The 57671-nt window shown below is 38.6% G+C and carries 57 protein-coding genes, 1 other RNA gene and 2 other annotated features (2 of these 60 cut by a window edge); of the genes, 51 read left to right on the top strand and 7 right to left on the bottom strand.

Annotated elements, in window-relative coordinates:
* The 21 genes from pilM to pheA all read left to right on the top strand — a co-directional run.
* A protein-coding gene (pilM, locus tag ACI6MV_RS07305; RefSeq protein ID WP_407269607.1) for a type IV pilus biogenesis protein PilM crosses the window boundary here: on the top strand, positions 1 to 699 show its 3' portion. It extends 261 nt beyond the left edge of the window; the window shows 699 of its 960 coding nt (coding positions 262-960); its start codon lies off the left edge, out of view; its stop codon occupies positions 697 to 699.
* A gap of 16 nt (positions 700 to 715) precedes the next feature.
* Entirely contained in the window at positions 716 to 1267 is a 552-nt protein-coding gene (locus ACI6MV_RS07300; RefSeq protein WP_407269606.1) for a PilN domain-containing protein, read from the top strand.
* Complete coding sequence (locus ACI6MV_RS07295; protein WP_407269605.1) at positions 1264 to 1884, top strand: hypothetical protein; 621 nt, start codon at positions 1264 to 1266, stop codon at positions 1882 to 1884. Before ACI6MV_RS07300 ends, ACI6MV_RS07295 begins: the two co-directional genes overlap by 4 nt.
* 117 nt (positions 1885 to 2001) lie before the next feature.
* Positions 2002 to 2988 (top strand): SPOR domain-containing protein, encoded by a 987-nt coding sequence (locus ACI6MV_RS07290; RefSeq protein ID WP_407269604.1) that lies wholly within the window; start codon positions 2002 to 2004, stop codon positions 2986 to 2988.
* Positions 2989 to 3168: 180 nt separating this feature from the next.
* Positions 3169 to 3744: a Maf family protein gene (locus ACI6MV_RS07285; RefSeq protein WP_407269603.1), complete on the top strand. Its 576-nt coding sequence runs from the start codon at positions 3169 to 3171 to the stop codon at positions 3742 to 3744.
* Between the two features lie 28 nt (positions 3745 to 3772).
* On the top strand, positions 3773 to 4462 hold the full coding sequence (gene radC, locus ACI6MV_RS07280; protein WP_407269602.1) for a RadC family protein: 690 nt from the start codon (positions 3773 to 3775) through the stop codon (positions 4460 to 4462).
* 378 nt (positions 4463 to 4840) lie between these two features.
* A complete protein-coding gene (locus ACI6MV_RS07275; RefSeq protein WP_407269613.1) occupies positions 4841 to 5881 on the top strand; it encodes a rod shape-determining protein in 1041 nt (346 codons plus the stop codon).
* A 12-nt stretch (positions 5882 to 5893) separates the two neighbouring features.
* A complete protein-coding gene (mreC, locus tag ACI6MV_RS07270) occupies positions 5894 to 6775 on the top strand; it encodes a rod shape-determining protein MreC (protein ID WP_407269601.1) in 882 nt (293 codons plus the stop codon).
* Complete coding sequence (mreD, locus tag ACI6MV_RS07265; RefSeq protein ID WP_407269600.1) at positions 6772 to 7311, top strand: rod shape-determining protein MreD; 540 nt, start codon at positions 6772 to 6774, stop codon at positions 7309 to 7311. Before mreC ends, mreD begins: the two co-directional genes overlap by 4 nt.
* Positions 7312 to 7395: 84 nt before the next feature.
* Entirely contained in the window at positions 7396 to 8082 is a 687-nt protein-coding gene (gene minC, locus ACI6MV_RS07260; RefSeq protein WP_407269599.1) for a septum site-determining protein MinC, read from the top strand.
* On the top strand, positions 8075 to 8872 hold the full coding sequence (minD, locus tag ACI6MV_RS07255; RefSeq protein WP_407269598.1) for a septum site-determining protein MinD: 798 nt from the start codon (positions 8075 to 8077) through the stop codon (positions 8870 to 8872). The genes minC and minD overlap by 8 nt, the downstream gene beginning before the upstream one ends.
* Before the next feature lie 906 nt (positions 8873 to 9778).
* The gene (locus ACI6MV_RS07250; RefSeq protein ID WP_407269597.1) at positions 9779 to 10552 is read left to right on the top strand and encodes a peptidoglycan DD-metalloendopeptidase family protein; all 774 of its coding nucleotides are present in this window, start codon (positions 9779 to 9781) and stop codon (positions 10550 to 10552) included.
* Positions 10536 to 11402, top strand: coding sequence for a M50 family metallopeptidase (locus ACI6MV_RS07245; RefSeq protein ID WP_407269596.1), 867 nt, complete (start codon positions 10536 to 10538; stop codon positions 11400 to 11402). The genes ACI6MV_RS07250 and ACI6MV_RS07245 overlap by 17 nt, the downstream gene beginning before the upstream one ends.
* 28 nt (positions 11403 to 11430) lie before the next feature.
* Positions 11431 to 12891 (top strand): Rne/Rng family ribonuclease, encoded by a 1461-nt coding sequence (locus tag ACI6MV_RS07240; RefSeq protein ID WP_407269595.1) that lies wholly within the window; start codon positions 11431 to 11433, stop codon positions 12889 to 12891.
* 37 nt (positions 12892 to 12928) lie between these two features.
* Positions 12929 to 12999, top strand: a sequence feature (ribosomal protein L21 leader region).
* A gap of 13 nt (positions 13000 to 13012) precedes the next feature.
* Positions 13013 to 13321, top strand: a complete 309-nt coding sequence (gene rplU / locus ACI6MV_RS07235) for a 50S ribosomal protein L21 (protein ID WP_407269594.1) — start codon at positions 13013 to 13015, stop codon at positions 13319 to 13321.
* A 13-nt stretch (positions 13322 to 13334) separates the two neighbouring features.
* A complete protein-coding gene (locus tag ACI6MV_RS07230) occupies positions 13335 to 13667 on the top strand; it encodes a ribosomal-processing cysteine protease Prp (protein WP_407269593.1) in 333 nt (110 codons plus the stop codon).
* Positions 13668 to 13681: 14 nt separating this feature from the next.
* Positions 13682 to 13972, top strand: a complete 291-nt coding sequence (rpmA, locus tag ACI6MV_RS07225; protein WP_407269592.1) for a 50S ribosomal protein L27 — start codon at positions 13682 to 13684, stop codon at positions 13970 to 13972.
* A gap of 193 nt (positions 13973 to 14165) precedes the next feature.
* Complete coding sequence (locus ACI6MV_RS07220) at positions 14166 to 14708, top strand: Spo0B domain-containing protein (protein ID WP_407269591.1); 543 nt, start codon at positions 14166 to 14168, stop codon at positions 14706 to 14708.
* A gap of 2 nt (positions 14709 to 14710) precedes the next feature.
* Entirely contained in the window at positions 14711 to 15991 is a 1281-nt protein-coding gene (gene obgE / locus ACI6MV_RS07215; protein ID WP_407269590.1) for a GTPase ObgE, read from the top strand.
* A gap of 42 nt (positions 15992 to 16033) precedes the next feature.
* Entirely contained in the window at positions 16034 to 16483 is a 450-nt protein-coding gene (locus ACI6MV_RS07210) for an ACT domain-containing protein (protein WP_407269589.1), read from the top strand.
* A gap of 17 nt (positions 16484 to 16500) precedes the next feature.
* Positions 16501 to 17367: a prephenate dehydratase gene (gene pheA / locus ACI6MV_RS07205; RefSeq protein ID WP_407269588.1), complete on the top strand. Its 867-nt coding sequence runs from the start codon at positions 16501 to 16503 to the stop codon at positions 17365 to 17367.
* Between the two features lie 44 nt (positions 17368 to 17411).
* Here the strand turns inward: pheA and ACI6MV_RS07200 are convergent, their stop codons facing one another.
* Positions 17412 to 17954, bottom strand: coding sequence for a transcription repressor NadR (locus ACI6MV_RS07200; protein ID WP_407269587.1), 543 nt, complete (start codon positions 17952 to 17954; stop codon positions 17412 to 17414).
* Positions 17947 to 19098: an IscS subfamily cysteine desulfurase gene (locus tag ACI6MV_RS07195; protein WP_407269586.1), complete on the bottom strand. Its 1152-nt coding sequence runs from the start codon at positions 19096 to 19098 to the stop codon at positions 17947 to 17949. Before ACI6MV_RS07195 ends, ACI6MV_RS07200 begins: the two co-directional genes overlap by 8 nt.
* A gap of 133 nt (positions 19099 to 19231) precedes the next feature.
* On the opposite strand from ACI6MV_RS07195, the gene nadB reads away from it, so the two are divergent.
* The 16 genes from nadB (at position 19232) to yajC (ending at position 35510) form a co-directional block, all read left to right on the top strand.
* On the top strand, positions 19232 to 20815 hold the full coding sequence (nadB, locus tag ACI6MV_RS07190; RefSeq protein WP_407269585.1) for an L-aspartate oxidase: 1584 nt from the start codon (positions 19232 to 19234) through the stop codon (positions 20813 to 20815).
* On the top strand, positions 20812 to 21684 hold the full coding sequence (gene nadC / locus ACI6MV_RS07185) for a carboxylating nicotinate-nucleotide diphosphorylase (protein ID WP_407269584.1): 873 nt from the start codon (positions 20812 to 20814) through the stop codon (positions 21682 to 21684). The genes nadB and nadC overlap by 4 nt, the downstream gene beginning before the upstream one ends.
* Positions 21662 to 22768, top strand: a complete 1107-nt coding sequence (gene nadA, locus ACI6MV_RS07180) for a quinolinate synthase NadA (RefSeq protein ID WP_407269583.1) — start codon at positions 21662 to 21664, stop codon at positions 22766 to 22768. Before nadC ends, nadA begins: the two co-directional genes overlap by 23 nt.
* 347 nt (positions 22769 to 23115) lie before the next feature.
* Positions 23116 to 25047 carry a fructose-1,6-bisphosphatase gene (locus tag ACI6MV_RS07175; protein WP_407269582.1) on the top strand — a complete coding sequence of 644 codons (1932 nt, stop codon included), beginning with the start codon at positions 23116 to 23118 and terminating at the stop codon, positions 25045 to 25047.
* 243 nt (positions 25048 to 25290) lie between these two features.
* The gene (safA, locus tag ACI6MV_RS07170) at positions 25291 to 26445 is read left to right on the top strand and encodes a SafA/ExsA family spore coat assembly protein (protein WP_407269581.1); all 1155 of its coding nucleotides are present in this window, start codon (positions 25291 to 25293) and stop codon (positions 26443 to 26445) included.
* Positions 26438 to 27400 (top strand): phosphotransferase, encoded by a 963-nt coding sequence (locus ACI6MV_RS07165; protein WP_407269580.1) that lies wholly within the window; start codon positions 26438 to 26440, stop codon positions 27398 to 27400. The genes safA and ACI6MV_RS07165 overlap by 8 nt, the downstream gene beginning before the upstream one ends.
* Before the next feature lie 35 nt (positions 27401 to 27435).
* The gene (gene nadE / locus ACI6MV_RS07160) at positions 27436 to 28176 is read left to right on the top strand and encodes an NAD(+) synthase (RefSeq protein ID WP_407269579.1); all 741 of its coding nucleotides are present in this window, start codon (positions 27436 to 27438) and stop codon (positions 28174 to 28176) included.
* Positions 28177 to 28246: 70 nt separating this feature from the next.
* Entirely contained in the window at positions 28247 to 28768 is a 522-nt protein-coding gene (locus ACI6MV_RS07155) for a YhcN/YlaJ family sporulation lipoprotein (protein ID WP_407269578.1), read from the top strand.
* A gap of 258 nt (positions 28769 to 29026) precedes the next feature.
* On the top strand, positions 29027 to 29605 hold the full coding sequence (locus tag ACI6MV_RS07150) for a BofC C-terminal domain-containing protein (RefSeq protein ID WP_407269577.1): 579 nt from the start codon (positions 29027 to 29029) through the stop codon (positions 29603 to 29605).
* A gap of 198 nt (positions 29606 to 29803) precedes the next feature.
* Positions 29804 to 31114 carry an O-antigen ligase family protein gene (locus ACI6MV_RS07145; protein WP_407269576.1) on the top strand — a complete coding sequence of 437 codons (1311 nt, stop codon included), beginning with the start codon at positions 29804 to 29806 and terminating at the stop codon, positions 31112 to 31114.
* A gap of 66 nt (positions 31115 to 31180) precedes the next feature.
* A complete protein-coding gene (gene ruvA, locus ACI6MV_RS07140) occupies positions 31181 to 31789 on the top strand; it encodes a Holliday junction branch migration protein RuvA (protein ID WP_407269575.1) in 609 nt (202 codons plus the stop codon).
* Between the two features lie 15 nt (positions 31790 to 31804).
* A complete protein-coding gene (ruvB, locus tag ACI6MV_RS07135) occupies positions 31805 to 32806 on the top strand; it encodes a Holliday junction branch migration DNA helicase RuvB (protein WP_407269574.1) in 1002 nt (333 codons plus the stop codon).
* Entirely contained in the window at positions 32803 to 33003 is a 201-nt protein-coding gene (locus ACI6MV_RS07130; protein WP_407269573.1) for a DUF2905 domain-containing protein, read from the top strand. Before ruvB ends, ACI6MV_RS07130 begins: the two co-directional genes overlap by 4 nt.
* 20 nt (positions 33004 to 33023) lie before the next feature.
* Positions 33024 to 34052, top strand: a complete 1029-nt coding sequence (queA, locus tag ACI6MV_RS07125) for a tRNA preQ1(34) S-adenosylmethionine ribosyltransferase-isomerase QueA (RefSeq protein ID WP_407269572.1) — start codon at positions 33024 to 33026, stop codon at positions 34050 to 34052.
* A gap of 37 nt (positions 34053 to 34089) precedes the next feature.
* Positions 34090 to 35229, top strand: coding sequence for a tRNA guanosine(34) transglycosylase Tgt (tgt, locus tag ACI6MV_RS07120; protein ID WP_407269571.1), 1140 nt, complete (start codon positions 34090 to 34092; stop codon positions 35227 to 35229).
* Positions 35230 to 35246: 17 nt separating this feature from the next.
* Positions 35247 to 35510, top strand: a complete 264-nt coding sequence (gene yajC / locus ACI6MV_RS07115) for a preprotein translocase subunit YajC (protein ID WP_407269570.1) — start codon at positions 35247 to 35249, stop codon at positions 35508 to 35510.
* Between the two features lie 221 nt (positions 35511 to 35731).
* Here the strand turns inward: yajC and ACI6MV_RS07110 are convergent, their stop codons facing one another.
* Positions 35732 to 36118, bottom strand: coding sequence for a TIGR04086 family membrane protein (locus ACI6MV_RS07110; RefSeq protein WP_407269569.1), 387 nt, complete (start codon positions 36116 to 36118; stop codon positions 35732 to 35734).
* A 170-nt stretch (positions 36119 to 36288) separates the two neighbouring features.
* Between ACI6MV_RS07110 and ACI6MV_RS07105 the strand changes: the two genes are divergently transcribed.
* Together ACI6MV_RS07105 and ACI6MV_RS07100 are read left to right on the top strand one after the other, a co-directional pair.
* The gene (locus ACI6MV_RS07105) at positions 36289 to 37593 is read left to right on the top strand and encodes an ArsB/NhaD family transporter (RefSeq protein WP_407269568.1); all 1305 of its coding nucleotides are present in this window, start codon (positions 36289 to 36291) and stop codon (positions 37591 to 37593) included.
* A 61-nt stretch (positions 37594 to 37654) separates the two neighbouring features.
* Positions 37655 to 38323 (top strand): DUF421 domain-containing protein, encoded by a 669-nt coding sequence (locus ACI6MV_RS07100; protein ID WP_407269567.1) that lies wholly within the window; start codon positions 37655 to 37657, stop codon positions 38321 to 38323.
* A gap of 44 nt (positions 38324 to 38367) precedes the next feature.
* On the opposite strand, the gene spoVB is transcribed toward ACI6MV_RS07100, so the two are convergent.
* Complete coding sequence (gene spoVB / locus ACI6MV_RS07095; RefSeq protein WP_407269566.1) at positions 38368 to 39918, bottom strand: stage V sporulation protein B; 1551 nt, start codon at positions 39916 to 39918, stop codon at positions 38368 to 38370.
* A gap of 130 nt (positions 39919 to 40048) precedes the next feature.
* Between spoVB and ACI6MV_RS07090 the strand changes: the two genes are divergently transcribed.
* The 7 genes from ACI6MV_RS07090 to dtd all read left to right on the top strand — a co-directional run bounded on the left by ACI6MV_RS07090 (position 40049) and on the right by dtd (position 49276).
* Complete coding sequence (locus tag ACI6MV_RS07090) at positions 40049 to 40360, top strand: post-transcriptional regulator (protein WP_407269565.1); 312 nt, start codon at positions 40049 to 40051, stop codon at positions 40358 to 40360.
* 237 nt (positions 40361 to 40597) lie between these two features.
* Complete coding sequence (gene secDF, locus ACI6MV_RS07085) at positions 40598 to 42850, top strand: protein translocase subunit SecDF (protein WP_407269564.1); 2253 nt, start codon at positions 40598 to 40600, stop codon at positions 42848 to 42850.
* A gap of 126 nt (positions 42851 to 42976) precedes the next feature.
* Complete coding sequence (locus ACI6MV_RS07080) at positions 42977 to 43315, top strand: LapA family protein (RefSeq protein ID WP_407269562.1); 339 nt, start codon at positions 42977 to 42979, stop codon at positions 43313 to 43315.
* 62 nt (positions 43316 to 43377) lie between these two features.
* A complete protein-coding gene (gene recJ, locus ACI6MV_RS07075; protein WP_407269561.1) occupies positions 43378 to 45732 on the top strand; it encodes a single-stranded-DNA-specific exonuclease RecJ in 2355 nt (784 codons plus the stop codon).
* A complete protein-coding gene (locus ACI6MV_RS07070; RefSeq protein ID WP_407269560.1) occupies positions 45722 to 46234 on the top strand; it encodes an adenine phosphoribosyltransferase in 513 nt (170 codons plus the stop codon). Before recJ ends, ACI6MV_RS07070 begins: the two co-directional genes overlap by 11 nt.
* Positions 46235 to 46606: 372 nt before the next feature.
* Positions 46607 to 48808: a RelA/SpoT family protein gene (locus ACI6MV_RS07065; RefSeq protein WP_407269559.1), complete on the top strand. Its 2202-nt coding sequence runs from the start codon at positions 46607 to 46609 to the stop codon at positions 48806 to 48808.
* An 18-nt stretch (positions 48809 to 48826) separates the two neighbouring features.
* A complete protein-coding gene (gene dtd, locus ACI6MV_RS07060) occupies positions 48827 to 49276 on the top strand; it encodes a D-aminoacyl-tRNA deacylase (RefSeq protein ID WP_407269557.1) in 450 nt (149 codons plus the stop codon).
* Between the two features lie 546 nt (positions 49277 to 49822).
* Here the strand turns inward: dtd and ACI6MV_RS07055 are convergent.
* The gene (locus ACI6MV_RS07055; protein WP_407269555.1) at positions 49823 to 50869 is read right to left on the bottom strand and encodes an N-acetylmuramoyl-L-alanine amidase family protein; all 1047 of its coding nucleotides are present in this window, start codon (positions 50867 to 50869) and stop codon (positions 49823 to 49825) included.
* A 107-nt stretch (positions 50870 to 50976) separates the two neighbouring features.
* On the opposite strand from ACI6MV_RS07055, the gene ACI6MV_RS07050 reads away from it, so the two are divergent.
* The 4 genes from ACI6MV_RS07050 (at position 50977) to ssrS (ending at position 54908) form a co-directional block, all read left to right on the top strand.
* Complete coding sequence (locus tag ACI6MV_RS07050) at positions 50977 to 51159, top strand: hypothetical protein (protein ID WP_407269553.1); 183 nt, start codon at positions 50977 to 50979, stop codon at positions 51157 to 51159.
* 46 nt (positions 51160 to 51205) lie between these two features.
* Positions 51206 to 51429: a binding site (T-box leader), on the top strand.
* Between the two features lie 151 nt (positions 51430 to 51580).
* Entirely contained in the window at positions 51581 to 52861 is a 1281-nt protein-coding gene (gene hisS / locus ACI6MV_RS07045; protein WP_407269552.1) for a histidine--tRNA ligase, read from the top strand.
* Position 52862: 1 nt separating this feature from the next.
* Positions 52863 to 54641: an aspartate--tRNA ligase gene (aspS, locus tag ACI6MV_RS07040; protein WP_407269551.1), complete on the top strand. Its 1779-nt coding sequence runs from the start codon at positions 52863 to 52865 to the stop codon at positions 54639 to 54641.
* Positions 54642 to 54723: 82 nt separating this feature from the next.
* Positions 54724 to 54908, top strand: a non-coding RNA gene (ssrS, locus tag ACI6MV_RS07035) — 6S RNA.
* A 364-nt stretch (positions 54909 to 55272) separates the two neighbouring features.
* Here ssrS and ACI6MV_RS07030 read toward each other — a convergent pair.
* Together ACI6MV_RS07030 and ACI6MV_RS07025 are read right to left on the bottom strand one after the other, a co-directional pair.
* Entirely contained in the window at positions 55273 to 55971 is a 699-nt protein-coding gene (locus tag ACI6MV_RS07030) for an RsfA family transcriptional regulator (RefSeq protein WP_407269549.1), read from the bottom strand.
* A gap of 117 nt (positions 55972 to 56088) precedes the next feature.
* Complete coding sequence (locus ACI6MV_RS07025) at positions 56089 to 57366, bottom strand: replication-associated recombination protein A (RefSeq protein ID WP_407269548.1); 1278 nt, start codon at positions 57364 to 57366, stop codon at positions 56089 to 56091.
* 304 nt (positions 57367 to 57670) lie between these two features.
* Here ACI6MV_RS07025 and cymR point away from each other — a divergent pair, with 304 nt between their 5' ends.
* A protein-coding gene (gene cymR / locus ACI6MV_RS07020; protein ID WP_407269547.1) for a cysteine metabolism transcriptional regulator CymR crosses the window boundary here: on the top strand, position 57671 shows a 1-nt sliver of it. The gene runs 419 nt beyond the window's last position; only 1 of the gene's 420 nt is visible here; only part of the start codon is in view: it crosses the right edge, with 1 base visible at position 57671; its stop codon lies beyond the right edge, outside the window.

Raw genomic sequence — 57671 nt, 5'->3', positions numbered from 1 at the left:
GTTGTGCCAAAAGGATTAACAAAACAGGAAATAAAAAGCTATGTTTATATGGAGCTTGAGGAAAATTTGAGCTTTCCATTTAAAGATCCGATCTTTGATTTTGAAGTTATTGGAGAGGCAGAGGACAAAACGAAAATTTTACTGTTCGCTTATCCACGTGAGCGGGTAAATCAATTTGTGCAAACATTTCAAAATGCAGGGTTGAAACCGGTAGTAGCGGATTTATCTTCTTTATCTTTATATCGATTGTATTATTCATTAAATAAAGCGAGCCAGGATGAAAATCTGTTGGCGGTTCAATGGGGCAAGGATGCAATTGTTCTTACTGCGTTTAAGCAGTTAAAACCAGTATTTACACGTTACATTAAAACATCGAGTGATCCGCTTCGATATGACATTTTAACGAAGGAATACGTATTAACTGAAAATGATGCACTTGTGGAGCAATACATTGAATCTCAATTAGTTACAATTCAGCGTTTTATGGATTTCTTCCAGTTTTCCGTTTCTGATTCATCAGAACCTATTACAAAGCTTCTTCTTGCTGGTGATTTCCCTGATATGGAAAAGATTGAGATGTTTGTAAAAGAACGCTTTTCTATTTCAGTGGAATCGATGCACAATAATTATGAAGCACTACAGATCCCTGCTAAGTTTTCTGATGTATTAGGCTTAGCATTAAAAGATAACAAGGAATAGAGAGTTGGACTTGGCTATGATCGTCGAAATTAACCTTATCGAGCCGAAAAAAAGAAGAAATCGTGCTCCTTACTTTATATCATTCATATCTATCTTACTAATAGCGGGTATTCTATTTTTGTTGTACTGGGGAAATAATTACTTTAACCAACAAATAGACAATATTCAACAACAACTAGCAACCAATCAAGAAACGGTGCAAGAAGTTAGAGCAGAAGCAGCTCTACAAGACAATAGAGCTTTATTGCAAACGCAAATTGTGCAAATTGAACAGTCGATTTTTCCAACTGTTGCTTTGATGGACTATATGATTCAATTGTTACCTGATGGCGGGGTTTTTCAGAGTTATAGTCATGGAGATGCAGCGATTACGATTGCAACACAGATGGATACTTTTTCTGACACTGCTGCCTTTACCAATACGCTTCAACAGCAATCGTTTATAACCTCTGTGGAAGCAAATGCGGTGCAAGCAACGGGTGTGGCAGAGAATCAATATGATTATCTAGCAACTTATGTAATAACGATCGATGAACAAGCTTGGATGAAAGAGGCGAATCCAGAATGAAGATAGAGTGGAATCGTACATCATTAATAGTATCCATATTAAGTGCCATTATAGTGATCGGTGTTTGTTTCGCTGGCTATAGCTACTACATACAACCAACGTTAGAGCAAAAGCAACTCTTGGCTGATCAATTAGCAATACAAGAAGAAGTTATTGCTAATCAACAGAATGGTGCGTTAGAAAGCTCGACTGAATTACAAAGAATCGTGCCGGTTGAAAATAATTTTCCTGCGCTTCTATTACAAATGGAAGAAGTAGAAGCAGCAACAGGTAGTCAAATTATGAATATTAATGTCACATCAGAGAACGCGCAAGCAATCAACAATACAAATGAAACAAACCAAGAAGCGGCAACAACTACTAATACAGAGCGTGTTTCCTACCAGTTAAACGTTGTTACGACTAATTTTAATACAATGCACCGATTTATTGATCAGCTATCAGAATTGGAACGTCTAGTCGAGATTGATAGTATCCAATTTAGTCAACAGCCAGAAAATAATTTTAACTTTACTGTTTCAATTTCGACGTTTTATTCGCCAGAGTTGTCAAACTTGGAAGTTGAAGCACCTGATTATAACTTCGAACAACCGGCAAACAAGCGTAATCCGTTCTAAGCGAAACGTGAGAGAATTGTAGAAAAATTGTACACTTCATCTGACAAAAGTCGCCTTACTTTTCATCTTGTCTGTGATAGAGTGAAACAAACTCTAGTGCAGAAGCGAGGGAAAAAAGTGGACAAGCAAAAAACGATTTCAATACGGATGAACGGAAAAGAAACGATTATACCAAGTGAAAACAAAGCACGAGAGACTTTCGAAGATTCTTATAAAGAACAAGCAGCTACGCTGGATAGCAATTATGATCCAGATGATCTTATTGAATATGAAAAAAGAGACACATCTGATACCACTAATTGGTATGATAGCAGCGTCAAAAAACAACGAAATAGAAAGCTTAACCCATCAGCAATTAAAACTTTTGCAGTTGCTGGGGTCTCGGCAACGCTAATTGGATTAACGCTAGGCTTTATTTTATTACGACTATTTGTAGGTATTGGAGAAGATGGAGATCAGACGGCAACTTCTGATAATGCAAACACCGATACGCCTACAACAACGACAGATGATGCCGGATCTGAAACTGGAACAGACACAAGCAGTGAAGTGGGGACAGATGGGTCGTTAGTTGCCTATACTATTGATCCGATGCAAGCTTTCGTTATCCAAGCAGGTGTCTTTTCTACTGTAGAAAAAGCAGAAACTTGGCAAACACAATTTACCGAAGCAGCGTTTCCATCGATGGTTTGGGAACATGAGGGACAGTTTCGCTTATTTGCAGGTTTATTTGCTACTGAGCAATCAGCAGACATTTTTGCAGAACAAATGACTGCGTCTGGATTAGAACCTTATGTAAGACCTTGGCAGACGGAAGCTACAGCAATAGAGCTTAGTTCAGAGGTGGAAGCATGGATTAGTGCTTTTCCCGCTTTATGGCAGGAATCCTTGAAAGAGATTGGCAATGCTAGTGCTTTAGCAACGGATTGGCAGACGTGGGTAGATAAATATCCAGCGCAAAATGCTGAACAACTGCAAGGAGTGCAACAAGCTTCCCAACAATTGATTGCATCACTATCAAGTGGAGCGGAAACAAAACAGCTTCAAATAGAATTATTGCAATTATGGGAACAATATAGTGGATTAGTAAAGCAGGATAGCTAAATATCTTGCTTTTTCTTTTTTACCTTCCAATCTACATCTAAATTGCAATAATTACCTATCGATCATGAAAAAACCTAGGCTGGTAGATCGTTTATTTTTTATTTTTGCGTATTTGTGATGAGAAACTCTTATCGGTAAAATTAATCAAACCATTACTTAGAAAAGGAAGGAAGACTAGAATTGAATCAGCTTATTTTAGCATCAAGCTCACCAAGAAGAAAACAACTTCTGCAACAGATTGGCATCCCGTTTAAGCTAAGAATTCCAGATGTAGATGAGTCCACTGTGAAGGGAAATAGTCCAAAAGATCTTGTTGAAGTGTTAGCGCAAGTCAAGGGAGAGGCAGTAGATCTTAATTTTGATGAGGTGGTATTAAGTGCCGACACAGTTGTTAGCTTTCAAGGAGAAATTTTAACGAAGCCAACAAATGACCAACACGCATTTGAAATGCTATCGATGCTTCGCGGAAAACAGCATACTGTTCATACAGGTGTGATGCTTCGCTCGAAACAAGAACAAATAATTTTTTCAGCGGAGACGATAGTGGAATTTTGGGATGTGACTGATGAATTGTTGTGGGAATACATCCGCTCAGGAGATCCGCTTGATAAAGCTGGTGCTTATGGAATTCAATCACAGGGAGCGGTTTTGGTAAAATCGATCTCAGGTGATTACTTCACTGTTGTAGGCTTACCTATTTCGCTTGTTGTAAAGAAGCTAGAAGCTTTCGATATCTTTCCTACCTTTTCTTCCTAGTAATGGAGTTAAAGGAGGAATCAAAAAAATGACAGTTGATCATGTTTCGTTGAAAGATGTGCCAAAGCAGGACCGGCCAAGGGAGCGGTTAATCGAATTAGGACCTATGCATTTATCAAACCAAGAGCTCTTAGCTATACTACTGGGAACAGGAACTAGAGATGAATCGGTAACAACACTTGCAAACCGATTGCTAATGCATTTTGAAGGCATACATCTATTACAAGAATGTACAATTGAAGAGCTAACTGCAATAAGAGGTATTGGTACGGCGAAAGGTGTGTTGATGCTTGCGGCGATTGAATTGGGTAAACGAATGCATCGTTATAAATCTCAGGACCGATACGTAATCCGTAGTCCTGAGGATGGTGCAGATTATGTTATGGAAGAAATGCGCAGCTTAAATCAGGAACACTTCGTATGTTTGTTCCTTAACACCAAGAATCAAATTTTACACCGACAAACTATCTTCATCGGAAGCTTGAACGCTTCGATCGTACATCCACGCGAGGTTTTCCGCGAAGCTGTCAAAAGGTCTGCAGCCTCGATTATTTGTGCACATAATCACCCCTCCGGAGACCCATCACCATCACAAGAAGATATTCACGTGACAAAACGTCTGGCCGAGTGTGGAAAGATGATTGGAATTGAGCTTTTAGACCATCTTGTCATTGGTGATAAAAAATTTGTATCATTAAAAGAAAAAGGATATTTGTAATACTATCTATTTTGTTGTTTTTTTCGTATAATTAAACATATGGACTGTATGAGATTAAGCGCCATTTTTCAAGAATGCTTCTTGTGACTGGCGCTACTTCTCATTTACTTCATAACGTGCATGCAATAATGGGATTTTTTGCAGGTTATGATTCAGGCCAGACTGCAAAACGTACATATAACTAGAAATTACTACTAGGTGAGTCAATTTCATAAGTACCATACACAGTTACATGCATCTAAAAAGCAGAATGATGAAATTGGCTATGGTTAAATAAAAATGATTGAAGGCTTTAATTTACGCATACAATCCATTAAGACCAGTTCCACTAATAGAACAGGTAAAACACCGATTGATCAAGGGAAAGGGAGATTCATTTTGGCTAGATTCAGTTTCACGCAAGACTTAGGTATAGATTTAGGGACAGCAAATACGCTCGTTTATATAAAAGGAAAAGGTGTAGTCGTTCGTGAACCATCTGTTGTAGCAAGAAATAAAACAACAGGTGAAATTGAAGCGGTAGGTAGCTCTGCTCGTAATATGATCGGACGTACTCCTGGTAATATTTCTGTTATTCGCCCGATGAAGGATGGTGTTATCGCTGATTACGATACAACAGCGGTAATGATGAAATATTACATTAACCAGGCGCAGAAAACACGTTCTACTTTTGCCAGAAAGCCAAATGTTATGGTTTGTGTACCATCAGGAATCACGATGGTGGAAGAACGAGCGGTCATCGATGCAACAAAGCAAGCAGGTGCAAAGGATGCTTTTCCAATTGCAGAGCCGTTCGCAGCAGCTATTGGTGCTGGTTTACCTGTTTGGGAGCCTACGGGTAGTATGATTGTTGATATTGGTGGCGGCACGACAGAGGTTGCGATTATTTCTTTAGGAGGCATCGTGACGAGTCAATCAATTCGTACAGCTGGAGACGAAATGGATGATTCGATTATGCAGTATATTCGTAAGCATTATAATTTAATGATAGGTGAACGTACTTCTGAAGCGATAAAAATGGAGATTGGTTCGGCAGGAAAAATAGACGGTAATGAAGAAATGGATATAAGGGGACGTGATTTATTAACCGGTCTACCGAAGACGATAACGATTACTGCAGATGAAATTGCCTTGGCACTAAGTGACACTGTAACATCCATTGTCGACGCGGTAAAAAACACATTAGAAAAAACTCCTCCAGAATTAGCAGCAGATATTATGGATCGCGGTATTGTATTATCCGGCGGAGGCGCCTTACTCAAACGTTTGGATCAGGTAATTAGTGATGAGACGCGCATGCCTGTATTCGTTGCGGAGGATCCTTTAGATAGTGTGGCAATCGGAACTGGAAAAGCTTTAGATTATATTCATCACTTTCGTTCCCAACCAAATGTATCGTCTCGTTCCAGTTTTGAATAAGTAGGTGTAATGATGGGATTTTTACGTAGAAGACGTCTTTTTGTAATTTTGGTAAGTATTATTGTCTTAATTGGCCTAATTGGATTCTCACTTAGTGACCGAGGAGGCAAAAGTACAGCAGAGCAGTTTGTTCGTGATGCTGTCGGTTGGATGCAGTCGGTCATTCATGCACCAGTCGCTCTTGCTACGAATGTGATTACTAATATTGATGATATGAAGCAAACATATGAAGAAAATCAATTGTTAAAATCACGATTAGCAGAGTACAAAACAGTTTTAGAAGAAGTCCAAACGTTGCGACGGGATAATGAGGATCTAAGAAGCATACTAGATAAAACGGAATCGATCACGGACTATACTCCAATTCAGGCATCGATTATTTCGCATAGTCCTGAACAATGGTTCCAAGTTGTCACGATTAATAAAGGTTTACAAGATGGTGTGCAGGATAACATGGCAGTGATTACTGGTGAGGGAATGGTTGGTAAAATACAAGCAACCTCACAATTTACTTCAACGGTTCTTTTATTAAGTGGGTTTGATCGGTCGAACCGAATTTCTGTATCTGTATCTGTCAAGGAAGAAGGAAATGCGTCCGGATTTATCGTTGGGTATGACGAGGATAGTCAATCGTTATTATTGGAGTTAAATGAATACGACACGTCTTTAACTGAAGGTGACCCAGTGTTTTCGTCAGGTATGGGTGGCGTATTTCCTAGCAACTTAATTATTGGAACAGTTAAAGAAGTTACACCGGATAAGTACGGATTGACTCAGGTTGCCTATGTTACACCGGCTGCCAATCTTTCTGATGTAAACCATGTGATTGTTGTTGATCGTTTAGCTGCAATGCCTCCTGAAACACAAAGCGGAGATGAGGAGGAACAGGAATGAATCGGTTCTATCTTCCTCTGTTGCTTCTCCTACTATTAGCAGCTGAAGGTGTAGCTTTGGATCTACTACCTACTACGCTTGATGCCTATGAATGGATGATTGTACCACACTGGGTGCTCGTTTTTTTAGTGATGGTAGCTGTTCTATATGATCAAGAATATACTTATATTTCTATATTATATGCGATAGTTTTTGGTTTATTATTCGATATCGTATATACAGATGTGTTAGGTGTTTACATGTTTACGTACGCCATTGTTATTTATGCCATTCATGGCCTAAATAAGCTATTGCATACAAGCTTTATTATCGCCATATTGTTCACTACAATTGCGATTGCTTTAGCTGATTTTGGTGTATATTTTATTTATCTGACTATCGGAATAAACAGTATTGATTGGCAAACATATGCTGTTGTTCGATTACTTCCAACCCTTACAGCCAATTTGGTGTTCTTTGTATGTTTATATCCGATGTTAAAAGGTAAACTCATAAAATGGTCAGCAGAGCGATTTGATACGAAAAAGCTGAGCTGAATAGCCAAACAGCATAATAATAATAATATTGTGTTTGATAATAAAATAAGCTGTTTGAAAATAAACGTTTTGAGGTGAACTACCGTGATTGGTAACAAGCAATTAATAACGATTAAAGGAACCCGAGACGGTCTAACTTTATATATTGATGATACGTGCTCTTATCAGAAGTTGTTATCGGAGTTAAGTGATGTATTATCGACTAGAAAAATGGATCAAGATGAACCAATGATAAGAGTAACGATCCAGCTCGGTAATCGTTATTTACATAAATCCCAACAAGAAGAGTTACGGGAGATCATTACAAGTAAAAATAAACTCGTTGTACAATCGATTGAATCAAATGTGATAACAAAGGAAGAAGCGTTAGCTTGGAAACAAGAAAGTGACATAAAAGTAATCTCTAAAATTGTTCGGTCTGGACAAGTTATTGAAGTTCAAGGTGATATGTTACTAATTGGAGATGTAAACCCTGGAGGTAAAATTAGTGCCAGTGGAAATATATTCGTGTTAGGTAGTCTCCGTGGGATCGCTCACGCTGGTATTTATGGTGATAGAGAATCTGTTATTGTCGCAGCGTATATGATGCCGAATCAGTTAAGAATTGCTGATAGCATTAGTCGGGCGCCAGATCAAGAATCTGAAGGCGTACATATGGAATGTGCTTACTTTAATACACAGGATTCAAAAATCATTATTGATCGACTACAAGCTCTTTCACAAAAACGACCGGATTTAGACGGGTTTGAAAGGAGAATGTTAAATGGGTGAGGCAATAGTCATAACATCGGGTAAAGGTGGAGTTGGCAAGACAACAACTACAGCTAATCTGGGAACTTCGCTTGCATTATTGGGTAAAAAGGTTTGCTTAATCGATACAGATATTGGGCTTCGAAATCTGGATGTTGTCATGGGGCTAGAAAACCGTATTATTTACGATATTGTAGATGTTGAAAAAGGTAGATGTAAATTGCATCAAGCATTAATAAAAGATAAACGATTTGACTGTCTTTTCCTTTTGCCTGCCGCACAAACAAGTGATAAATCAGATGTTACTCCAGAAGGTATCGAAAAAATTGTGAATGAATTGAAGCAAGATTATGATTATGTTCTAATTGATTGTCCGGCTGGTATTGAACAAGGCTATAAAAATGCAGTGGCAGGTGCCAATAAGGCAATTGTAGTTACTACACCAGAGAAATCTAGTGTTCGTGATGCTGATAGAATCATAGGTTTATTAGAAAAAGAAGATATTGAGCCACCTTATTTAATTATAAATAGAATACGAAATCATATGATTAAAAATGGCGATATGCTAGATATAGATGAAATTGTGCAGATCTTATCGATTCAACTTTTAGGTATTGTTGCGGATGATGATGATGTTATCAAAGCATCCAACCACGGTGAACCTGTCGCTTTTCAACCAACAACAAGAGCTGGACTTGCTTACCGAAATATTGCTAGGCGTATCTTAGGTGAAACCGTACCACTAATGTCCTTGGACGAACAAAAAGGCATGTTTACCAAGATGAAGAAATTTTTCGGAATGGGTTCATAAATATAAACGGAAAAATCCCTTGTTGAGGGATTTTTTTTGTTTTATTGATTCAAAGTAGGTTGTAGGAGAGAGGAGTTGTTTTCGAATACAAGGTTTGAGGCTTAGGATAGATTTCCCTTGGAGATAATCTCGTGGAGTTAAGCTGCACGACGGCACTTATCTGTGACAAATATCGATTTAACTGAGTTTGGTGGACACCAGTGAACTTATTTTGTTAATTAAGTGCTATTTGGTTTAGAGTTTCGTCCAATATGCCTGATGGTGCCTACTCAGAGGAAAATATACTAAATCAGTGGCTGAACGAGTACGTTTAATGTGAAGAAGCCGAAAGATGTACTAGATCAGCGTTTGAACGAGTACGTTTAAGGCGAAGAAGCGGTAAGATGTGCTAGATCAGCGTCTGAACGAGTAGGTTTAATACGAAGAAGCGGTAAGATGTACTAGATCAGCAGTTGAACGAGTACGTTTAATGGGTTGAAGGAGGAAGATATATTAGATCAGCGTCTGAACGAGTACGTTTAAGGCGAAGAAGCGGTAAGATGTACTAGATCAGCGTCTGAACGAGCACGTTTAATGGGTTGAAGGAGGAAGATGTATTAGATCAGCGTCTGAACGAGTATGTTTAATGCACTGAAGCACCAAGATATACTAGATCACTCCCAACCACAAACAAGCTTTAATTAACTAATTTCCACTCTTTTAAAGCCCGCAAGAAGGTGTCAGGTTACTTCCTACTTCCGCAACATCTCTTGAAATAGGATACTTCATTAATTTCTACTACATTGTAATTCCCAGTCAACCCTGAAAGACAAACGAAGAAATCTATTTTCTTTGACTGATATCGCATATCTCCTTTGATTTGTTCATAGAATTGTACAAACCATATGTGAAGGATAGTGAACAATAATGAAGAGAGATGTGAGTCAAGTACGAAAAGACATTATAAAAAGAAAAAGAGAAAAATCCATCAGACCTACCCCTTCTGCTTCTCACAACACGTATGATCAATCGGTCATATTGCCTCAAGAAGAAGAGCGATATGGATATATGCCGTTTTCTTCGAATATTAGTGGTGATGGTGGAAAAGTAGATACTTTTGTTGCTTCATTTATGATTAAGAGTATTGTAGCAGCTATCCTGTTCTTTGGGGTTGCTATTTTTATTCGGATTGATGCTGCCTGGATGGAGCATCCAAAACAGTGGACGAGCAATGCTTTGACAGAGGAATTTCCATTTGCATCGGTGAATCAATGGTATCAGGAGAAATTCGGCTCGCCCTTAGCACTTACACCTCAAAAAAATAACGAAGAGGGCAGTGCAAGGGCTTTGCCAGTCAATGGAGCAGTTAGTCAAACGTTTCAAACGAATGGACAAGGGATCTTAATAAACTCTGACGAGACAACAGAAGTGCTATCGATGGAAAATGGTGTAGTAATTTTCGCGGGGAATGATCCAGAAACGAATAGAACGGTAATTATTCAGCATCCAGACAGGAGCAAAAGTATATATGGTAACCTGTCTTCGATAAATGTCCATCAATATCAATTTGTCGCTGGTAATCAGTCGATTGGTGAGTTTACTCCTACTGCGGATAATGCCCAATCGGTATATTTTGCTATACAAAAAGGGAATCAATTTATTGATCCTGTTCAGGTGATTAAAGTTGATCACCCTCAGTAAGTATTTTCCTCCGATTCACATTCATCCAATTCTGTGGTTTTTTATTGGACTTGCAGTAATTACGGGGACATTTATGGAAGTTTTTCTGATTTTTTTGATTGTAGTAATTCATGAATTCGGGCATTATACCGCAGCTAGAATCTTCAAGTGGCGAATTAGAGGGATTAATCTGTGGGTGTTTGGTGGTGTTATGGAAACGGATGAGCATGGTAATCGTCCGATTAAACAAGAAATGATTATCGTGTTGGCTGGACCAGTGCAACATGTGCTGATCCATATCATATTACTAGCCTGCTCGACATATGCTTTGCTCCCTTCATCTGTTTTAGAGCTCGCTTTTCAATATAACGCTACGATATTGTTATTTAATTTATTACCGGTTTGGCCATTGGATGGAGGGAAATTACTGATGCTGATTTTGTCAGCAGTGTTTCCTTATCGCAAGGCACATGGCTATACAATTGTAAGTTCTATTTTTTTTTGCGTCGCAGCATTCACTGCTTCCTTGCTACTATTTCCCTTCACGTTAAGCACTGTTCTGCTTTTAACTTTTATCTTATGGGAAAATCGTCTAGAATGGAAACAACGGTATTATGTATTTTTACGTTTTTTATTACAACGTTACCGGGATGGATTGGATAGTAAAAAAACGCAAGTAATTACGGTTGATTCAGACGCAACCATCATTAAAGTATTATCTGCGTTTAAACGAAACTATCGCCACCATATATATATTAAGGATGAAAATATTTTGAATCCACAAAAGATTGATGAACGTGCTTATTTACAAGCATATTTTGGATTAAAACAATATCGAATAACAGCGAAGGAAATTGCAGAATATGAGTAATTGTTAGAGTAGAAACGAGGATAAAGTAATGACCACACTATACATACAAACAAAATCAATCGAGAAAATCGCAGTCGTGACAGAACGTGATAAAATAACGGAGATTACCATCGATCGTCCAGGGTTTTCTACTCAAGTAGGAAATATATACGTTGGCAAGGTAGCTGCGATTGAGGGTGGCATGCAAGCAGCATTCATAGATATTGGTGCGGACAAGGTTGCTTTCCTTAAACGTAACGAACTACCAGAAGCTAAAAAAAATCCGAATGTGTCAATAGAATCCATTATTACAGAAGGACAAACGATAGTCGTCCAAGTGATCAAAGACGCCTATGGTTCTAAGGGTGCGACGTTAACAGCGAATATTACGATTCCTGGAGCTACACTGGTTTATCTACCGTATGGAGATTATGTAGCTGTTTCGAGACGAATTGAAGAGCCTTATCGTCAGCAACTTAAAATATTGCTTGATCAAATCCGAACAGGTGAGGAAGGGGCTATTTTGCGGACCTCCGCACAAACTGCTTCTGCTGAAGTTATTCAAGGGGAATACGAGCAGTTACGGGAAAAATGGTCTGTTTTGGTAACACAGCAAAATAAACAAAAGGTGCCATCTTGTTTATTTCAAGAAAACATCGTACCGGATCGTTTTTTGCGAGATTATGCTGCGCGTGCTGTATCAGCAATTTATTTCGACAGTGTAAGTGAAGCAAATCGGATAAAAGCCTTATTCCCTGCTCTCCGTGATCGAATTCATTGGAAAGAGAAGCTTGAAGCGAGCTTGCCTAAGACAATCAATCAAATGTTGGAGGAGATAACAGATCCATCGGTGAAGCTTTCTGGTGGCATAGAACTAGTTATCGAACACACCGAGGCCCTGACAGTAATTGATATTAATTCTGGGGGATATACAGGAAAGCTGAATAAAGAAGATACCGTAACAAAAGTAAATGTGCAGGCAGCAAATGCCGTTGCAGAGCAGCTAAGGCTGCGGAATGTCTCTGGTCTGATTGTGATTGATTTTATTGGGATGAAATCACGTTCTAATCAGGAGAAGGTTTTACACGTCTTGAATAAGGCGTTGGCAAATGACCCGATCCGTACCGAGGTTTATGGTTTTACGAAACTTGGGTTAGTTGAAATGACTCGAAAACGCGAATCTTATGCACTTTCGCATTTACTTGAAACCGAACACCATAGAAAGCCAGTGTTTTCACCAGATACGAAGGCATACATGCTAGAGAGGGAGTTGCTTTCGTACCGGTCCCATCAGGCAGAAGCGATCTTGATTGATATGCATCCAAACGTTTATAAGGCTTGGACAGAAAATCAACTAAGTGAAAGCTTAATAGATGTGGTAAGACAAGATGTGTATGTTAGGCGAACAAAATCAACCTTAGATTATCAAATCAAGCTGGCTGGAAGCGGTCAACTAATCGCTGACTTTATAATTGAAAAAAAGGCGGATTCTATTGACAAACTTTTTTAAAACGTGGTAATATAGGTCTGTTGTCTAAAAGTAGCACCCGTTGCTACAACCGCGCAGAACAGGTTTTTAAGTCCACGTGACACCTGTATGGCGAGTCTTAGTCTTAAGAGGAGGTGCAAGTATGTACGCTATTATTGAAACTGGTGGAAAGCAAGTTAAAGTAGAAGAAGGCCAAGCAATCTTTGTTGAGAAATTAGAAGGTGAAGCTGGTGAATCAGTAACTTTTGATAAAGTACTTTTTGTTGGTGGTAACGACGTTAAAGTTGGTGCTCCTTACGTAGAAGGTGCTACTGTAACGGCTAAAGTTGAAAAACAAGGTCGTCAGAAGAAAGTAACTGTAATCAAGTTTAAAGCAAAGAAAAACTACCGTCGTAAACAAGGTCACCGTCAGCCTTATACAAAAATTACGATTGAAAAAATCAACGCGTAAGGTTTGTTAAAGCATGATTAAAGTGACTATTTACCGAAAAGACGATACGATTTATGCGTTTGAACTAAGCGGCCATGCTGAAAGTGTTTCAGAAGGTGAAGATTTAGTCTGCGCTGGTGTATCGGCAGTAACGTTTGGTACTGTCAATGCCATTGAGAAGCTTTGCGAATTTGAGCCGAGTGTAGAAATGGCTGGTAAAGAAGGCGGATACTTACGAATGGAATTGCCTGAACACTTAACAGATACTATTTTAGAAAAAACACAATTGTTACTAGAGGGTATGCTCGTATCCTTAGAAACAATTAATCTTGACTATGGTCAATATATGACGATTTCCAATAAATAAGGAGGTGCAAACCAATGCTACGTCTAGACTTGCAATTTTTCGCTTCGAAAAAAGGGGTAGGTAGTACAAGAAACGGTCGTGACTCTGAATCAAAACGTCTTGGTGCTAAACGTGCTGATGGCCAATTCGTATCAGGTGGATCAATTCTTTACCGTCAACGCGGTACAAAAATTTATCCAGGAACAAACGTTGGCCGTGGAGGAGACGACACTTTATACGCAAAAACTGATGGTGTTGTTAAATTCGAACGTTACGGACGCAATCGCAAAAAAGTGAGCGTGTACCCTGTAGCTCAAGAGGCTTAAGCTTAACACAACAAGGACTCCAACCATTTTCTGAAATGGAAGGAGTCCTTTTTAATTATCTGAATCCAAATTCAAAAATCATGTAACAGGCATTCAGCCATTGTCTTTCCTGCATTTTTTCTGCTATAATTTTCATATTGCATTAGTGCGTGCGTTCATTGAATTGGACAATCTCTTAAGGGAGCGAAGGGGAATGAATGAACAAGAGATCATTCAATTGTTGCGGCACCATCGCCATGATTGGTTAAATGAAGTTCAACTATTGCTAGGCTACACTAGTATGGGAAAATTAGAAAAAGTGCAAAATAAACTTCAAAATAGCATTGCTATAGCAGAACAAGAAAGAAAATTGATGAATTTGAATGTGCCTAAGACGGCACTTTGGTTAATAAGCTTTCCTATGCATCATGATAATATTCGCATAGCTTATCAGGTAGATGTCGAACAAGTAAATGTAGCAGCGTATGATGAGCGAATTGTTCAGCAGTGCCAGGATATAATAAATACGATGAATGCTTTTAGTTCCAAGATGGAATTTTATGAAGGAAATCTACTTTTTGGTTACAAAAATCAAACGTTAGAAATAGAACTATCTATGACAGGTACTTTTGATAACGTAGAGCAATTAAAGCACGTATTAGAGCAGTCCAATGTACATAAAGTAAAGATTGAACAAAAATCCGATAGAAAAATTCATTGCAAAGTAACATGGATGTGCAGCGAAAGAGGTGACTGATTATGTTTGTAGATCAGGTGAAGGTATACGTAAAAGCAGGCGATGGTGGTAACGGTTTAGTTGCCTATCGTAGAGAAAAATATGTACCAATGGGTGGACCTGCCGGCGGTGACGGCGGAAACGGTGGCGATATCGTCTTTGAAGTCGATGAAGGCCTAAACACACTTATGGATTTTCGATATAAAAAGCATTATAAAGCAACTCGTGGTGAAAACGGGATGAGTAAGGGCCAACACGGAAAAAATTCGCCTCCTATGGTATTACATGTTCCACCAGGTACAACTGTAAAAGATGACGAAACTGGTCAAGTTATCGCTGATTTAATTGAACACGGCCAGCGCGCAGTTATCGCTAATGGTGGTCGTGGTGGTAGAGGGAATATCCGCTTTGCGACAGCGAGAAACCCAGCGCCAGATATTGCTGAAAATGGGGAACCAGGGCAAGAGCGTGATATTCAGATTGAATTGAAACTTATTGCAGATGTTGGTTTAGTCGGATTTCCGAGCGTCGGGAAGTCGACACTACTTTCTGTTGTTAGTGCAGCGAGACCAAAAATTGCTGATTATCATTTTACAACACTTGCACCGAACCTTGGTGTTGTCGAGACGGAAGATCATCGTAGCTTTGTGTTAGCCGATTTACCTGGATTGATCGAGGGGGCGCACGAGGGTGTTGGACTTGGTCATCAGTTTTTACGTCACGTGGAGCGCACACGGGTAATTGTACACGTGATTGATATGGCTTCTACAGAAGGAAGAGATCCGTACGAGGACTTTGTAACGATAAATGAGGAACTGCGACAATATGATCCAACCTTAATGAACCGTCCTCAAATCATTGTCGCTAATAAAATGGATATTCCTGAAGCAGAAGAACAGTTGGAGTTTTTTAAAGAACAGTTAACGGATGATTATCCAATCTATCCTGTTTCAACGATCACAAAGGAAGGGCTTCGCGATCTATTATTTGCAGTTGCTGATAAGCTGAGCATGATACCGAAAGAAACGAAGCCATTAGAAGAACTACCACAACGTGTTGTTTATCGTCACGAGAAGGAAGCGAAAGGGTTTGAAATTACTCGAGATCCTGATGGTGCTTACGTAATACTCGGTGATAAAGTTGAAAAGCTATTTAAAATGACGGATTTCAATCATGAAGAATCGATTCGTCGATTTGCACGTCAGCTACGTGGTATGGGAGTAGACGAAGCGTTACGAGAAAAAGGTGCTGAAGATGGGGATACCGTCCGTCTATTAGAATACGAATTTGAATTTATCGAATAATCAACTGCTTACGTCAGGACGTTCTAAAGGGGAATGGGGAGCATGAGCCATAAAGAGGAGAAATTTTATTTAGTTAGAAGTGATATTCTTCCCGAGTCAATGCGCAAAACGATTGAAGCGAAAGAATTGCTAGAGAGAGGTAAGGCCGATTCTGTCTATGAAGCGACAAAGAAGGTCGACTTATCTCGAAGTGCTTTTTACAAGTACCGCGATGCAGTTTTTCCTTTCCAAGCTATGGTGAAGGAGCAAATCGTTACGTTATTTTTTCATGTTGAGGACCGCACAGGCGCACTGTCTAATTTGTTATCGACGGTGGCACAGGCGGGAGGAAACATTTTAACAATTCACCAAACGATTCCTCTGCATGGAAAGGCGAATGTAACGATTTCCTTGAATACCTCTGGGATGTCGCTCGATATCGAAGTATTAATTGAGCAATTTAAGCAGTTTGATTTTGTATACAAAGTAGAAATACTAAGTTCAGGTGCGTAGGACAGGGGGAGCTGGAAATGTCGGAAATAGGATATTTGGGACCAAAAGGAACGTTTACGAAAATCGCGGTAGATGCGCTTTTCAATGGAGAAGGAAAAAAGAGCTATACAACAATTCCCGAATGTATCGATGCTGTTGAAAAAGACGAGATCGAGCTGGGTGTTGTGCCATTAGAAAACACGATAGAAGGCTCGGTCAATTTAACTGTTGATTATTTAATACAAAATCGATCACTTAAAATCGTCGGAGAAGTGATTGTACCAATTAGACAACACTTGATGGTGCACCCGGACAACGTGTCCAATTGGGAAAACTTAGATGTCGTTTATTCGCATTCCCATGCGATTGCCCAATGCCACCATTTTCTACATGATAATTTAGCAAGCACGACAGCGGAGTACACCACATCGACAAGTGCGGCGGCTAAGTATGTTAGTGATCACAAGCATTTAAATATTGGTGCAATTTCTAACCATCTTGCAGCACAGGAGTATGGATTAACAATCGTGAAAAAGGATATACATGATTTTTCTAACAATCATACGCGCTTTGTTGTACTACATAAAGATAGTTACCCTTTCGAAGCGAAAAAACTTGAGCTTAAAGGAAACAAAACTACTTTAGTCGTTACGCTAGGTTCTGATCAAGCTGGTGCGCTACATCAAGTATTATCAGTATTTGCATGGCGCAAGCTGAATTTATCAAAAATTGAATCGCGACCAATGAAAACAGGTTTGGGCAATTATTTCTTTCTTATCGATATTGAGCAACTAATGGATGATGTGCTTATTCCGAATGCGATTGCAGAGCTGGAATCTCTTGGATGCACGGTGTCTGTATTGGGAAGCTATCCGTATTATATGGTAAACGGACATTCTGGATAAACTGAAAACAACCAATCACAACGATTTGTGATTGGTTGTTTTTTTTATGATTCTAAAGCGAAGCCTGCTTCTACAAGTGAGTTATATGCTGATTGAAGCTTGTCTTCTGAGTCCGATTCTAGTGTGTGCAGATGCACACCGTCTTCAGTAAGTTGAAGTAGATAAGGGGCATTGGTTGCTTGCACTTTCTTAATGAATAGATCGACTTCAATTCGGTTACTAACCATAATCGATGCTGTTAAATCACCATATACAGGATGCTCAATAAATACGTTTTTGACGGTTACACCGTGATCGACGATAAGCTCTAACTCTTTTCTCGTGTTCTCAGGTGTATGACTACACGCAACAGTAAGCTGGTAAGTATTCTGTTGCTGGTTATCTTGTAAATACAAATAGCCTTGGCTCGTTGCGATGATTTGCTCCTGTCCAGCTTTTAACAGCGATATGTCTTGAACAACTACTTGTCGACTCACATTGGTTAGCTTGGCCAGCTCACCACCCGTTATCGGCTGGTTACGTTCCTTTAACAATGATAAAATAAACTGCCTGCGTTTATCTCCTGCTAGTTTTTTGGATTCATCCATGTGTAGCACCCCTTCCTGTCATACTTGCCGATAATTGAAGACAAATTGTAGCAGCCTTTGTAATATCAGCAACTGTGGTTTGTTTGCCGAGCGATAGCCGAATAAATCGCTTTGCTTCTACATCAGTTTTCCCAACTGCTAGCATTGTTTTTGATGGCTGCTGTTGGCCAACGCTGCACGCACTTCCGGTTGAGATGGCGATATCAGCACGATTGAATTCCAACATCGCATAATCACCTTGAAGACCATCTAAAAGGATGCCAATAATGTGTGGTAATTGTCCATTTTTGCTGGTGAACACATGACCAGCAAAACCCCCGTCATCTAGTAAGTTGATAAAACGCTCTCTAAGGCTTGATATTTTCGTGAGTTCTTGCTCCATAGCTATACAACTTGCTTGCGCTGCTGTCACAAATGCCGCAATGCCAGGGACATTGACGGTACCTGCACGAAAGCCGTTTTCCTGATTTAGACTTGTTGAAGTTGACTCCCAAGCAACACTAGGATTTAAATAAACGGCTCCTACACCCATCGGTCCATAAATTTTATGCGATGAAATCGAAATGCTATCAATTTTTGATTCTTTCATATTGATCGGTAATTTTCCAAAGCTTTGCACACAATCACTATGAAAAAGTGCACCATACGTGTGAACGAGTTCTGCAATCTCATTAATTGGCTGGATTACGCCGATCTCTGAATTTACATGGTGAATGGAGACGAGCACTGTCGTATCGCGGATTAATGTCGCTAAGTGATTGATGTCAATTTCCCCGTGTTCATTAACAGCTACGTAGCTTACCTGATATCCTTGTTTTGTAATTTGTTGAAAATATGATTGCAGTGAGGCATGCTCCATTCTAGTCGTAATTACATGCTTTCCGTTTTTTTGATTGCCTCTTAAAATTGCATCAATTGCTAGCACATTTGATTCTGTTCCACCACTCGTAAAATAAATACCACTTGCATCAGCGTGCAATAAAAGTGCTAATTCCTGTCTTGCATGCTCTAACAATTGCTTCGCTCGTGAACCGATATCGTGCAAGCTGCTCGGATTACCATACATGTTTTTGGATACTTCATTATAAACTTGTAAAGCATGATCACTAACCGGTGTTGTTGCTGCATAATCTAAGTAAATCATAGGTTATACTCCCTTTCACTTCGTCTCCGAGCTCTGTTAACTATATCCTATCATAATACTCGAAAAAAAGTCTTGTCATCTATCAATTTATGTGTAAATATAGGTGTAAAGACACTTGGGTAAAGGTGGGCTTATGATTAAAAAAAATATTGTCATTGTTGGTAGTGGCTTAGCTGCCCTAACGGTGGCTGATAAGTTAAGTGAACATGCACAAATGAATGTGATTATTTTAACAAAATCAAACAAACAGCACAGTAACTCCGTTCGTGCGCAAGGTGGGATTGCTGCCGCGCTAGAAAATACTGACAATTGGCAGGCTCATTTTACAGATACGATCGAAGCTGGATGCCATATAAACAATCCGTATACCACACAAGTTTTGGTTGAAAAGGGACCAGCATATATTGAAAAATTAATCACTCAAGGTTTAAGTTTTGATACAAATCCAGACGGAAAGCTTTTGTTTGGAAAAGAAGGTGCCCATCTACATCGTCGTATTTTACATGCAGGCGGTGATAGAACTGGGAAGGTTATCATGCAATTTATGATGAACCGGATAGAGAACAAGGTGGCAATCGTCGAGGATCAAGCTGTTGTTGATTTAATTGTAGCTGATGGTCATTGTGTAGGTGTAGTGGCGTGTGATTCTAATGACGCACATACAACGTATGCAGCAGACAATGTTATTTTAGCTACGGGTGGTTGTGGAGGTTTGTTCGAGGTTACTTCTAACGATCCGACCATTGTTGGTGACGGAATCGCTTTGGCTTATCACGCAGGAGCTACGCTTGCTGATCTTGAATTTATTCAATTTCACCCAACGATGTTACAAGTTGGTGGTAAAGCATACGGGTTAGTATCTGAAGCGGTTCGAGGCGAAGGTGCGACTTTGGTAAATGCCGACGGTACAAGAATTATGCAAACTGTTCATCCGTTAGCAGATTTAGCTCCTCGTGATGTAGTGGCAAGAGAGATTCACACACAGATGTTGAATGGAAATCAAATCTATTTGGATATTTCAATGATTGATGATTTTGCAGTGAAGTTTCCAACGATTACTTCATTTTGTGAAAAAGCAAGCATAAATATAGACACAGGATTGATTCCTGTTGCCCCTGGCGCGCACTTTTTGATGGGTGGGGTAAAAACAAATGCTGTAGGTCAAACGAGTGTGAAGGGCTTATATGCGGTAGGTGAGGTTGCCTGTACAGGTGTTCACGGGGCTAATCGACTGGCGAGCAATTCATTATTGGAAGGAATTGTGTTCGGCAACCTTGTTGCTAATAACATTATAAAAAAAGCGATGCAAAATAATATAAAAAGACAAATACCGAAGCATTCCCCGGTAAGGGTATCTCCTATAAAAGTGCCTAGTAAGCAAGAAATAAAACAGATCATGACTACCTTTGCAGGAATTGAAAGAACACATGAAGGCTTAGAGAAGGCAAAGAAATGGCTGGAACAGTTCAACGTTAAAGAAAACTTGCAAATGCATGTGATGAATTGCACGAAAGAACAAATGGAAATCATTCATATGCTGACAACGGCTTGGTTAGTTGTTACATCCGCACAAGCCCGTAAAGAAAGCAGAGGCGGGCATTACCGTAAGGACTACCCTTTTGGAGATGATAAAATATGGCTAAACCAGTCGATTATTCGAAGCAAGGAAGAAGACATGGCCCAATCCCATTCAATAGCTATTGGAGGAAGTCGATGAATAATATTAAACTAACAGAACTATTAAACGAATTTTTTATAGAGGACATCGGTGATCGTGATTTAACGAGTGAACATATTTTTCCAGCAGAGCAACAAGGCATGGGAACTTTTATTGCTAAGCAATCGGGGGTCCTAGCTGGAGTAAGCATTATTGAAAAAGGCTATTCATTGTTAGACCCGACAATCGAAGTTAGTCTCCACAAACGAGATGGTGACGTTGTAGAAGCTGGCGAAAAGATAGCCACAGTTTTTGGCAGTGTCCGAAGCTTATTAACAGGAGAACGCGTGATTCTAAATCTGATGCAGCGGATGAGTGGAATTGCAACGATAACCAAACAAGCAGTCACAACTTTAAACAGTGAGACGACGAAAGTTTGTGATACGCGGAAAACAACACCTGGCTTAAGAATGTTTGAAAAATACGCAGTTACTTGTGGCGGAGGTAAAAACCATCGTTTTGGTTTATATGATGGTGTTATGATCAAGGATAATCATATTGCTTTTTGCGGATCAATTGCGAAGGCCGTTTCAAAAGTAAGAGAACAATTAGGTCATATGGTGAAAATTGAAGTAGAAACCGAGAGTAAAGAGCAAGTAGAAGAAGCGGTTCATGCTGGTGCAGATGTGATTATGTTTGATAATCGTACACCAGAGGAAGTGCGATCGTTTGTCCTACTCGTGCCATCCCATATTATTACGGAGGCATCTGGTAATATCTCAATTGACAATATTGCTGACTACGGAACGACAGGAGTTAACTTCGTCTCTCTCGGATTTCTAACCCATTCCGTAAAAGCACTTGATATTAGCTTTAACGTTACTAGTAAAACAGGGGGGAAGCAAAATGAGTTTGTTAGAAACGTTTAAACAACTGCATCAAGACATGCCAGAAAAATATAAAACACTTAGTAGAGAAGAAATGGAACATAGGGTAAGAGAGATTAAAGAAAAGTTTGGTAGAAAACTATTTATTCCTGGTCATCATTATCAAAAGGATGAGGTCATCCAATTTGCTGATGCTGCTGGTGACTCGTTACAATTAGCGCAAATATCCGCTCAAAACAAAGATGCCGAATATATTGTTTTCTGTGGCGTTCATTTCATGGCTGAAACTGCCGATATATTGACAGATGATCATCAGAAGGTTATCTTACCGGATATGCGTGCTGGCTGTTCGATGGCCGATATGGCTGATATTGATCAAACAGAAAGAAGCTGGAAGATACTACAAGATACATTTGGTGATACTGTATTGCCACTAACATACGTAAACTCAACAGCTGCAATTAAAGCATTTGTTGGAAAAAATGGTGGAGCAACAGTAACATCATCGAATGCCAAGCAAATGGTGAAATGGGCATTCGCACAAAAGCAACGGATTTTATTTTTACCAGATCAACACTTGGGAAGAAACACAGCTTATGATTTGGGTGTACCACTTGACGAGATGGCTGTATGGAACCCACGTACGGACAGTTTTGAATATGAAGGTGATTTGGAGAAGGTTAAAGTGATTCTTTGGAAAGGTCACTGCTCTGTGCATGAGAATTTCACAGTTAATAATGTCGAAAATGTACGTAAACAGTATCCAGATATGAATATACTTGTTCACCCAGAGTGTAGTAGAGAGGTTGTCGGACTATCCGATTATGCCGGTTCAACCAAATACATTATCGATATGATTAACGAAGCACCAGCAGGCAGTAAATGGGCAATTGGTACGGAGATGAACTTAGTTAATCGGATCATCGCCAATCACCCCGACAAAGAAATTATTTCATTGAATCCTTATATGTGTCCGTGTTTGACGATGAATCGAATCGATTTGCCGCACTTATTATGGGCATTAGAAGAGTTAGAACAAGGCAATATAATAAATCAGATTATCGTAGATGAAACAACCTCACAACAGTCTACAGCGGCGCTTGCGCGTATGCTGCAAACAGTTTAATAACAAATTATATACCCTAAAGTGTAGTCACGCTTGGTCTGCCTTATAGGGTATTTTTTTTCTTTTTGAACAGGGGCTGGTCAAGTCCTTTGACCTTCGAATGGACTATAATTAGTTTTACGCAATGTTCTAAATCCCTACTTATAAATAGAATTAATTATAGGTGATCTCTGATTTTAAGAAACGCTAACTTTTGTGTCACTTTATGGTACAATAAACTAATATTGTCAGATTTATCAGAACCTTTAGCGGTCCATTTTAACATATTGATACAGGTTAAAGTCTTAGTAGAAGTTGGCGTTGATCAAATTGTAGATATTGTTCATTTTAAGGGGGAGGCAAGAATTTTGAACACAAAATTCTTAGATTTGCTAGCTCAAAAATATGATAGCGAAGAAAAAGTTGCTACGGAAATTATTAATCTTGAGGCGATTCTCAATCTACCAAAAGGGACAGAGCATTTTGTTAGTGATTTGCACGGGGAATATCAAGCCTTTCAACATGTATTAAGGAATGGTTCAGGGAAAGTAAAAGAAAAAATAACTGATATATTCAAAGGGGAATTATCGGAAAAAGAAATTGATGAATTTGCGACATTAATTTATTATCCAGAAGAAAAGTTACAGCTAATTAAAAATAATTTTGCAAATGATGAAGCATTAAAGCAATGGTATATCGAAATTATTGAACATACGATCCAGCTCATTCCTTATACTTCCTCGAAATACACACGTACGAAATTACGAAAAGCGTTACCAGGCCAATTTGTTTTTATTATTGAAGAGTTATTGTACAAAAACGATGAATATACAAATAAAAAACAATATTACTCGAGTATTGCTGAACAAATTATTTCCCTCGGTCAAGCGGATAAGCTTATTATTGGCCTTGCGTATACGATACAGAGACTAGTCGTTGATCATCTTCATGTAGTGGGAGATATTTACGATCGTGGACCTGAACCAGATAAAATAATGGAAACGTTAATCAATTATCATTCGGTTGATATTCAGTGGGGAAATCATGATGTGCTATGGCTCGGTGCCTACGCAGGATCAAAGGTTTGCTTAGCGAATATTGTTCGGATCTGTGCTCGCTATGGGAATTTAGATATTATTGAAGATATATATGGCATCAATCTTCGCCCGCTACTTAATCTTGCGGAAAAATATTATGGTGATAATCCGGTTTTTAGACCAAAAATCCATATCGAGGATAAGATCTCCGATCAAGATCAATTACAGGTGACGAAAATACACCAAGCTATCGCAATGATTCAGTTCAAATTGGAAAGCCCGATTATAAAGCGACGTCCATTCTTCAACATGTCAGGAAGACTCTTGCTTGAAAAAGTTGATTTTGATCTTAAAGAAATAACGATCCATGGCAAGACCTATCCTCTTGAAAATACTTGTTTTGCTACGATTAATCCGGAGCAACCTGATCAGTTATTAGAGGAAGAGAAAGAGGTTATGGACAAGCTATTATTTTCTGTCCAACATTCGGAAAAATTAGCCAGACATATGAAGTTCTTGATGAAAAAAGGAAGTCTATATTTGAAATATAATGAGAACTTGTTAATTCATGGATGTATTCCTTTAGAAGAAACAGGAAATATGCAAAAAATGGTTATTGAGAATAAAACGTATGCAGGTCGTGAGCTGCTTGATGTTTTTGAAAGTTATTTGCGACATAGTTTTGCACATCCTGAACAGACAGAAGACATTGCTACAGATATGGTTTGGTACTTATGGATTGGCGAACATTCATCTTTGTTTGGTAAACGAGAAATGACAACCTTTGAAAGGTATTTTATTCAAGATAAAGAAACCCACAAAGAGAGGAAAAATCCATACTATTATCTACGTGAAGATGAGGAAGTCTGCCGGAAAATTTTAAAAGAATTTGGTTTAGATCCTGACCAAGGTCATATTATCAATGGACATACACCGGTAAAAGAAATTGACGGTGAAAATCCAGTAAAAGCAAATGGAAAGATGGTTGTTATTGATGGTGGCTTCTCTAAGGCTTATCAATCGACAACAGGTATTGCTGGATACACGTTACTATTTAATTCTTACGGCATGCAGCTTGTTGCCCACAAAAAGTTTAATTCTAAAGAAGATGTGCTAAGAGATGGAACTGATGTGTTATCGGTAACAAGATTAGTGGACAAAGAACTGGAAAGAAAAAAGGTAAGAGAATCGAATATCGGAGAGAAAATTTTACAGGAAATCTCCATTTTAAAAAGTTTGATGAAATATCGCTATATGAATTAAAAGTTTATACTATAAACGACATCCTCTTGAATATAATTGTTCAAGGGGATTTTATTTTGTGAAAAATCTTGTTCATAATATTTCGTCTTCCTGTTATTCACCTCTGTATGTACATTTCATTGCAATAATTTCCTGATATCTGCCTACAATCATTCAACTTTTCTAGGGCATTCGCATATGTTGTTATGGAATTGTTCTAATATTAGCCAAACGTGTTATTAAATATAGAAGGGAGTTTCAGCGTTGAAAATTCATGTAGTTCAAAAAGGTGAAACGTTATGGAAAATCTCAGAAAAGTATGGGGTGGATTTTGAAGAGTTAAAGGCAGTAAACACCCAGTTATCTAACCCGGATATGATCATGCCAGGAATGAAAATAAAGGTACCTACAACGACGAAACAAGTGAAAAAGGAACAGCCGAAAGAGCAAGTCAAACCAATGGATAAAGAAATGAAGAAGTACCCAGATAAGAAAAAAGTTCACGTTGAAAAGAATATGACTAAATATCCTGTTAAAAAGGAAACAAAAAAACCTAGTCAACATCCTTACAAAGATGAGTCTAAAAAGGCGATACCTGTCATGAAAGAAGATGACCATAAAAAACCGACACATGCTTCGGAAAGTTTACCGATGCAACCGGTAAACATCCCACCAGTTCCAGAGTATAATCAAACATTACCTGCAGCAACTAATCAACAGCCATACCCGTATGGACACCAACAGAAGCCGAGCAATTATCCTGCGCAGCCACAAATGCCAGTGATGCCAGCTTACCAGCAGCCGATGAATAATCATTATTGTACACCAATGAATCCAGTACCTTATCCTGTACAACAAATGCCAACAAATATATCACCGTATGCTACACCAAACGTACCATATGGTCCTTATGAAACTGCAGAAATGGAATATAGTAATTCGGAATGGATGGAATCAAGCAGTGTAGAAATGCCTGAAATGCCTGCAAATTTAGCGGGGACACCTACAAAAAATCATACAAATCATCAGCCTTCTGGCTATGGGCAACCTTATGGACCATATCCACAGTCTCAACCCGAAGCGTATGAACAACCAGGTTATCCATCATACCCAGGCTATACACCAAATTATCCAGCAGGGCAACAGCCATATGCGCCAACTGATTATCAAAGCTATCCAGGTTACGGTCAAGGTTATCCGACACAACAACCAATGCAACAATCACCATATATGCCGCAATGGCAACAGGGCTATGGTCCAGGAATGGTACCACAAGAACAAGCATATGGTCCAGGAATGGTACCACCACAGTCAAGATACCAGGTACCGCCAATGGGATATCCGCAATTCCAACCAAATGTTCCAGAACCAGGAATGGGTTATCCATATTACCGTGAAGATGATGAAGAAAATGAATAAGGAATATAGTCGAGACGATTCTTTTATAGATCGTCTCGCTTCCTTTTTTAAAGAATCCGGGTGGCTTAATATTAATTTTGTAAAGCCTATTAAGAACCATGTGCTTTATACAGTTACAGAAGATGGAAATGCTTATATTCTTAAAGGTTATCGCTCTAAGCGTATTCTTGAGCAGCAATGGCAGTTTTTTGAAGTGGTCGATCGTACCAGTTACACGTTTATCCGTTTTCCAAATGGTTCACAATATATCAAGGGCTACGGATTTTATTGGACTATGTCTCCCTATATTAAAGGTGAATCGTTAGATTATTCTGTTGAAGAAGACCGTATCGCTGCAGTTGAAACGATTGCTAATTTTCATCACAGTTCTGCTGGTGTAGTCCTTGATCATCCAAGGCTAAATCCACCCCTTTATTTAAAATGGAAAAGTAGGATTGGCAGATTAGAAGCAACAGAACTAATCTTGAAGAAACACGGGTATACAGCATTATATCAGGACATAGTAACTGTAATGAACATGTTGCTCGAACGGTTTTCACAACTGGACTGGCATGTAATTGAAAAAAAAGCTGTCGATTTGTCTACTTGGATTCACGGAGATGTTGCTTCGCATAATTTTTTGAGGGATAATAAGAAACAAGTACATTTAATCGATTTCGACTTGCTATCACTTTCACCACAAACATATGATTATATTCAACTAGGTCAACGATTTCTTCCGTATTTGGAATCAGACTTACATACTTTGTTAAATCATTCACTAAGTAATAAAGTAGCAGACAAAGAAACCTGGTTATTAGGAGTAGCGATTCCAGCAGATATAATTCGTGAGTGGGGTTATTTTTTGCAGAGCGAACCGATGGAGGAAGACATAAATGATTACTTGATTCAGTTGACAGAAGAATGGATGCAAAGGAAGAAGTTTGTCGAAGCTGTGATGCTTATGCTAAATTAAAGATAAAATGAAGATCAGGAAAGGGGACTATTTCCATGCAAGAAAAAGTAGAAAAGCTTGTCCAATGGCTACAGCAACAAATTAAAGAATCAGGTGTAGACGGTCTTTTAGTTGGAGTAAGTGGCGGAATTGATTCCGCTGTTGTAACTAATTTGATTAAACGAGCTGCTCCGGAACACTCTCTAGGGGTTATTATGCCATGTAAAAGTAACCCACAGGATATGGAACATGCCAAAAGGGTGATCGAAGCCTGTGGCATTGATTCTGTAACAGTAGATTTAACCGAAACACATAATACGCTTTTCACAACGATGCAACAAGAATTAGAGCAACAAAAAGGTCTTAATCCAGAGCAGCAACAGTTGGCTGACGCAAATTTACGAGCTCGCTTACGCATGAGCACGTTGTATGCATTAGCTACTAACTACAAGTACATGGTGGTAGGCACTGACAACGCTGCAGAGTGGTACACAGGTTACTTTACCAAATTCGGTGACGGTGGCGTTGATTTAGTACCATTAGTACATCAAACCAAAGGCGAGGTTCGTGAAATTGCAAAGTATTTAGGGGTTCCAGATGAAGTGGTTAACAAGCAACCAAGTGCCGGTCTTTGGGAAGGTCAGACAGATGAGAACGAAATGGGTACAAGTTATGCGTTGATTGACAAATACTTACAAGGGGAAGAGATTCCTCAACAAGATAAAGAAATTATTGAACGGTTGCATCGAAACACCGCACATAAACGCGAAATGGCACGTGGACCTGAGAAATTTTAGTTAACGTACCACAAAATAACTGACTAAAAAAACCTCCCTTACTCAATCTAATCGTAAGGGAGGTTTTTTTATGAACAAAATCTGGATTCTGGGAACTCTTTTTGTGTTAGTTGCTTGTCAGAACGATAATGAACAAGCAGATATCGACCAGACCGCTGAATATCAACAGGAGCCAATCGGGTTTCAGTCCGAATCGGATATGCATCTTCAGCAAGTGCGACAACAGCAAAATGATAATGATCAATTACAAGAAGAATATTTGGAAGGATATCAGGATGATCTAAGACGGCCGGATAGCCAAGCAAATGATTCTTATTCAAAAAGCTTCTATAATGAGACATCACAGCAAATTGCAGAATTCGTAAATCAAATGAATGAGGTGAAATTAACACAAGCTTTCTTAAGAGAGGACAGCGTTATTGTTGCCGTTATGCTTGACCAACGCTATTATGATGAAGACATCGCTCCAATTATTAATGAAATAGAGAAGCGTGTTGGGCTAATCGTTACAGATAAAGAAGTTATTATTCAGACAGATGCGATATATTGGAATCAAATGCGTGATTTGGATGCAAAAGAAGGCATTGAATAATAAGATGTAGTGGATCCTTTGTTGCAATGAGTTAGTTAAATTCATAATACTTAAGCTAGTCTCACGCGAACGTATGTTGATGCAAATAGCAGTGAAGGTAATTATGAAAACTAACTCAAAGTAATAGAGGATTTTTATCAATTATATACTTGAAATCCCCACATTTTTCTATAATTTTTGGATAGTTCTTCAACTATTGGACATACTGAGAATAGAAGTTATTTTCAATAGTACTTTCTGAAAAATGGGGTGAATAACATGAAGCGTCTATTAATTTTATTTGTATTGTTCGTATCATTAAGTGTTATATTTACAAGTTTCTGGGTATTTGCCAAGCCAGTAGAGCAGGATGAACAGTCAGGGCAAAAACAGGAAGTAACAATGGAAACGAAAGAAGCACCGGAACAAGTTAAAGATCGTGAACCATTGGAATTAGCGGTCATTTTACAAAGACATTATATGGATGGAAAAATCGAAGAGACGACACATACAGAAACAATTTGGTCGATGCAAGACTTTTGGGCATATTATGATGGCTGGCAGTTAGTTGATCAAAAACAAGGACAAATTGTCTTCCGCCAAGAAATAGCAGACATTTCTCCATATTTAAAAGAAAAAGGCTATTTTGGATTAAAAAATGGGATATTAACCATTTTTAATGGTCGGCCGATGCAGGAACAAGTCATTCAATCATTTTATCAAATTGATACGAGTGAACTAGAAAGCTATCAGGCAGAGCAGCTACAAAACGGAATTAAAATTGATTCGAAAGAAGTATATGAATACGTTCTAGAAGCATATCGAGGACTTGCACCATCGCGGTCTGTCAGTAGTTAAGATAATAATTAGTAGCCTTTTCTCACTTATATGAGGGAAGGCTTATTTTATTGTTTAGAAATCAACTATGAATTATTTTTGGATGATTTTTGTTGATAGTTATTCCATTCTATCTTTATACTAAAGAAGGCATTTTGTTGTTTACGAAATGGTTGTAACAAGTGGAGTGTCATCTGTATTGAGGGAGGAGGATTTCACATGCTTTACTGGTTTATCGTATTATTTCCGTTTTTGATCTACCCGTGGTCTTTATTAATAGATCCACATTATGCTTTACCGAAAGTCATCTATCTTATTGCGTTTGTGATGATCATGTGGTTGTTTGTCCTCTCCAATCGCTCCAGATGGACAGAATATATTAACAAACGAGTGACCAATGTAGAGATAGTGTTGTTGCTTCTATATGTATTGGTCGGCATAGCAACAATTTTTTCTGTTGAACCAGAAATTTCTCGCTTTGGTATGAGTAACAGATATGAAGGTTTTTTTGCTTTACTCGCTTATTTTAGTCTGTTTCTTTTCGCCTTTCGGTTAGTAAATATGAAGCATCACAAAAAAATATTAAGAGGATTAGTAGGTGCGGGAGTTATTGTTGCTGTCTATGGGATTTTGCAGCATTACTTTTTAGATTTTCTGCCGCGTAATTCAGTAAGAATGGGTTCTTCACAAATTTACGGTTTGTTTGATAATCCTAATTTTTTTGGATCATATTTAGTGTTAGTAATTAGCATATCGATCATGCTTTTTTTAATCTCAAAAGGTAATAAAAGCTATTACTTCTATTTAGGTTCATCCGTATTGTTTTTTATTGCAATAATTTTCACTTATACAAGAAGTGCACTTGTCGGTTTATTTGCTACTATGTTGTTTCTGACTCTTTTTGTCATATTAAATAAAAAACATTTATGGCGCAGGTGGACAATAGTCTTAGTATTATTTATTTCGATTTTTATTTCTATTGATGCTCTCGGAGATGGCAAGTTTATTAATAAGATTGCTACTGCGTTTGATGATACACAGAAAATAATTACGAATAATTCAGATGGTCATGAAGGAAGCTCTAGATGGTTCATTTGGCGGTACACATTTCCGCTTATAGAAGATTATTTTTGGACAGGCTCTGGTCCAGATACGTTATATTACGTTTTTCCTAATGATAACAGGGAACTAGTATCATCTTATTTAGGCAATGAAATCGTCGTTGACAAAGCACACAATGAATATTTACAAATCGCAGTTACACTTGGTGTTCCTGCTTTAGTTGTGTATTTAACCTTTCTATCCGTTATTTTATTTACTGCTTATAGAGCATTACAAAAAATCAAAACTGATGAAACGATTTATATTATACATTGCGGAATTATAGCTTCTATTGTCGGCTATCTCGTGCAAGCATTTTTTAATATTAGCGTTGTTACGGTTGCTCCTTTCTTTTGGGTGCTATTAGGGTTATGCTTTCATGCTTCTTATACGTATTTGGACGAAAAAAATTGTAAGAAAGCAAGTTAGCTTATACGAACGTACGCTTGTATGGTAAAATGGAACAAGGTTAACGTATAAATAGGGGAGATTATTATGATAGCATATATAAAAGGAACTTTAGCAGAAATCGATGAGCAAGCGGTCTATGTGGAGGCTGGTGGAATTGGTTATGAAGTGATTTGTGCCAATCCATTTCAATTTCAGGATCAAATTGGGGAATCGGTTAAGATTTTTACATATCACTATTTTCGTGAAGATTTTCAGGCGCTTTACGGATTTAAAAAAGTCGAAAATAAGCAGCTGTTTGCCAAATTATTAAATGTATCTGGAATCGGACCAAAGGGTGCTTTGGCTGTGTTAGCAACGGTACGCGTTCAGGATTTTGTGACGGCGATTGAACAAGAGGATGAGAAGTTTTTAACAGGGTTTCCTGGTGTTGGGAAAAAAACAGCACGACAAATGATTCTTGACTTGAAGGGTAAGCTTCCGTTTACGCTTGAACCAGTTGGCGGTGCGGTAGGAAGTAGTGCGCCGCAAACAGCCAGTCATTCGCAAGCGTTAGAAGAAGCGATAGATGCACTGCGGGCGTTAGGTTATGCGGAAAGAGAAATCACGGCTATTTTGCCTGCGTTAAAGCAAGAAGACTATGAAAATGCTGATGCATATGTACGAAAAGGTTTAGCATTAATGATGAGTAAATAGGGGAGGGGGGATCTTGTGGAAGAACGAATGATATCAAGTGAACAGCAAGAGCAGGATGCATCCGTCGAGCTTAGCTTGCGCCCCACTACATTAAAACAATATATTGGACAGCATAAAGCAAAACAAAATCTTAGCATTTTTATTGAAGCTGCCAAGATGAGAAATGAGCCATTGGACCACGTTTTACTATATGGACCACCTGGATTAGGGAAGACGACGTTAGCGTCAATTATCGCGAATGAAATGGGTGTGCAGTTTCGAACAACAGCAGGACCGGCGATAGAGCGGGCAGGTGATTTGGCAGCGATTTTATCTTCCTTGGAAGCGGGAGATGTGCTATTTATCGATGAGATACACCGCCTACCACGCTCTGTAGAAGAAATTTTATATCCGGCAATGGAGGATTTTTGCTTGGATATCGTAATTGGAAATGGCTCTAGTGCGCGTTCGGTCCGTTTGGATTTACCGCCATTTACACTCGTCGGTGCAACGACGAGAGCAGGGCTTTTAACCGCGCCATTACGCGATAGATTTGGCGTGCTTAGTCGTTTGGAGTTTTATGAAACGAAGGATTTGTGCTCGATTGTCGAACGGACGTCAGATATATTTCATGTTGGTATTAACCAAGATGCTGCGACAGAAATTGCCCGCAGATCACGTGGGACACCACGTATTGCCAATCGCTTATTAAAGCGAGTGCGTGATATTTCGCAAGTAAAGGGTGAGTCTGAAATCACGCTAGAAACGACTCGGGAAGCTTTACAAATGCTACAGGTTGACGCCGCCGGATTGGATCATATTGATCATAAATATTTATTAGCCATGATGGATGGATTTAATGGTGGACCGGTAGGGTTAGACACGATTGCAGCGACGATTGGTGAAGAATCACAAACGATTGAAGATGTCTATGAGCCTTTTCTCTTACAAACAGGGTTTATACAACGGACGCCAAGGGGAAGACTAGTAACACCAAAAGCGTACGAACATTTTAATCGGGAGGTTCCTAACAAGTGAGTGGCTTCGGCAAAATGTTTATTATTATCGGCATCGTTTTTATTGTGATTGGCCTGCTTTGGAGTATAATAGGGAAGTTGCCAGGTGATATTAGCTTTAAAAAGGGCAACACTACCTTTTATTTTCCGATTATGACATCGATTATTGTAAGTGTAGTTTTATCACTTATTTTCTATATTATCGGACGTTTTCGTTAAAACTAAGTTAGGAGATCGTTATGAACATCAATGATTTTGATTTTGAATTACCAGAAGAACTAATTGCACAAACACCACTACTCGATCGAACTGCTTCCCGTCTGCTTGTGATGGACCGAGATAAGCAAACACTCGACCACCGTACTTTTTCTAATATTACCGATTACTTGAAGCCTGGCGATTGTCTTGTACTAAACAATACGCGCGTTTTACCGGCCAGGTTGTATGGTATAAAAGCAGATACAGGTGCAAAAGTCGAAGTCCTTTTACTTACACAAACCGAGCAAGATGAATGGGAAGTACTTGTAAAGCCGGCTAAGAAAATTAAAACTGGTACCGAGATTAGCTTTGGTGAAGGAAAACTCACGGCTACTTGTGTGAAAGAAAAGGATCATGGTGGGCGAATTCTACGCTTTGACTATGAGGGGATTTTCTTAGAGGTGCTCAATGAGTTAGGCGAGATGCCATTACCTCCTTACATAAAAGAACAGCTTCCTGACCAGGAGCGTTACCAAACGGTGTATGCAAAAGAAGAAGGATCGGCTGCTGCACCAACAGCAGGCTTACACTTCACCACCGAGCTCCTTGAAGAGATTGAGGCTAAAGGCGTCGAAGTGGCTTTTATTACATTGCACGTTGGCCTCGGAACATTCCGTCCAGTAAGTGTCGATACGATTGAAGCACACCAAATGCACTCAGAGTTTTATCAAATTTCTGCAGAGACCGCACAACAGCTGAATCGGATTAAACAAAACAATGGAAGAATTATTTCTGTTGGTACGACCTCAACAAGAACGCTGGAGACAATCGCCAGAGACCATGATGGTGTGTTTACAGAAGCAAATGGTTGGACTGATATTTTTATTTATCCACCATATCAATTTAAGGCGATTGATGGTTTAATTACGAATTTTCATTTGCCTAAATCAACATTAATCATGCTTGTCAGTGCCTTTGCGGGACAGGAATTTGTGTTAGATGCATACCGGCAAGCGGTAAAAGAGAGGTATCGTTTTTTCAGCTTTGGTGATGCGATGCTGATCCTTTAAAATTAAAATCTTTATAAAAGAAAGGGTATTAAAATATATGCCAGCAATCACCTATGAACTAATCAAAACGTGTAAGCAAACAGGCGCGAGACTTGGGAAGGTGCACACGCCACATGGATCGTTTGACACCCCGATGTTTATGCCTGTCGGTACGTTAGCTACCGTCAAAACAATGAGTCCAGAAGAGTTAAACGAAATGGGCGCACCAATTATTTTGTCTAATACCTATCATTTATGGCTTCGACCTGGTGAGGACATTATTGAAGAAGCGGGCGGATTGCATAAATTTATGAATTGGAATGGCTCGATTTTAACGGATTCAGGTGGTTTCCAAGTATTCAGTCTTAGTGATCTAAGAAAGATTGAAGAAGAGGGTGTTCATTTCCGTAATCATATTAGTGGGGAAAAGCTATTTTTATCTCCAGAAAAAGCGATGCACATTCAAAATTCACTAGGTTCGGACATTATGATGGCTTTTGATGAGTGCCCGCCATTTCCAGCAACCCATGACTATATGAAGAAGTCAGTAGAAAGAACGAGCCGCTGGGCAGAGCGCTGCTTAGAGGCGCATAACCGTCCAGCAGATCAAGGTTTGTTTGGGATTATTCAAGGTGGAGAATTTGAAGATTTGCGGAAACAAAGTGCAGCAGATTTAACATCGATGGATTTTGCCGGCTATGCGGTTGGTGGATTGTCTGTCGGCGAACCAAAGGACATTATGAATCGCGTCTTGGAGTTTTCAACACCATTGTTGCCAACAGATAAAGCGAGGTATTTAATGGGTGTTGGTTCACCAGACTCCTTAATTGACGGTTCGATTCGTGGAATTGATATGTTTGATTGTGTATTACCAACACGAATTGCCAGAAATGGTACATGTATGACGTCTACTGGTCGTTTAGTAATTCGCAATGCTAAATTTGCTCGCGATTTTAGGCCAATTGATGAAAATTGTGACTGCCATGTGTGCAAAAATTACACAAGAGCATATATTCGTCACCTAGTTAAAGCGAATGAAACGTTCGGTTTTCGACTTACTACTTATCATAACCTCTATTTTCTGTTAAAATTAATGAGGCAAGTGCGTGAAGCGATAAAAAACGATCGTTTAGGCGATTTCAGAGAAGAATTCTTTGAACAATATGGCTTCAATAAGCCAAATGCTAAAAACTTCTAAGAAAAGGAGGGAAAACAATGGATATACTTGTTAATTTATTACCAATTTTAGCGATGTTCGCTATTTTTTATTTCCTATTGATTCGTCCACAGCAAAAGAAACAAAAAGCCGTAAGACAAATGCAAGCGGATTTGAAAAAAGGTGACAAAATCATCACTATTGGTGGTATGCATGCAACAGTTCATGCAATAGACGAAGATACAGTAGTTTTATCAGTAGAAAACAGTACGAAACTTACATACGATCGTTCTGCGATTCGTGACGTGGTAAGCCAAGACTAGTAAATTTCTATATGAAAAAGGGACAGGCCATGCCTGTCCTTTTTGCTTTTCTTACAAGCTATGAAAGCTTATAGTTGTTGCGTAAAATACCTAGAAGGCGACGTATTAATGGCACTGCGGAATTGGAACATTGTTACATTACGTCGCCTTTCACCTCTACTCTAAATAAAGAAAAACCAGGCAATTTGCCTGGCCATTCTTAACGATCCAACTATTGTAGCTTAATAGTCTTTCTTTCCGTCTGAACTTAAGTTCACCCCAAGTACTCCACCGATAAGTGCGCAAACTAAAAATCCGATGTGTTGAATCCACTGTTCCATTGAAAATCCACTATTGTAGCCGAGATATTGATAAAGTAAAACAAATAAGGTAAAGCCTACACTAATTATAGCTCCTAGCACCCAGCCTTGTTCTTTTCCTTTTAATCCAGCGACTAAACCACCAGCAAACAAAGCAATTAAACTAATAATTAATGTTGTCCAATCCAGTGTCGCGGAACCTAGTGATGTAAACCGTAATAATAACGATAAAACTAAACTTGAAAACAGTAAAATTGCAAATAAGGCAATCCAACCATACAGTAAGGCAGTAAAGCGTGCTTTTGCCACCTCAATCCCTCCCCTGTTTGTCCATTTGTTCTAGCTTATTCATTGAAAAATATAAATAGAATAAAATATTTTCTGTGTTCTTGAATACATTGGTATAAAGGGTACAAGCAGCTTCCATTTGTTTATGGGGTACTTGTCCCATAGTAGTCATGTAGGGAAGGGGACAGTATATGTCTGCTACCATTGCGATTGTCGTATTTGTAGTTAGTTATTTGTTTATTATTACTGAAAGAGTAAACCAGGCATTAATAGCACTATCTGGTGGCGTGCTTTTATTGTTAACAGGCATTTATGAATGGCGTGATGCTTTTACTAGTTATATTGATTGGAATACGATTACGCTCCTGTTCTCGATGATGGTTCTCGTATCAATCACATCTAAAACAGGCTTATTTGAATATATTGCCGTTCGCTTTGCGCAATGGGTGAAGGGTGCACCAATTCCTTTATTAATTGGAACGGCAGCGTTAACTGCAATTGGTTCAGCGTTGCTAGCTAATGTGACGACAGTATTATTATTTGTACCAATTATTTTGACGTTGACAAAGTTATTAAAATTACCAGCGTTTCCTTATTTATTATCGATTATTTTTAGCGCCAACATAGGTGGCACGGCAACACTAATAGGTGATCCACCAAACATAATGATTGGTCAAGCTGTTGAACATTTAACGTTTCTATCCTTTGTTGTACACCTAGGTCCGGTTGTTTTGATTATATTTTTAGTTATGTTGTTTGCATTGATCTGGCTATTTCGCAAGCAATTAGTCATACATGATAATAAATATATTGATCAATTAATGAAAATGGACGGGCAGCGTTATTTAAAGAAAACACCTATGCTTTATCAGTCAGTAACGGTCATGTCATTCACTATTCTAGGTTTCTTATTGCATCCTATTTTACATATTGAACTGACGACTGTAGCGGTTTGTGGTGCGCTTCTATTGCTATTGCTAACAGATAAAGAAGCTGGTGTAGAAAAAATATTTCAACAGGTTGAATGGGTTACTTTATTTTTCTTCATTGGTCTATTTATGCTTGTCGGGGGATTAGAAGAAGTTGGTATTATTGATGAATTGGCGAGAGGTATGATGTGGCTGACGGAAGGTGATTTACCTTATACTTCCATTTTGATTTTGTGGATCTCTGGAATTTTTTCGGGAATTGTTGATAATATCCCATTTGTTGCGGCTATGATCCCAGTTATTCAGGAATTTCAGGTGTATGGGATGGCTAACCTTGATCCACTATGGTGGTCGCTTGCATTAGGTGCGTGTCTTGGTGGAAATGGAACGTTAATTGGGGCATCTTCCAATGTTGTTGTTGCTGGTCTAGCTGAAGGTGCAAATCAACGTATCTCCTTTCTACGCTATATGTTATATGGATTTCCGTTAGTGATTGTGTCTTTAATTATTTGTATGATTTATGTATATTTCCGTTATTTACTTCCTTTTCAGCACACAATAAATTAAAGCATAACAATGATTTCTGTGGAAATAATACACAGGAAGGCTGTAAGAGGAAGTGAACATCTTGGAAATAGAAATTGGAAAGATAATTTTTCGGACTATCTTAACGTACTTAATCATTGTGCTTATCTTTCGTTTAATGGGGAAAAGGGAAATTGGAGAGTTAAGCTTACTAGATATTGTTGTATTTATTATGGTCGCAGAAATGGCTGTTTTTTCAATCGAAGATCCGTCAAGCTCCCTTGTCCATGCGATTATTCCTATGGTAATTCTGTTAGTGATTCAACGACTGACGGCATGGTTTTCATTAAAGAACGCGACTTTTCGTGAGTGGTTTGAAGGTAAACCATCGGTAATTATATCTCGTGGTAAAATCGATGAGCATGAGATGAAGAAGCAACGGTATAATTTTAATGATTTAATGCAGCAACTAAGAGAGAATGGTACGAAAAGTATTCAGGATGTAGAATTTGCGATTTTAGAAGCATCGGGAAAGTTATCTGTCTTTGAAAGGTCGTCAAGCTCACAAGAAGCAATATCGCCCGATGGTTATGTTGTTCCACTTATTATTGATGGGAAAATTCAACCTACTTCGTTAAAAAAGATAAATAAATCGGAAGCATGGCTCAAGAACCAAATTCAACAGCAAGGGTATCATAATATTAAAGACATTTCTTTTTGTTCACTGGATAGCAATGAGCAGTGGTTTATTGATTTGAAAAATGAACAATAACTGATAAAAAAACGAGTAGGATGTCCCACTCGTTTTTTTGTGCACTATAAAAAACGTTTTAATATTGGAATTTGTTCTAATTCTTCTTTCGTAATGAAACGAAGCAAGAATAATAGGCAGATATAGATGATGGTTAAGCTTATTAATAACAAGAGAAATACGAGCAGACTTGTCTGATATCCGACAAAAATATTTTTGAACATCGTGCCAACCCACCATGTGGCCCCCAATAAAACAATCATTTTAGCGAAATCAATCCAAGGAATTCGAAAAGATATAACTTTGATCAGTGTTGCTAAATGCAAGATTGTTCCAAGTACTACACCAACAACCATTGCTAAGGCAGCCCCCATAATACCAAAATCTTCATTGGTAGCTAGAAGTACTAATACTGCAAATTTGATAAATGTGCTAATAATACTATTCCACATTGCTGCTTTCGCATAGTCAAGTGCTTGTAATGTTGCGTTTAATGGATATTGAATGTAAAGCAAGATGAAAAATGGTGCCATTAAAATTAAAAAACGACTGGCACTTGTTGTCCCATACATGTAAGATAAAATAGAATCAGCATATAGTGATAATACGATCGTTGCTATTGCGCCAGAAGCAAAAGAAATGCGAATCGCTTGGTGAATTCGATAATGAATTAGTCGTTTGTTATTTCTCGCATCTGCTTCGCTAATATTTGGGACAAGCGCCACAGCCAAGGAATGGGTTATAAATGTTGGTAGAAATAATAATGGAATCGCGTATCCTGTCAATTCTCCATATTGTTTCGTTGCTACAGCCGTTTGGATACCTGCAATTGCTAAGCTTTGTGATACTAATATTGGTTCAAGAAAATTGGAAATTGATCCTACAAGACGGCTACCTGTACTTGGTAATGCAATTGACATAAGATCTGATAGTGTTTTTCTTCCTGTGCGAAGATAGTCAAACATCTTACTTCTTAGTTTAATTCGCTTTTTCAATCGGAACATATGGAGCATGAAAAATAACGAGCAAAGCTCCCCAATAATCACAGAAATCATGGCTCCAGCAGCTGCAAATTCGATTCCGTATGGTAAAAACAAGTTGACCAAAAGAGCTACACAAGAAATCCGAACAACTTGCTCAATCACTTGTGCATAGCTTTGCGGCTTCATGTTCTGTCTGCCTTGGAAATACCCTCGTATAACCGACGAAATAGCACTGATTGGTACCATTGGGGTAATTGCTAATAATGGAAGTAGTGTACGATCATCGGTAAGTAGTGTGTTGGCAACAATTGGCGCAAAGGCAAACATCCCGATCATAAAAAAGATACTTAACGTGCCTGTAATCGTTAGGGAAATAATTAGTATTTGTTTAATTTTACGGGTGTCACCGTGAGCTTCAGCTTCGGCTACTCGCTTAGAGATCGCAATTGGTAATCCAAATTGGGCTAACGTGTAAACTAGAAATAAGGTTGGTAAAGCCATATTAAATAATCCAATACCTTCTTCTCCCATTATACGGGCCACAACAATCCGATTAATAAAGCCTAAAAAACGAGTAATCATGCCAGCAGCTATGAGGATGAGTGTTCCTTGTAAAAATGTTTGCTTGGCCACGTAAAACGACCTGCCTTCTCAAAGGATTAAAATTCGTATACAATAATGTATATGCAAAAGGTTAGGCCAAGCATGACAAGCTTTGTTAAATAAGTAGGAATGCCTATACGGATAGGGGAGGGGATCAATAATGTCATTAGAAAGACCAGCGAGTCAGTTAGAACGGCCAGCTAGCCAATGGAAGTATCGAGTCGCTCCAGTACTTGAGAGTAAAGTGGATGAGTTTAAGATGTTGGGGTATTCACGGGCACATCCAGAAGATGTATGGAAATGCTTAACACAAAAAGTTTGGAAAGGTGATCCTAATAAGCGATTACACGAAATCACTCAGGATATCTTACATTTGAGTACGAACTTATATATGAGTTATTTAACTGTACAAGCTTATCAAGATGATGATTTACTTGCATCTATTGAAGCGCTAAGAAATTCTGAAAAATAAATTTCCAATCTGTTTGTCTATGATTTGTTTATGCAATTTTTAAAGTACAATTGACACTAAATCTCAAAGGTTTATAATGTGTTTGTGTTAACATTTCTAACTTATAATTTATTATTACTTTTTCTGCAAGGTTCTCTTTATCGACAAGTTCATTATTCTATTTAACGAATGATTCGTGCTTGCCTGTTATGAAATACATATTATCCCTGGCAGATCAAGTAGAGGAGGCACTACATCATGGTTAAAAGAGGTAGGATCGTTGCCTTTTTCTTAATCGTTTTATTATTTTTATCAACGATTGGGACAACGATGACAGGTATTACGAAGGATATAAATCTTGGACTGGATTTGCAAGGTGGCTTTGAAATATTATATGAGGCCACTGCCGTTGACGAAGGTCAAGAAATTACGGACGATTTTCTGAATACAACGGTTCGGATTTTGGAAGAGCGTGTTAATACGTTAGGTATTAGTGAACCAGATTTCCAAATTGAAGAAAATAATCGAATCAGGGTCAAGCTAGCAGGTATTGATGATCAAGATAAAGCAAGGGAGTTACTAGCAACATCAGCTAGACTTTCATTCCGTGATTATCAAGATAAAGAATATTTAGATGGCAACGATATCGTGCCAAATAGTGCTAAGCAGGATTTTGGAACCACAAATAATCCAGTGGTGACCTTGCAATTGAAGGACGCTGCTGAATTTGCCGATGTGACACGTACAATTTCTTCGATCCCGGAACCCAATAATGTATTAGTTATTTGGATGGATTTTGAAGAAGGAGACTCTTATCAAGAAGAGTCACAGAATCTTAAACCTAAATACGCATCTGCAGCCAGTGTCGATCAGGTGCTAAATACAACAGGTGTAGAAATCAGCGGCATGGAAAGTATTGAGGCTGCTCAAGACTTAGCAGATGTTATTAATGCAGGGTCTTTACCGGTTAATTTAACAGAGAAGTTTTCAACATCTGTTGGTGCTCAATTCGGCCAACAAGCATTAGATAAAACTGTTTTAGCAAGCATCATTGGTGTAGCGCTTATATTCTTATTTATGATTGGATACTATCGTTTCCCAGGTGTTATCGCAGTTGTTACATTAAGTATTTACATTTACTTAATTTTGCTCGTTTTCTGGTTAATGCATGGTGTTCTAACCTTACCAGGAATTGCCGCACTTGTGTTGGGGGTTGGTATGGCAGTTGACGCCAATATCATCACTTACGAACGGATAAAGGATGAGTTGCGTTCTGGTAAAAATGTACAAGCGGCATTTAAAGCGGGTAATCAGAACTCACTATCAACAATTTTTGACGGTAACATTACAACACTTATCGCCGCAACGGTTTTATTTATCTTTGGGACAAGCTCTGTAAAAGGATTTGCTACCTTATTAATTATTAGTATCTGTGTCAGCTTTATTACGGCTGTATACGGTTCACGATTACTATTAGGACTATGGGTGAAAAGTAAATTTCTTAACAAACGTCCTGGTTGGTTCGGAGTTAAGCCAGACCAAATTCAAAGCCTTGCTAAAAATGAAGAATTGGAACCGAAAGTTATGGGACGTCAATTTGATTTTGTGAAAAATCGCAAAAAGTTTTTCACCTTGTCGATTGTTCTTGTGCTTGCTGGGGTGATTTGTTTATCGATTTTCCGATTAAACCTAGGGATTGATTTTATAAGTGGGTCTCGCGTGGAAATTCTCACAGATAGTGCAGTTAATACGGAAGAAATAGAGGAAGATCTTGCACAATTTGATCTGGTTGCAAAGAAAGTTTCATTATCTGGTGACAACAATGAAATAGCAGTTGCTCGATTTGACACGGTGCTGCCTAAAGAAACAATCTCTGAAATGCAAACGTACTTTAGTGATAAATATGGAAGTAATCCTAATGTTAGTACGGTGTCGCCAGAAGTCGGTAAAGAATTGGCACGGAATGCCGCATTGGCTGTTTTATATGCTTCAATCGGGATTATATTGTATGTAACGATTCGTTTCGAAATCTATTTCGCTGTTGCAGCGATCATCGCATTGCTGCACGATGCATTCTTTATACTGGCAATCTTTAGTATTACAAGGGTAGAATTCGATATTACGATAATTGCTGCCATACTAACGATTGTCGGGTATTCGATTAATGATACGATCGTTACCTTTGACCGAATAAGAGAAAACTTAAAACTAAAAAAACGAGTCAGGTCCTTTAAAGAACTCGCCGCTATTGTAAATCGAAGTTTAATGCAAACATTAGCTAGAAGTATTAACACAGTATTAACAGTTGTTTTTGCTGCGCTGATGTTACTCATCTTTGGTGCAACTTCGATTACAGGCTTCTCGTTTGCTTTAATTATAGGGTTGCTTGCTGGTACGTATTCTTCGCTGTTTATCGCTTCACAGTTGTGGTTGGTATCGCGTGGACGTAACATTAAAGACAATCCAATTAACTATATCGAAAAGAAACAAACTGGTGGACCACAAGTATAATTTAACAAGACCTCTTACATTCTAAGTAAGAGGTCTTTATGTTTGTATAGCGTCGTTTGCTTTGATTTTAAATAAAGGTCATTTATAATAGAACATAGTAAGTGTTGGTAGAAAAGGAGGATTTTAGTGAAAGGTCAAACGTATATAATTTTAGCATTTATTTTTGCATTAATAGTTGCTGTATTCGCGGTCATTAATGTTGATCCGGTAAAAGTGGATTATCTATTCGGTACAGGCGATGCACCATTAATTTTGGTGATAATAATATCTGTGTTAATGGGTGGCTTAATAACAGCCTCTGTCGGTATTGTACGTTTAATTAAGTTGCAGCGAGAAATTAAAAGCTTGAGAAGAGAGAACATGAAGTTGAAAGAGCAACTAGAAAACAATGAAAAAATAGTGCCTCAAAGCGAAGAAATACCGGAAGAAATTGGTCAAACTGAACCAGAAGCAAAAGATGAATAAGATAGAATCTGTTTGCGACCCCTGAGTCACTCTTGTATAATAGGTGAGTCAGGGGTGAATTTATGTTACAAAGCCAATCGAATTGGAACTTTACATATAATGATGACGAAGCGACTAGCCAAGGGTTTTCTCATGGGCTCGCGATTTCGGATTTGACGGAGCGTCTATTATATCAACGAGGAATTTTTTCGGAAGAACAAGCAAAAGCCTTTCTTTCTCCTCAACTTTCAAACTTGCATAAAGGTTCACAAATAAATGATATGACAAAAGCTGTTGAACGTGTCATGCAAGCAATTGCTAATCAAGAGCCTATACTTGTGTTTGGGGATTATGATGCTGATGGCGTTAGTTCAACCACAGTAATGATGCTAGCTTTACAAGAGCTTGGTGCTGTTTGTGAATATTATATACCAAATCGTTTTACAGAGGGCTATGGTCCGAATGAAGAAGCATTCATGGAGGCGCAACGTCAAGGTTTTCAGTTAATCATTACTGTAGACACGGGGATTGCGGCAATTCATGAGGCGGAAATCGCGAAACAATTAGGAATTGATTTAATCATTACGGATCATCACGAGGCACAAGAAAAATTGCCTGACGCGTTTGCTATTATTCATCCAAAATGTTCACCAGATTATCCATTTAAGGAGCTAGCGGGTGTTGGGGTAGCTTTTAAGTTTGCTGAACAGCTATTAGGTTATTTTCCTAAACAACTTTTAGATTTAGTAGTAATTGGAACAATTGCAGATTTAGTACCGTTGGTAGATGAAAATCGGGTGTTGGCATATCATGGACTGCAAGCAATTTCAACTAGCAATCGTCCAGGTATTAAAGCATTAAAGCAGATTTGTAAGATTGAAGGAACAGTTGCGGCTGATGATATCGGCTTCTTGATAGGACCGAGAATCAATGCTGTTGGTAGATTGCAAGATGCAAATGTTGCTGTTGATTTACTATTAACTACAGATCCTGAGGAAGCAATGGAGATGGCGCAGTACATCGACAAACTGAACCAAGAACGCCAACAAATTGTTGCTGAAATTGCTAAAGAAGCAGCGGAAATGGTTGAACTTGAAGGTAATGAAGCGAAAGGCTCTGTCATTGTTGTAGCTAAAGAAGGATGGAATCAAGGGGTGTTAGGTATTGTTGCTTCTAAGCTGGTTAGGACGTTTGATCGGCCAGCAATCGTATTAACGATAGATTCCAACAAAAATGAAGCAAAAGGATCGGCACGAAGTATTGATGCATTTGATTTGTTTAGCAATTGTATGCAAATACGAGACACATTTATCCATTTTGGTGGACATGCCCAAGCTGCAGGAATGACCTTGGATGTTGAAAATATTTCGGTGTTACGTGACCGATTAAATCATTTAGCAAGCGAACAGCTATCTGCCGAAGATTATAAACCAATGATATCGGTTGATGCAAGCGTACAGCTGGAGAATTTAACCATTTCGGTAATTAAAGAAATTGAAAAATTAGCTCCATTTGGGATGGGAAATCCAAAGCCGATGTTTCATTTGAAAGAAACACCAGTAGAAATTCGACAAATTGGTTCGAAACAAAATCATTTAAAGCTCGCTTTTCAGCAACAAGATAAACAATTAGATGCGATAGGATTTGGATTAGGGGAGTTATACTCTAGTCTTTCAAAGCAGTCGTCACTAGATTGTGTTGGAGAATTAGCGATCAATGAGTGGAATGGAAAACAGAAAATGCAAATCGTCTTAAAGGACATTGCAGTAACAGATTGGCAGCTGTTCGATTATCGAGGATCAAAGCATTGGCAGAAGCAATTATCGCTGGTTGACAATCAGCAGTTAGCCGCTGTTTGTTTCCAAAGCACAACAATAAATAGTACAGCATTACCTATTCCAGTTGTTCAGTGGGAAAATGAACAAACCTTGGAGGATGTCGCTAACAAGGGTAAGCAAATTATCTTATTAGATTTACCAACTCGTCTAGGTCAGCTTTCTGAGTTGCTTTCTATTGTTCGTCCGGAACGTATTTATGCGTGCTATCTGTTAGAAAACAGCAATTATTTCCAAACGATACCTAGTCGGGATGACTTTAAATGGTTTTACGGTATGCTGCTAAAGCGGAAGCAGTTTAATATCAAACAGGAATCTACGAAGCTTTCCAAACATAAAGGTTGGAAGGTTGAAAAACTCAATTTTATAATTCAAGTGTTTTTTGAACTAGAGTTTGTTAAAATAGAAAATGATGTCGTGATACCGAATTCAAATCCTGTTAAAAAGGACTTAACGGAATCTTCGTTATATCAAGAAAATGCAATACAATTAGAAATAGAGAAATTACTTTACTATTCAAGCTACCAAGAATTGAAACAATGGTTGACTGATGAAATGAATCAAGTTAGCACCGTTAAGGAGGAAGTAAGTTATGGACTTTAAGCAGTATATTACAATCGTAGAAGATTGGCCAAAAGAAGGTATTCGTTTTAAAGATATTACCCCATTGATGAATGACGGACAAGCTTTTAAAGCAGCCGTTGATGAAATTGTTTCCTACTCACAGGAAAAAAATATAGATCTTGTAGTTGGACCAGAAGCACGAGGTTTTATCGTCGGTTGTCCAGTTTCTTATGCGTTACAGGTAGGCTTTGCTCCTGTTAGAAAAGAAGGAAAGTTACCAAGAGAGGTAGTTAAAGTGGCGTACGGTTTAGAATATGGTGAAAACGTGTTAACCATTCATAAAGATGCAATTAAACCAGGACAACGAGTATTAATTACTGATGATTTATTAGCGACTGGTGGAACAATCGAAGCTACAATCAAGCTTGTGGAAGAGCTTGGTGGCGTTGTAGTTGGTTGTGCATTTTTGGTGGAACTTACTTATTTGAGCGGTCGGGATAAATTAGACGGTTATGATGTCTTGACGTTAATGCAATACTAAAAGAATGGAAAGGAGTACTCTTGTATAGAGTGCTCCTTGTTTTACAGAATGGAAAATGGATCTCCCACATTTCGTCGATTGAAATCGCCTCGTTTTCTTTACCTATGTGGTAAAATTATTTATAATAATTATAAATAATTTAAATTGCTTTATACAACTTTTTTAGAACAACTCATTGTTCAAATTGGCTTTAATTTTTGTTGCGAATAAAATCAATATACAGAATTTGATTATATTAATAAATCTAGGTTACATGAAGTGTTCTATGTATGTGTTGTGTAGACAAGCTTGGATACTCCTAGTAAGATGTGTATACGAATAAAAAACTGGCCATTTCAAAATGAGCAGTAGTAAAGGATCAAAGGTGATTAGATGGCAAAGGATACCATTTTAACTGCAGAGGATGTCATAAATCAGGCTTCCACATATCTTTCCAAAGAAGATACGGATTTTGTTCGACGTGCCTATGAATTTGCTGAAGCAGCACATAGGGGCCAAACTAGAAAATCCGGCGAGCCGTATATTATACATCCAATTCAAGTAGCGGGGATATTAGTTCATTTAGAATTAGATCCGGAAACAATAGCTAGTGGATTTTTACATGATGTCGTAGAGGACACAAATGTAACAGTTGATGAGCTTACAGAAGCATTTAATAGTGAAGTAGCAATGCTTGTTGATGGTGTTTCCAAGCTAGGAAAAATTAAATATAAATCGAAAGAAGCACAGCAAGCCGAGAATCATCGCAAAATGTTTATTGCAATGGCTAGAGATATTCGCGTTATCTTAATAAAGCTAGCAGACAGGCTACACAATATGCGTACCCTAAAGCATCTGCCACCTGAGAAGCAGAGAAGAATAGCAAATGAGACACTAGAGATATTTTCTCCACTTGCTCATCGGTTAGGTATTTCTACGATTAAGTGGGAACTAGAGGATACTGCATTACGATATTTAAATCCCCAGCAATATTACCGGATTGTTCACTTGATGAAGCAAAAGCGTGAGGAACGAGAAAGTTATATTGATGAAGTCATGCAGGAAGTGCATAATCAACTGCAGGAAGTTAATATTCATGCTGATTTTTCAGGTAGGCCCAAGCATATTTATAGTATTTATCGAAAAATGGTGCTGCAAAATAAACAATTTAATGAGATCTACGATTTATTAGCGGTAAGAATCATCGTTAGTAGTATCAAAGATTGTTATGCCGTGCTTGGTATCATTCATACATGCTGGAAGCCGATGCCTGGTCGATTTAAAGATTATATAGCGATGCCAAAGCCGAATCTATACCAATCGTTGCATACAACAGTGATTGGACCAAAAGGTGCGCCATTAGAAGTCCAAATTCGAACGAAAGATATGCACGAGATCGCTGAATACGGGATTGCAGCTCATTGGGCATATAAAGAAGGCAGAAAGTTAGATCATCATAAGCAAACAAATGAAGAAAAATTATCTTGGTTCCGCGAAATTTTAGAATGGCAAAATGAGACACATGATGCTGAGGAATTCATGGAATCATTAAAAATTGATCTGTTTTCTGATATGGTTTATATATTTACGCCAAAAGGAGACGTGTTTGAGCTCCCAGCTGGCTCCGTGCCGTTGGATTTTGCTTATAAGATTCATACAGAGATAGGGAATCAAACGATTGGGGCGCGTGTGAACGGTAAGATGGAGCCATTAGACTACAAGCTGGACACTGGTGATATCGTAGAGGTGATGACCTCTAAGCACTCGTATGGTCCTTCTCAAGACTGGCTGAAGATGACCCAAACATCTCAAGCCAAGAATAAGATTAAGCAATTCTTTAAAAAACAGCGTCGTGAAGAAAATATTGCAAAAGGCAAAGAGTTAGTTGAAAAAGAAGTGAAAGCAGCTGGATTTGAAGCAAAAACGATTTTCACTGCCGATAATGTTGAGAAAATCGCCAAAAAATTCAATTTCACTAGTGATGAAGATATGTATGCAGCTGTTGGATACCAAGGAATAACTGCTTCCCAAATTGCGACAAGATTAACAGAAAAAGCAAGAAGACAGGAAAAGAATAAGCAATTGGAAGAAACGTTAGAAAATGTTAAAACGAGTGCGACCAAATCGAAAATCTCCCACAAGCGTGATTCGGGTGTCCGAGTTGAGGGAGTTGACAATTTACTTGTACGTCTGTCCAAGTGTTGTAATCCTGTCCCAGGTGATGAGATTGTTGGATACATTACGAAGGGTAGAGGCGTATCTGTTCATCGTGATGATTGTCCAAATGTGCAAACGGATAAAGAGGAGGATCGTATTCTCCAAGTAGCATGGGAAAATACTGACACACAAACGAAACAATACCATGTTGATTTAGAAATATCTGGTTTTGATCGTCGTGGCTTACTAAATGATGTTCTCCAAGCGGTGAATGAAGCAAAGACGAATATCATTGCTGTTAATGGAAAATCGGATCGAAACAAAATGGCTCTCATTCATATCACTATTTTGATTCATAATACGAGCCATTTGCGAAAAATTGTTGATCGATTAAAACAGATTCAAGATGTGTATACGGTAAAAAGGATGTTGCAATAGTATGAAGGAGAGCTAGTTATGAAAGCTGTAATTCAACGTGCCAAAGATGCAAGTGTAACTGTCGAAGGAAAAATAACAGGGGAAATAGCATTTGGCTTGGTTGTCTTAGTTGGGATTACCCATGAGGATTCAGAAGAAGATGTTAGCTATCTTGTAAATAAAATTGCTAATTTAAGAATTTTCGAAGATGAGCATGAGAAAATGAACTTGTCTCTTAAAGATGTTGGTGCTGGCGTTTTGTCCATTTCTCAGTTTACGTTATACGGTGATAGTCGCAAAGGTAGACGACCGAACTTTATGGCAGCTGCCAAGCCTGAGGTTGCTAATCCTTTATACGAAAAATTTAATTCCTTGCTAAGGGAAGAGGGAATAACTGTTGAAACTGGAGAATTCGGTGCAATGATGGACGTTCAATTTACGAATGTCGGTCCTGTCACTTTAATTTTGGATAGCGATGAAAGAAAATAAAGCATGTAAAAATGCGCATGGATCAATTCCATGCGCATTTTTATATCTTAATTGGTGCCTATTTTATAAAAGATTATTGTTATTACGTAAAATAGCTAATATGCGTCGTAGTGCAAAGGTGCTTACTGATCTTACAAGTGCACCGCTCCGTCCCTACACTTTGCTTTCCGCGGGGGCTAGTGAGCCTCCTCGCGCCTTCGCGCTCCGGGGTCTCACTTACGCCGTTTCTTAAGGACTACAGGCTAAAACCGTCCTTGTCGGACAACGCCTGCATGACCCTTGCCGGGCCACAGGAGTCAAAGTGTAGGGCCTACGCTTCATAAAAGGTGTGTAACAGTACCCTAAGCTGTGGAAAAATACGCCACTCCAGCGGGAGAGGGACAGTCTGAAGACCCCGCAGAGAGCGCTCTTTGCGATCGAGGCGGAGTAGAGCGTTCCCCGCGGAAAGGGCGTATTTTTCCGCAGCGCCGGATTAGCAATCACTACTACGACGGATATTACTTCAATTATGATGTTTTAAAAAACAACAAACTTTACGAAAAGAGCCTAATTAAGAGATCTGAAATAATTATTTAATCCACTAATTACTCCTTGTGCAACTTTTTCTTGAAACGCTTCAGATTGAAAGTTTTGTTCTTCTTCTGTATTAGATATAAACCCTAGTTCTAATAAAACCGCTGGTCGATTATTATTTCTCGTAACAGCAAAGTTCTCTTGTCTGTAATCTCTGTCTCTTAAAGCAGTCGAATCGACTAACCCTTTTTGTATAAATGCTGCCAACTCTTCATCTACATCACTATAGTAGAAGGTGCTTACTCCCCCTGCATTAGGGTAAGCAGGTGTACTATTATAATGGATACTTAGAAATGCATCTGCTTCTACTAGGTTTGATAAGGTGCTTCGAGCAATTAAGGTTTTAAAGTTGTCTGTACTACGAGTTAGAATGACTTCCGCTCCTAAAATTTCTAACTTCTGTTTTAATGCTTTAGCTGTTAGTAGGTTATAGTCTTTTTCATAATTACCACTAGCTCCAATTGCTCCGACATCATAGCCTCCATGACCAGGGTCAAGCACAATTGTTTTATCTTTAATTTCATTTGCTTCAGGAGTAGATGAGATTGTAGCTCCTTCAGCAGTTACCCAACTAGGGATATAGCCAGTTTGTTCTTGCCAACTAATTTGATACCAGTCGCCTTCTTTTCCTTCTAAATTTACTGTTTCATCTTTATTGATACTCCCAATGATATCGAAAGAAGTTGAGGCTCCATCTCGAATGTTCGTTTCATTGTAAAGGATCGTAACAGTTCCTTCTAATTCTTCTGTTTGTTCTTCAGGTAGTGACACATATTCAGTTGTTACCCATCCGGTAGTATCACCAATTTGTAACTCGACCCAATCTCCTTGCTCTTGAAGAATAGGGTAGGTATCGTTTTGATGTACTTGTCCAATTCTTTCATAGTTCGTTCCTGGTCCACTCCGAACATTTAAATTATCCACGTTAATAATCGCTTCGCTTGCATAAACAGAGGAAGAAATGGATAAAACTAACAGAATAGCGATTAACAGTGTAACTAGTTTAGATCTGATTTTCAACAGGTTTTTCCCCCAAACACAGATAGATATTTTTTAAAAAATAACTTCTTGCTTATATATAGTAATAAAAAACTAGGTAATAAGTCAAAATATACCTAGGAGGATTGATGAAACGTATGAGGACAAATGAGAAACAAGCTGGAGTACAAGCTAATGAGCACATGATTGGTGCTAACTTTCACCGATTTATGGAATTGGAAGGTAATACCCATAGCCTAGAGATTGCCCAAGAACTAGGGTTATCATTAGGGGATGTAAAAAAACTGAAACGAAAGCTAAATCGTTCTTGACAACAGTCGTTGCAGCCAGTATGATTAGAACAATTAAAATTGAATCGGAAAGCTGATGACGGAAAAAGTACTCAGAGCATGTCATGGAAAGAGATTGGATACCATAGGCTGAAAGTATTCTACATGATAACCTGATGAAAGACATTCCTTAGGTTTTGTATTGAAACGAACGGAGTAAATACAAACGTCTTGCAGGCGTTATCTGTGAAAGTGGAGGTTGTATGACAACCTCAACTAGGGTGGCAACGCGGGTGAACTCCCGTCCCTTTTTACTAAGGGACGGGAGTTTATTTTTGTCCATTTTTAGAGTTGTTACTGAATTCAGAACAGATTCGATTCAAAATATCGTTACTTCGCAAAATACGGTGCGAATGTATACATAATGACACAAGCGTGACCAGAAGAGTGAGGGGGTACTTATATGAATATTAAAGCACCAAGAGGAACACAAGATCTTTTGCCAGGATACACAGAAAAATGGCAATACGTAGAAAAGGTGTTAACTGATTTATGTCGACGTTACGATTATAAAGAAATCCGGACACCAATTTTCGAGCATACCGAATTATTTCAGCGAGGTGTAGGTGATTCAACGGATATCGTACAAAAGGAAATGTACACGTTCACTGATCGCGGTGACCGAAGTATTACGTTAAGACCTGAAGGAACAGCATCTGTTGTACGAGCTTTTGTTGAAAACAAAATGTTTGGCTCAGCCAATCAGCCGACAAAATTGTTTTACTTTGGTCCAATGTTCCGTTACGAAAGACCGCAACAAGGAAGAATGCGACAGTTTGTTCAATTCGGTGTCGAAGCGCTAGGAAGTGATGACCCAGCTATTGATGCAGAGGTAATATCATTAGCAATGGAAGCTTATCAACAACTCGGACTCCGTTCTTTAAAGCTTGTTATAAATAGCTTAGGGGATACTGAAAGCAGAACCAATCACAGACAAGCACTTATTGACCACTTTAAGCCAGTAAAAGAAGAATTATGTGAGGATTGTCAGTTGCGCCTAGAGCAAAATCCGATGCGTATTTTGGATTGTAAAAAGGATCGAGAACACCCAGCAATGCTAGCAGCGCCTTCTATTTTAGATTACTTAAACGAAGATTCGATGGCATATTTTGAAAAAGTAAAACAGTACCTTGATGCTATGGGTATTGCCTATGTGGTTGATAAGAACCTAGTTCGTGGCTTGGACTATTATAATCATACTGCTTTTGAAATCATGAGTGAAGCAGAAGGATTCGGTGCGATTACAACACTGTCTGGCGGAGGTCGTTACAACGGTTTAGTGCAGGATTTAGGCGGACCAGAAACGCCTGGTATTGGCTTTGCTTTTAGTATTGAACGACTGCTAATGGCATTGGAAGCAGAAGGTGTGGGACTTCCTATTGATGAAGCATTGGATTGTTATATTATTTCCATGGGTGAAGAGACAAATATCGAGGCGGTACGTCTGACTTATGCATTGCGTAAAGCAGGTATACAGGTAGATAAGGATTATTTAGATAAGAAATTCAAAGCACAATTTAAAGCAGCTGATCGGAAACGTGCTAAATACGTTATTGTTATCGGGGAAGACGAGTTAACTAGACAGATCGTTACTGTCAAGCAGATGGATACTGGTGAACAAACGGAAATCGCTTTTAAAGATATAGTTGATTATTTGCAGGAACAGTTGCAAGGAGGAAAGTAACATGTCAGAACAGCGACAAATGGTAGGGGTATTGAGAAACAGTGATGTAGGTGAACGTGTTCAACTAAAAGGATGGGTACAAAAGCGTCGAGATTTAGGGGGCTTAATATTTATTGATCTTCGTGACAGATCGGGATTAGTCCAAGTTGTCTTTAATCCAGATGTATCGGCACAAGCCTTGGAAGTAGCTAATAAGGTAAGAAGTGAATATGTATTAGAGGTTGTTGGGAAAGTTGTAGCTCGTGAAGCAACAACAATAAATCCGAAAATGAATACAGGGGAAATCGAAGTGATTGTAGAAGAAATTACAATCCTTAACAAAGCAAAGAACCCTCCGTTTCAAATTCAAGATGAGACGGATGTTGCAGAAGACTTACGATTAAAGTATCGCTATCTTGATTTGCGCCGTGAACCGATGCAACAAACGTTCAAGCTTCGCCACAAGGCAACACAAGTAATTCGTAGCTTCTTGAATGAGGAAGAATATTTAGAAATGGAAACACCAATGCTGACGAAAAGCACGCCTGAAGGTGCGCGTGACTATCTAGTACCAAGCCGAGTCCATCCGGGACACTTTTATGCATTGCCACAATCGCCACAGTTATTTAAACAGTTGTTAATGGTGTCAGGATTTGAACGTTATTATCAATTTGCACGTTGCTTCCGTGACGAAGATTTACGTGCTGACCGTCAGCCGGAATTTACCCAAATTGATATTGAGACATCATTTATGACAAGTGATGATATTATGGAAATGACAGAACGAATGATGAAAAAAATGATGGCAGAAGTAAAAGAAGTTAATATCGAAACACCATTTGAACACTTAAGCTACGATGAAGCAATGGAACGATTTGGATCAGATAAGCCAGATACACGATTTGCGATGGAACTTGTAAATGTATCCGAAATTGTTCAAGGCTCAGGATTCAAAGTGTTTGAAAGTGCCGTAACTTCTGGAGGCAAGGTTAGTGCCTTAAATGTAAAAGGAGCAGCAACTAAGTTTTCACGTAAGGACATCGACGGGTTAACCGAATTTGTTAAAATATACGGAGCAAAAGGATTAGCTTGGTTGAAAGCTGAAGAAGATACGTTAAAAGGACCAATTTCTAAGTTCTTAACAGAGCAAGAGGTTGATGCTTTGAAGCAGCAGTTACAAGTAGAAGAATCTGATTTATTGTTATTCGTAGCTGACAAGACGAGTGTTGTATATGATAGTCTTGGGGCACTAAGAATGAAGCTAGGTAAGCAACTACAATTAATTGATGAAACTGCCTTTAATTTCTTATGGGTAACAGATTGGCCACTTTTCGAGTACGACGAAGAATTAGGAAGATATTTTGCAGCACACCATCCATTTACAATGCCAGCTGTAGAAGATATTGATAAGTTAGATAGTAACCCTGGTGATGTCAAAGCTCAAGCATATGACCTTGTATTAAACGGTTATGAACTTGGTGGAGGTTCACTTCGTATTTACCAGAGCGAATTGCAAAACAAGATGTTTGAAGTATTGGGTTTCTCAGAAGAAGAAGCAAGAGCACAATTTGGCTTTTTGCTTGACGCTCTGGAATTTGGTGCACCACCACATGGTGGGATTGCACTTGGATTTGATCGTATGGTGATGCTTCTCGCTGGAAGAAACAACTTAAGAGATACGATCCTGTTCCCGAAAACAGCATCTGCTTCTTGTTTATTAACAGAGGCACCTGGAGATGTTAGTGAAAGCCAGCTTGAAGAACTTAATTTGCAACTAAAACTTAAGCAGGAAGACGAGTAGTCGTTGTAGTTGTAAGCAAAATGTCATATAAGTGCAATTGAAAAAAGCGCTTTAATATGTTATTATTTAATTACAATAAAAAACAATCCTGATGTGTCCGTTTAATTATTGATGTTTTGACCGAACATAACTAGAATGGGAGCCTTTGGTTTTCTTATGGCATACATGCCTCAGTAAAGAGGAAGTATAAGATAAGGAACCGGGCACCCACCTGCATACAAGCGGGGATCAAAACTCAACTAAATGGACGGCACAATTGGGATTGAACGTTACATAACAAAAAGCCATGAGATTTTATAAATCTCATGGCTTTTCTATTAATGTGGCATTACCGCCTAGCTTTACAGTCTTCATGATTTAGCTAGAATGCGACGTAGTGCATAGGTGCGCACTAATCATACATGTGCACCGCTCCGGCCCTACACTTTGCTTTCCGCGGGGGCTAGTGAGCCTCCTCGCGCTGCGGGGTCTCACTTACGCCGCTAGTCCCCTAGTCCCGCAGGAGTCAAAGTATAGGGCCTACGCTTCATAAAAGGTGTGTAACAGAATACTACTTTAAGCTGTGGGAAAATACGCCACTCCAGCGTTCCCGCGGAAAGGGCGCATTTTTCCACAGCGCCGCATCAACAGATTATCTAGCAACTTGTTCTAAATTGCCGTTCTTTTCCATTCGGAATGCTGGACTTGGAATGTTACCATCTTCATCAAATACGACCATTTTTCTTGCTCTATCCATAATTTGAATAAGAACTTGATAGTCTTCTTGAATGGTACTTAATTGTTCCTGCAATTGTTGCACTTTCTTATGCATCATTTGATTTTCTTCACTTAGAGATTTGTTTTCCTCTTCTAGCTTCACTAGATTTTTCTTGGAACGATTAGATTCATAATAATCATGTTTCATCGTTGATAGATAATCAATTACTGAATCTAAACTCATAGATCTATTCGTATTCATTACTGGTATACTACTTTCTACCTGTTCCTCGTCTTCTTCCATATAGGTAGAGTCTTCAAAAGCAGATGCATCAAACGACATGTTTGCGGCTTGTGGCAAGGCTGTTTGATGATGGATTGTTTTTTGAGATTTAGCCATTGCGCGTTTTTTCTCCTTGCGCTGTCTTTTGGCAATCGAAACCGCTTGTTCATAACGTTTTCTTACTTCAGCGTTCCAGCGAAATCCGCAAGCGGCAGAAGTTCTATTTAATTTATCACCAACTTCTTCAAACGCGTTTAATTGCGTGCTTCCTTCTCTAATATGACGTAATACAGTTTCAGCTAATAATAAATCATCTTCATGGGACCAAGCGTCCTGTCTTACTTTCACCAAAATAATTCCACTCCTTCTCATGTATGCTATGTGTTTTTTAAATTAATTTAATAGAACTAGAATGTTAATTTTACTGATAGCATTACCGGAAAGAGTTATAATTATACTATTAATTCATTACTTTCTATTTTTCTCAATAATTTTTTCATATACTTGCTTTAATGATAGTTCGAATTTACCAGTATTTTTAGGACGATAGTATTGTTTGTGTTTCAAGTTATCCGGCAAATATTGCTGTTTTACCCAACCGCCTTCATAGCTGTGTGGATACTTGTAATCTATTCCTCTACCTAAATGCTTGGCTCCTTTGTAATGGGCATCTTTTAAATGCAACGGAATATCACCAACATTTCCTGTCCGAATATCGGACAATGCTTCATCAAGTGCGGAATACGCACTATTGGATTTTGGTGATAAACATAATTCAACAATAGCAACTGACAAAGGAATGCGGGCTTCAGGAAAGCCAACACGCTCTGCTGCTTCAACAGCAGCTAATGCACGTGGGCCAGCTTGTGGATTTGCAATCCCAATATCCTCATAGGCACAAACAATCATTCTTCTTGCTATACTATCTAGATCACCTGCTTCAATTAATCTCGCCAAATAATGGAGTGCCGCGTTAACATCACTGCCTCTAATTGATTTTTGAAAAGCGGATAGCACGTCATAATGGGCGTCCCCGTTCTTATCATGTGAAAAACTTTTCTTCTGCATACATTGCTCTGCGACAGCTATATCAATCAGAATACTTACCTCGCCGTTTTGCGGTGTGGAAAAGGCAGCTAACTCTAACCCATTCAATGCTGCACGCAAATCGCCATTGGCAGCAGTGGCAAAATGCTTTAATGCATCTTCTGTTACGTTCAAATTCAACTTTCCAAACCCATTCGTTTCATCCGAGATTGCCCGGTCAATGGCTTGTCGTATATCATCTTCTTCTAGGCGGTGAAGCTCAAACAAGTGACAGCGACTACGAATGGCAGGGTTAATAGAGTGATAAGGATTACTTGTTGTACAACCTATCAATGTAACTAGATTACTTTCTACATGTGGTAATAGAAAATCTTGCTTCGCTTTATCTAGTCGGTGAACTTCATCTAAAATAAGCACTAACTGTCCTGACATTTTCGCTTCTTCGACAGCGATTTCCATATCTTTTTTCTTATCTACAACTGCATTTAACATTTTAAATCGTAAGTTTAGATTTTTTGCTAATGCCATTGCCATTGATGTTTTACCAGTTCCAGGTGGACCAAATAAAATCATTGATGCAAGGCGATTGGCATCTACCATTCTTTTAACCATTTTGCCGTTACCGACTAAATGAGATTGTCCGATAATTTCGTCTATACTTTGTGGACGCATCCGAAATGCGAGTGGTTTTTGGCTCATCATTATAGCTCCTTTATACCAAACGGTCAGGCAGCAGAATTTTATGCTTGACGATTGCACTATTTTCAAATAAAATATCTATTTTTAGCGTAATCACAATCCTAAAAAAATGCAAGAAACTTGCCATTCATGCTATAATAGCGGTTGTTAAAGACAAGAAATCATCCTAAATTAAGAACAATAGTTTCATTTCATTTTATAAACGCCTTAAAAGAGGTAAAATAAACTATAAATACTAGAATCAACTTTAAATTGTAATAGAAAAGAACAAATCGTGTATCTGGTATATGAAGAGGTGAATTAGG

This window comes from Radiobacillus sp. PE A8.2 (assembly GCF_045635475.1).
Classification (GTDB): domain Bacteria; phylum Bacillota; class Bacilli; order Bacillales; family Amphibacillaceae; genus JBJGXI01.
Note: the sequence above shows the minus strand (reverse complement) of the source record. Positions and strands in the feature narration are given on the sequence as shown.

Excerpts from the sequence above, each read along its gene's own strand:
- ACI6MV_RS07300 (WP_407269606.1), top strand. The coding sequence starts at position 716 with ATGATCGTCGAAATTAACCTTATCGAGCCGAAAAAAAGAAGAAATCGT.
- ACI6MV_RS07295 (WP_407269605.1), top strand. The coding sequence starts at position 1,264 with ATGAAGATAGAGTGGAATCGTACATCATTAATAGTATCCATATTAAGT.
- radC (WP_407269602.1), top strand. The coding sequence starts at position 3,773 with ATGACAGTTGATCATGTTTCGTTGAAAGATGTGCCAAAGCAGGACCGG.
- mreC (WP_407269601.1), top strand. The coding sequence starts at position 5,894 with ATGGGATTTTTACGTAGAAGACGTCTTTTTGTAATTTTGGTAAGTATT.
- mreD (WP_407269600.1), top strand. The coding sequence starts at position 6,772 with ATGAATCGGTTCTATCTTCCTCTGTTGCTTCTCCTACTATTAGCAGCT.
- minD (WP_407269598.1), top strand. The coding sequence starts at position 8,075 with ATGGGTGAGGCAATAGTCATAACATCGGGTAAAGGTGGAGTTGGCAAG.
- ACI6MV_RS07250 (WP_407269597.1), top strand. The coding sequence starts at position 9,779 with ATGAAGAGAGATGTGAGTCAAGTACGAAAAGACATTATAAAAAGAAAA.
- ACI6MV_RS07240 (WP_407269595.1), top strand. The coding sequence starts at position 11,431 with ATGACCACACTATACATACAAACAAAATCAATCGAGAAAATCGCAGTC.
- rplU (WP_407269594.1), top strand. The coding sequence starts at position 13,013 with ATGTACGCTATTATTGAAACTGGTGGAAAGCAAGTTAAAGTAGAAGAA.
- ACI6MV_RS07230 (WP_407269593.1), top strand. The coding sequence starts at position 13,335 with ATGATTAAAGTGACTATTTACCGAAAAGACGATACGATTTATGCGTTT.
- rpmA (WP_407269592.1), top strand. The coding sequence starts at position 13,682 with ATGCTACGTCTAGACTTGCAATTTTTCGCTTCGAAAAAAGGGGTAGGT.
- ACI6MV_RS07220 (WP_407269591.1), top strand. The coding sequence starts at position 14,166 with ATGAATGAACAAGAGATCATTCAATTGTTGCGGCACCATCGCCATGAT.
- obgE (WP_407269590.1), top strand. The coding sequence starts at position 14,711 with ATGTTTGTAGATCAGGTGAAGGTATACGTAAAAGCAGGCGATGGTGGT.
- ACI6MV_RS07210 (WP_407269589.1), top strand. The coding sequence starts at position 16,034 with ATGAGCCATAAAGAGGAGAAATTTTATTTAGTTAGAAGTGATATTCTT.
- pheA (WP_407269588.1), top strand. The coding sequence starts at position 16,501 with ATGTCGGAAATAGGATATTTGGGACCAAAAGGAACGTTTACGAAAATC.
- ACI6MV_RS07200 (WP_407269587.1), bottom strand. The coding sequence starts at position 17,954 with ATGGATGAATCCAAAAAACTAGCAGGAGATAAACGCAGGCAGTTTATT.
- ACI6MV_RS07195 (WP_407269586.1), bottom strand. The coding sequence starts at position 19,098 with ATGATTTACTTAGATTATGCAGCAACAACACCGGTTAGTGATCATGCT.
- nadB (WP_407269585.1), top strand. The coding sequence starts at position 19,232 with ATGATTAAAAAAAATATTGTCATTGTTGGTAGTGGCTTAGCTGCCCTA.
- nadC (WP_407269584.1), top strand. The coding sequence starts at position 20,812 with ATGAATAATATTAAACTAACAGAACTATTAAACGAATTTTTTATAGAG.
- nadA (WP_407269583.1), top strand. The coding sequence starts at position 21,662 with ATGAGTTTGTTAGAAACGTTTAAACAACTGCATCAAGACATGCCAGAA.
- ACI6MV_RS07165 (WP_407269580.1), top strand. The coding sequence starts at position 26,438 with ATGAATAAGGAATATAGTCGAGACGATTCTTTTATAGATCGTCTCGCT.
- nadE (WP_407269579.1), top strand. The coding sequence starts at position 27,436 with ATGCAAGAAAAAGTAGAAAAGCTTGTCCAATGGCTACAGCAACAAATT.
- ACI6MV_RS07155 (WP_407269578.1), top strand. The coding sequence starts at position 28,247 with ATGAACAAAATCTGGATTCTGGGAACTCTTTTTGTGTTAGTTGCTTGT.
- ACI6MV_RS07150 (WP_407269577.1), top strand. The coding sequence starts at position 29,027 with ATGAAGCGTCTATTAATTTTATTTGTATTGTTCGTATCATTAAGTGTT.
- ACI6MV_RS07145 (WP_407269576.1), top strand. The coding sequence starts at position 29,804 with ATGCTTTACTGGTTTATCGTATTATTTCCGTTTTTGATCTACCCGTGG.
- ruvA (WP_407269575.1), top strand. The coding sequence starts at position 31,181 with ATGATAGCATATATAAAAGGAACTTTAGCAGAAATCGATGAGCAAGCG.
- queA (WP_407269572.1), top strand. The coding sequence starts at position 33,024 with ATGAACATCAATGATTTTGATTTTGAATTACCAGAAGAACTAATTGCA.
- tgt (WP_407269571.1), top strand. The coding sequence starts at position 34,090 with ATGCCAGCAATCACCTATGAACTAATCAAAACGTGTAAGCAAACAGGC.
- yajC (WP_407269570.1), top strand. The coding sequence starts at position 35,247 with ATGGATATACTTGTTAATTTATTACCAATTTTAGCGATGTTCGCTATT.
- ACI6MV_RS07105 (WP_407269568.1), top strand. The coding sequence starts at position 36,289 with ATGTCTGCTACCATTGCGATTGTCGTATTTGTAGTTAGTTATTTGTTT.
- ACI6MV_RS07090 (WP_407269565.1), top strand. The coding sequence starts at position 40,049 with ATGTCATTAGAAAGACCAGCGAGTCAGTTAGAACGGCCAGCTAGCCAA.
- secDF (WP_407269564.1), top strand. The coding sequence starts at position 40,598 with ATGGTTAAAAGAGGTAGGATCGTTGCCTTTTTCTTAATCGTTTTATTA.
- recJ (WP_407269561.1), top strand. The coding sequence starts at position 43,378 with ATGTTACAAAGCCAATCGAATTGGAACTTTACATATAATGATGACGAA.
- ACI6MV_RS07070 (WP_407269560.1), top strand. The coding sequence starts at position 45,722 with ATGGACTTTAAGCAGTATATTACAATCGTAGAAGATTGGCCAAAAGAA.
- ACI6MV_RS07065 (WP_407269559.1), top strand. The coding sequence starts at position 46,607 with ATGGCAAAGGATACCATTTTAACTGCAGAGGATGTCATAAATCAGGCT.
- dtd (WP_407269557.1), top strand. The coding sequence starts at position 48,827 with ATGAAAGCTGTAATTCAACGTGCCAAAGATGCAAGTGTAACTGTCGAA.
- ACI6MV_RS07050 (WP_407269553.1), top strand. The coding sequence starts at position 50,977 with ATGAAACGTATGAGGACAAATGAGAAACAAGCTGGAGTACAAGCTAAT.
- hisS (WP_407269552.1), top strand. The coding sequence starts at position 51,581 with ATGAATATTAAAGCACCAAGAGGAACACAAGATCTTTTGCCAGGATAC.
- aspS (WP_407269551.1), top strand. The coding sequence starts at position 52,863 with ATGTCAGAACAGCGACAAATGGTAGGGGTATTGAGAAACAGTGATGTA.
- ACI6MV_RS07025 (WP_407269548.1), bottom strand. The coding sequence starts at position 57,366 with ATGAGCCAAAAACCACTCGCATTTCGGATGCGTCCACAAAGTATAGAC.